At 42.6% G+C, this 57,671-nt stretch carries 55 protein-coding genes, 1 tRNA gene and 2 rRNA genes (1 of these 58 running past the window's edge); 44 read left to right on the forward strand and 14 right to left on the reverse strand.

Annotated elements, in window-relative coordinates; translation table 11 throughout:
* The 4 genes from K2225_RS00005 to K2225_RS00020 all read left to right on the forward strand — a co-directional run.
* A 23S ribosomal RNA gene (locus K2225_RS00005) occupies positions 1 to 111 on the forward strand; the annotation flags it as partial.
* Positions 112 to 245: 134 nt separating this feature from the next.
* A tRNA-Met gene (locus K2225_RS00010) sits at positions 246 to 322 on the forward strand.
* 77 nt (positions 323 to 399) lie between these two features.
* Positions 400 to 513, forward strand: a 5S ribosomal RNA gene (gene rrf, locus K2225_RS00015).
* A 656-nt stretch (positions 514 to 1,169) separates the two neighbouring features.
* A complete protein-coding gene (locus K2225_RS00020) occupies positions 1,170 to 2,237 on the forward strand; it encodes a PQQ-dependent sugar dehydrogenase (RefSeq protein ID WP_255574052.1) in 1,068 nt (355 codons plus the stop codon).
* A 553-nt stretch (positions 2,238 to 2,790) separates the two neighbouring features.
* On the opposite strand, the gene K2225_RS00025 is transcribed toward K2225_RS00020, so the two are convergent.
* From K2225_RS00025 to K2225_RS00035, 3 genes are all read right to left on the reverse strand, one after another.
* Positions 2,791 to 2,940 (reverse strand): aspartyl-phosphate phosphatase Spo0E family protein, encoded by a 150-nt coding sequence (locus K2225_RS00025; RefSeq protein ID WP_220582946.1) that lies wholly within the window; start codon positions 2,938 to 2,940, stop codon positions 2,791 to 2,793.
* Between the two features lie 193 nt (positions 2,941 to 3,133).
* Positions 3,134 to 3,502, reverse strand: coding sequence for a response regulator (locus K2225_RS00030; protein ID WP_220582947.1), 369 nt, complete (start codon positions 3,500 to 3,502; stop codon positions 3,134 to 3,136).
* Positions 3,503 to 3,788: 286 nt separating this feature from the next.
* Positions 3,789 to 4,145, reverse strand: a complete 357-nt coding sequence (locus K2225_RS00035; protein WP_220582948.1) for a response regulator transcription factor — start codon at positions 4,143 to 4,145, stop codon at positions 3,789 to 3,791.
* A gap of 297 nt (positions 4,146 to 4,442) precedes the next feature.
* Between K2225_RS00035 and K2225_RS00040 the strand changes: the two genes are divergently transcribed.
* The 5 genes from K2225_RS00040 to K2225_RS00060 all read left to right on the forward strand — a co-directional run bounded on the left by K2225_RS00040 (position 4,443) and on the right by K2225_RS00060 (position 10,140).
* On the forward strand, positions 4,443 to 4,940 hold the full coding sequence (locus tag K2225_RS00040) for a hypothetical protein (RefSeq protein ID WP_220582949.1): 498 nt from the start codon (positions 4,443 to 4,445) through the stop codon (positions 4,938 to 4,940).
* 297 nt (positions 4,941 to 5,237) lie between these two features.
* Positions 5,238 to 5,489 (forward strand): hypothetical protein, encoded by a 252-nt coding sequence (locus tag K2225_RS00045; protein ID WP_220582950.1) that lies wholly within the window; start codon positions 5,238 to 5,240, stop codon positions 5,487 to 5,489.
* Positions 5,490 to 6,053: 564 nt separating this feature from the next.
* Entirely contained in the window at positions 6,054 to 7,181 is a 1,128-nt protein-coding gene (locus tag K2225_RS00050; protein ID WP_220582951.1) for an ATP-grasp domain-containing protein, read from the forward strand.
* Entirely contained in the window at positions 7,178 to 8,881 is a 1,704-nt protein-coding gene (locus K2225_RS00055) for a methyl-accepting chemotaxis protein (protein WP_220582952.1), read from the forward strand. Before K2225_RS00050 ends, K2225_RS00055 begins: the two co-directional genes overlap by 4 nt.
* 296 nt (positions 8,882 to 9,177) lie before the next feature.
* Positions 9,178 to 10,140 carry an Ltp family lipoprotein gene (locus K2225_RS00060; RefSeq protein ID WP_370632667.1) on the forward strand — a complete coding sequence of 321 codons (963 nt, stop codon included), beginning with the start codon at positions 9,178 to 9,180 and terminating at the stop codon, positions 10,138 to 10,140.
* Positions 10,141 to 10,238: 98 nt separating this feature from the next.
* On the opposite strand, the gene K2225_RS00065 is transcribed toward K2225_RS00060, so the two are convergent.
* A complete protein-coding gene (locus tag K2225_RS00065) occupies positions 10,239 to 12,767 on the reverse strand; it encodes a PIG-L family deacetylase (protein ID WP_220582953.1) in 2,529 nt (842 codons plus the stop codon).
* Between the two features lie 352 nt (positions 12,768 to 13,119).
* Between K2225_RS00065 and K2225_RS00070 the strand changes: the two genes are divergently transcribed.
* The 7 genes from K2225_RS00070 (at position 13,120) to K2225_RS00100 (ending at position 23,207) form a co-directional block, all read left to right on the forward strand.
* Complete coding sequence (locus K2225_RS00070; protein WP_255574247.1) at positions 13,120 to 14,250, forward strand: ROK family transcriptional regulator; 1,131 nt, start codon at positions 13,120 to 13,122, stop codon at positions 14,248 to 14,250.
* A 14-nt stretch (positions 14,251 to 14,264) separates the two neighbouring features.
* Positions 14,265 to 15,371 carry an extracellular solute-binding protein gene (locus K2225_RS00075; protein WP_220582955.1) on the forward strand — a complete coding sequence of 369 codons (1,107 nt, stop codon included), beginning with the start codon at positions 14,265 to 14,267 and terminating at the stop codon, positions 15,369 to 15,371.
* 24 nt (positions 15,372 to 15,395) lie between these two features.
* Positions 15,396 to 16,364: an ABC transporter ATP-binding protein gene (locus K2225_RS00080; RefSeq protein WP_370632668.1), complete on the forward strand. Its 969-nt coding sequence runs from the start codon at positions 15,396 to 15,398 to the stop codon at positions 16,362 to 16,364.
* 123 nt (positions 16,365 to 16,487) lie between these two features.
* On the forward strand, positions 16,488 to 18,173 hold the full coding sequence (locus K2225_RS00085; RefSeq protein WP_220582956.1) for an ABC transporter permease: 1,686 nt from the start codon (positions 16,488 to 16,490) through the stop codon (positions 18,171 to 18,173).
* Between the two features lie 16 nt (positions 18,174 to 18,189).
* Positions 18,190 to 19,671 (forward strand): argininosuccinate lyase, encoded by a 1,482-nt coding sequence (gene argH, locus K2225_RS00090; RefSeq protein WP_220582957.1) that lies wholly within the window; start codon positions 18,190 to 18,192, stop codon positions 19,669 to 19,671.
* Positions 19,672 to 19,895: 224 nt separating this feature from the next.
* Entirely contained in the window at positions 19,896 to 21,122 is a 1,227-nt protein-coding gene (locus K2225_RS00095) for a DUF819 family protein (protein ID WP_220582958.1), read from the forward strand.
* A 387-nt stretch (positions 21,123 to 21,509) separates the two neighbouring features.
* Positions 21,510 to 23,207 carry a retron Ec67 family RNA-directed DNA polymerase/endonuclease gene (locus K2225_RS00100; protein ID WP_220582959.1) on the forward strand — a complete coding sequence of 566 codons (1,698 nt, stop codon included), beginning with the start codon at positions 21,510 to 21,512 and terminating at the stop codon, positions 23,205 to 23,207.
* Between the two features lie 148 nt (positions 23,208 to 23,355).
* Here K2225_RS00100 and K2225_RS00105 read toward each other — a convergent pair whose 3' ends face one another.
* Positions 23,356 to 24,483: a toxic anion resistance protein gene (locus K2225_RS00105; RefSeq protein WP_255574054.1), complete on the reverse strand. Its 1,128-nt coding sequence runs from the start codon at positions 24,481 to 24,483 to the stop codon at positions 23,356 to 23,358.
* A gap of 53 nt (positions 24,484 to 24,536) precedes the next feature.
* The gene (locus tag K2225_RS00110; RefSeq protein ID WP_220582960.1) at positions 24,537 to 25,391 is read right to left on the reverse strand and encodes a hypothetical protein; all 855 of its coding nucleotides are present in this window, start codon (positions 25,389 to 25,391) and stop codon (positions 24,537 to 24,539) included.
* A 960-nt stretch (positions 25,392 to 26,351) separates the two neighbouring features.
* On the opposite strand from K2225_RS00110, the gene K2225_RS00115 reads away from it, so the two are divergent.
* The 5 genes from K2225_RS00115 (at position 26,352) to K2225_RS00135 (ending at position 30,972) form a co-directional block, all read left to right on the forward strand.
* Positions 26,352 to 27,647, forward strand: a complete 1,296-nt coding sequence (locus K2225_RS00115; protein ID WP_255574055.1) for a hemolysin family protein — start codon at positions 26,352 to 26,354, stop codon at positions 27,645 to 27,647.
* Positions 27,648 to 27,865: 218 nt separating this feature from the next.
* Positions 27,866 to 28,213, forward strand: coding sequence for a DUF4260 domain-containing protein (locus K2225_RS00120; protein WP_220582962.1), 348 nt, complete (start codon positions 27,866 to 27,868; stop codon positions 28,211 to 28,213).
* A 12-nt stretch (positions 28,214 to 28,225) separates the two neighbouring features.
* Positions 28,226 to 28,975 (forward strand): aminoglycoside adenylyltransferase domain-containing protein, encoded by a 750-nt coding sequence (locus K2225_RS00125; RefSeq protein WP_220582963.1) that lies wholly within the window; start codon positions 28,226 to 28,228, stop codon positions 28,973 to 28,975.
* Between the two features lie 281 nt (positions 28,976 to 29,256).
* Positions 29,257 to 30,120 carry a hypothetical protein gene (locus tag K2225_RS00130; protein ID WP_220582964.1) on the forward strand — a complete coding sequence of 288 codons (864 nt, stop codon included), beginning with the start codon at positions 29,257 to 29,259 and terminating at the stop codon, positions 30,118 to 30,120.
* Between the two features lie 585 nt (positions 30,121 to 30,705).
* Entirely contained in the window at positions 30,706 to 30,972 is a 267-nt protein-coding gene (locus K2225_RS00135) for a hypothetical protein (RefSeq protein WP_160911753.1), read from the forward strand.
* A 222-nt stretch (positions 30,973 to 31,194) separates the two neighbouring features.
* On the opposite strand, the gene K2225_RS00140 is transcribed toward K2225_RS00135, so the two are convergent.
* Positions 31,195 to 32,193: a tRNA dihydrouridine synthase gene (locus K2225_RS00140; protein WP_220582965.1), complete on the reverse strand. Its 999-nt coding sequence runs from the start codon at positions 32,191 to 32,193 to the stop codon at positions 31,195 to 31,197.
* A 346-nt stretch (positions 32,194 to 32,539) separates the two neighbouring features.
* On the opposite strand from K2225_RS00140, the gene K2225_RS19940 reads away from it, so the two are divergent.
* Entirely contained in the window at positions 32,540 to 32,662 is a 123-nt protein-coding gene (locus K2225_RS19940) for a hypothetical protein (RefSeq protein ID WP_255574056.1), read from the forward strand.
* 171 nt (positions 32,663 to 32,833) lie between these two features.
* On the opposite strand, the gene K2225_RS00145 is transcribed toward K2225_RS19940, so the two are convergent.
* Positions 32,834 to 34,528: an N-acetylmuramoyl-L-alanine amidase gene (locus tag K2225_RS00145; protein ID WP_220582966.1), complete on the reverse strand. Its 1,695-nt coding sequence runs from the start codon at positions 34,526 to 34,528 to the stop codon at positions 32,834 to 32,836.
* Positions 34,529 to 34,739: 211 nt separating this feature from the next.
* Between K2225_RS00145 and K2225_RS00150 the strand changes: the two genes are divergently transcribed.
* From K2225_RS00150 to K2225_RS00200, 11 genes are all read left to right on the forward strand, one after another.
* Positions 34,740 to 35,954: an EAL domain-containing protein gene (locus K2225_RS00150; protein ID WP_220582967.1), complete on the forward strand. Its 1,215-nt coding sequence runs from the start codon at positions 34,740 to 34,742 to the stop codon at positions 35,952 to 35,954.
* Between the two features lie 133 nt (positions 35,955 to 36,087).
* Complete coding sequence (locus tag K2225_RS00155) at positions 36,088 to 36,351, forward strand: hypothetical protein (RefSeq protein ID WP_220582968.1); 264 nt, start codon at positions 36,088 to 36,090, stop codon at positions 36,349 to 36,351.
* 16 nt (positions 36,352 to 36,367) lie between these two features.
* Entirely contained in the window at positions 36,368 to 36,838 is a 471-nt protein-coding gene (locus K2225_RS00160; RefSeq protein ID WP_220582969.1) for a GNAT family N-acetyltransferase, read from the forward strand.
* Positions 36,839 to 37,068: 230 nt separating this feature from the next.
* Entirely contained in the window at positions 37,069 to 37,884 is an 816-nt protein-coding gene (locus K2225_RS00165; RefSeq protein WP_220582970.1) for a GGDEF domain-containing protein, read from the forward strand.
* A 159-nt stretch (positions 37,885 to 38,043) separates the two neighbouring features.
* Positions 38,044 to 38,223, forward strand: a complete 180-nt coding sequence (locus tag K2225_RS00170; protein WP_220582971.1) for a hypothetical protein — start codon at positions 38,044 to 38,046, stop codon at positions 38,221 to 38,223.
* 351 nt (positions 38,224 to 38,574) lie between these two features.
* The gene (locus K2225_RS00175; protein WP_220582972.1) at positions 38,575 to 38,961 is read left to right on the forward strand and encodes an ectoine synthase; all 387 of its coding nucleotides are present in this window, start codon (positions 38,575 to 38,577) and stop codon (positions 38,959 to 38,961) included.
* Positions 38,962 to 39,050: 89 nt separating this feature from the next.
* Positions 39,051 to 39,299 (forward strand): hypothetical protein, encoded by a 249-nt coding sequence (locus K2225_RS00180; RefSeq protein ID WP_220582973.1) that lies wholly within the window; start codon positions 39,051 to 39,053, stop codon positions 39,297 to 39,299.
* A gap of 104 nt (positions 39,300 to 39,403) precedes the next feature.
* A complete protein-coding gene (locus K2225_RS00185) occupies positions 39,404 to 39,649 on the forward strand; it encodes a hypothetical protein (RefSeq protein WP_220582974.1) in 246 nt (81 codons plus the stop codon).
* 25 nt (positions 39,650 to 39,674) lie between these two features.
* Complete coding sequence (locus K2225_RS00190; RefSeq protein WP_220582975.1) at positions 39,675 to 40,133, forward strand: hypothetical protein; 459 nt, start codon at positions 39,675 to 39,677, stop codon at positions 40,131 to 40,133.
* Positions 40,134 to 40,453: 320 nt separating this feature from the next.
* Positions 40,454 to 41,353 carry a hypothetical protein gene (locus K2225_RS00195; protein ID WP_220582976.1) on the forward strand — a complete coding sequence of 300 codons (900 nt, stop codon included), beginning with the start codon at positions 40,454 to 40,456 and terminating at the stop codon, positions 41,351 to 41,353.
* The gene (locus tag K2225_RS00200) at positions 41,350 to 41,916 is read left to right on the forward strand and encodes a hypothetical protein (protein ID WP_220582977.1); all 567 of its coding nucleotides are present in this window, start codon (positions 41,350 to 41,352) and stop codon (positions 41,914 to 41,916) included. The genes K2225_RS00195 and K2225_RS00200 overlap by 4 nt, the downstream gene beginning before the upstream one ends.
* A 30-nt stretch (positions 41,917 to 41,946) precedes the next feature.
* Here the strand turns inward: K2225_RS00200 and K2225_RS00205 are convergent, their stop codons facing one another.
* Complete coding sequence (locus K2225_RS00205; protein ID WP_220582978.1) at positions 41,947 to 42,258, reverse strand: hypothetical protein; 312 nt, start codon at positions 42,256 to 42,258, stop codon at positions 41,947 to 41,949.
* Positions 42,259 to 42,473: 215 nt separating this feature from the next.
* Here K2225_RS00205 and K2225_RS00210 point away from each other — a divergent pair, with 215 nt between their 5' ends.
* Entirely contained in the window at positions 42,474 to 45,197 is a 2,724-nt protein-coding gene (locus K2225_RS00210) for a pullulanase (protein ID WP_220583975.1), read from the forward strand.
* A 158-nt stretch (positions 45,198 to 45,355) separates the two neighbouring features.
* On the opposite strand, the gene K2225_RS00215 is transcribed toward K2225_RS00210, so the two are convergent.
* Entirely contained in the window at positions 45,356 to 46,264 is a 909-nt protein-coding gene (locus tag K2225_RS00215) for a DMT family transporter (RefSeq protein ID WP_220582979.1), read from the reverse strand.
* A 137-nt stretch (positions 46,265 to 46,401) separates the two neighbouring features.
* Between K2225_RS00215 and K2225_RS00220 the strand changes: the two genes are divergently transcribed.
* A complete protein-coding gene (locus K2225_RS00220) occupies positions 46,402 to 46,974 on the forward strand; it encodes a GNAT family N-acetyltransferase (RefSeq protein WP_220582980.1) in 573 nt (190 codons plus the stop codon).
* Positions 46,975 to 46,978: 4 nt separating this feature from the next.
* Complete coding sequence (locus tag K2225_RS00225) at positions 46,979 to 48,310, forward strand: FAD-binding oxidoreductase/lyase (protein WP_220582981.1); 1,332 nt, start codon at positions 46,979 to 46,981, stop codon at positions 48,308 to 48,310.
* A gap of 36 nt (positions 48,311 to 48,346) precedes the next feature.
* On the opposite strand, the gene K2225_RS00230 is transcribed toward K2225_RS00225, so the two are convergent.
* Complete coding sequence (locus K2225_RS00230; protein ID WP_220582982.1) at positions 48,347 to 48,697, reverse strand: carboxymuconolactone decarboxylase family protein; 351 nt, start codon at positions 48,695 to 48,697, stop codon at positions 48,347 to 48,349.
* 188 nt (positions 48,698 to 48,885) lie between these two features.
* Between K2225_RS00230 and K2225_RS00235 the strand changes: the two genes are divergently transcribed.
* Positions 48,886 to 49,212, forward strand: coding sequence for a hypothetical protein (locus K2225_RS00235; protein ID WP_220582983.1), 327 nt, complete (start codon positions 48,886 to 48,888; stop codon positions 49,210 to 49,212).
* A gap of 121 nt (positions 49,213 to 49,333) precedes the next feature.
* On the opposite strand, the gene K2225_RS00240 is transcribed toward K2225_RS00235, so the two are convergent.
* Positions 49,334 to 50,056 (reverse strand): 3-ketoacyl-ACP reductase, encoded by a 723-nt coding sequence (locus K2225_RS00240; RefSeq protein WP_220582984.1) that lies wholly within the window; start codon positions 50,054 to 50,056, stop codon positions 49,334 to 49,336.
* A gap of 121 nt (positions 50,057 to 50,177) precedes the next feature.
* On the opposite strand from K2225_RS00240, the gene K2225_RS00245 reads away from it, so the two are divergent.
* The 4 genes from K2225_RS00245 to K2225_RS00260 all read left to right on the forward strand — a co-directional run bounded on the left by K2225_RS00245 (position 50,178) and on the right by K2225_RS00260 (position 53,136).
* On the forward strand, positions 50,178 to 50,477 hold the full coding sequence (locus K2225_RS00245; RefSeq protein WP_220582985.1) for a hypothetical protein: 300 nt from the start codon (positions 50,178 to 50,180) through the stop codon (positions 50,475 to 50,477).
* Positions 50,478 to 50,645: 168 nt separating this feature from the next.
* A complete protein-coding gene (locus K2225_RS00250) occupies positions 50,646 to 51,554 on the forward strand; it encodes a DUF4367 domain-containing protein (protein ID WP_220582986.1) in 909 nt (302 codons plus the stop codon).
* A gap of 294 nt (positions 51,555 to 51,848) precedes the next feature.
* Positions 51,849 to 52,109 carry a hypothetical protein gene (locus K2225_RS00255; RefSeq protein WP_220582987.1) on the forward strand — a complete coding sequence of 87 codons (261 nt, stop codon included), beginning with the start codon at positions 51,849 to 51,851 and terminating at the stop codon, positions 52,107 to 52,109.
* Positions 52,110 to 52,284: 175 nt separating this feature from the next.
* Positions 52,285 to 53,136, forward strand: coding sequence for a nucleotidyltransferase family protein (locus K2225_RS00260; RefSeq protein WP_220582988.1), 852 nt, complete (start codon positions 52,285 to 52,287; stop codon positions 53,134 to 53,136).
* Between the two features lie 112 nt (positions 53,137 to 53,248).
* Here K2225_RS00260 and K2225_RS00265 read toward each other — a convergent pair whose 3' ends face one another.
* Positions 53,249 to 54,217 carry a sodium:calcium antiporter gene (locus K2225_RS00265; RefSeq protein ID WP_220582989.1) on the reverse strand — a complete coding sequence of 323 codons (969 nt, stop codon included), beginning with the start codon at positions 54,215 to 54,217 and terminating at the stop codon, positions 53,249 to 53,251.
* Between the two features lie 539 nt (positions 54,218 to 54,756).
* Here K2225_RS00265 and K2225_RS00270 point away from each other — a divergent pair.
* A complete protein-coding gene (locus K2225_RS00270; protein WP_220582990.1) occupies positions 54,757 to 55,032 on the forward strand; it encodes a hypothetical protein in 276 nt (91 codons plus the stop codon).
* A 228-nt stretch (positions 55,033 to 55,260) separates the two neighbouring features.
* Positions 55,261 to 55,590 carry a DUF4257 domain-containing protein gene (locus K2225_RS00275; protein WP_146817939.1) on the forward strand — a complete coding sequence of 110 codons (330 nt, stop codon included), beginning with the start codon at positions 55,261 to 55,263 and terminating at the stop codon, positions 55,588 to 55,590.
* 548 nt (positions 55,591 to 56,138) lie between these two features.
* Here the strand turns inward: K2225_RS00275 and K2225_RS00280 are convergent.
* A complete protein-coding gene (locus tag K2225_RS00280; protein WP_220582991.1) occupies positions 56,139 to 57,350 on the reverse strand; it encodes an Nramp family divalent metal transporter in 1,212 nt (403 codons plus the stop codon).
* A 295-nt stretch (positions 57,351 to 57,645) separates the two neighbouring features.
* On the opposite strand from K2225_RS00280, the gene K2225_RS00285 reads away from it, so the two are divergent.
* Positions 57,646 to 57,671, forward strand: partial view of a GntR family transcriptional regulator gene (locus K2225_RS00285; protein ID WP_220582992.1) — the start only. Its footprint extends 346 nt past the window's final position; the window shows 26 of its 372 coding nt (coding positions 1-26); its start codon is at positions 57,646 to 57,648; its stop codon lies beyond the right edge, outside the window.

Here is a 57,671-nt window from a genome sequence, read left to right on the forward strand (position 1 = left end):
TTACCTATAAGGTAATAAGATCCCTCAGAGACGATGAGGTTGATAGGTCCGAGGTGGAAGCGTGGTGACACGTGGAGCTGACGGATACTAATGGATCGATGACTTATCTATCTGATTATAATCATTCGTGAAGAACGTTGCTTTTCATAAAAGATGTTTCCTTATCCAGTTTTGAGGGTTCACCTGAACTTATGGGAATAAAAAAATTTTCATATTATGGGAGCAAATAAAGTTTCCCACATTATCGCGGGGTAGAGCAGTCTGGCAGCTCGTCGGGCTCATAACCCGGAGGTCACAGGTTCAAATCCTGTCCCCGCAACCAATTATTTTCTATAAACCTCCATAATAAGTGAAAACAGTGATACTAGTTTTGTGGGTTTACTTCAAACTTTATATTGATGTGGTGGTGAAGGCGAAGAGGTCACACCTGTTCCCATGCCGAACACAGCAGTTAAGCTCTTCAGCGCCGATGGTAGTCGGGTTTACCCCCGTGAGAGTAGGACGCCGCCACATTATCCATTAGCCCTTCAGGATTCATCTCCTGAAGGGTTTATTGTATTCTCATTTTGGTGTAGAGGGAGAGCCAGCAAAAAGTGCTTGCCCCCCAAAAAGTGTTAACGTGATGGGAGTCAGGCACCTTTAATAAAGGCTGAATTTCATCTTCGGCAGCCTTGAGTTTAGTCGGAAAGAGAAGCTACATATTTAGCATTCCATAAATAATTAACAAAGAGGAAGTGTCTCCTTTGAGGCGCTTCTTTTTTTATAGATACGGGATCTCTTATAGAAGAGTCCGATTGAAAAGGTAGTATGGTCTGTATTCATTTGAATGACGTTATCGAAGAATCTCTGACATTATTACTCTCTGTCTTCTCATGTATAATGGGAAGTAACTAAATTAAGAAAATAAATGTGATTCGTATGAAAGAGGAAATGACTTTGCTAAGGGATCGTTTGAACTATTTGAGCTGAGATAATTTCCCGGTTAGGATGCTTAAAGAATTGAAGCGCGGTGACGGTTCATGCGCTTCAATTCTTGATTTATGAACACATAAAATATAGCATTTTTCCAAATAGAACACACCATTCATGTAGACGGACGTGACTGAAATGAGGAAGCACATGATCAGCCCCTCACTTCAGAGGAGATAGAAGAGAGAGGAGATATAAAGTTGAAAAAACTCTTAGCGTTATCAATGACTGTCTTCTTTTTAATAACAGGTTGCTCTGATCATTCGGGCGATAATAAACAGGAAGAATCGCCACTACCTGCTGAAGGTTTGGAAGTTATTGCAGATAACCTGGAAGTTCCGTGGTCCATCGAAAAAAGGGAAGATACCTTTTATTTAACAGAAAGATCAGGGAACATTGTCAAAATAGAAGATGGGGAAGTACAAAGGCAAAGAGTAGAGCTTGAAGAAGATGTATCCACAGCTTCAGAGGCAGGATTGCTTGGTTTTGTTCTTGCCCCTGACTTTTCCGAATCGAACCTTGCCTATGCCTATTACACGTATGAAGATGGTGAAGAACAATTTAATCGTATCGTAACGCTTCGGTTGGGAGATCGTGTATGGAGAGAAGAGGATCTGCTTCTTGACCAAATCCCCAGTGGTACTTACCATCATGGAGGAAGACTTAAAATCGGCCCTGATGAAAAACTCTTTGCTACAGCTGGGGATGCTTCTGATCCTGAAATAGCACAAGACCTAGATTCATTAGGTGGAAAAATTTTAAGAATGAATACGGATGGATCGATCCCAGATGATAACCCATTTGCGGGTTCCTATGTTTATAGCCGTGGACATCGCAACCCTCAAGGGATGACTTGGTTGTCAGATGGTACGATGTATGCAAGTGAACACGGGAATAATGCAAACGATGAGATTAATTTGATTGAAGCTGGTCAAAATTACGGTTGGCCGGTTATAGAAGGCTCTGAAGAACAAGAGGGAATGGTTTCGCCTCGATTCACTTCTGGAGACAACTTCACCTGGGCACCTTCTGGAATGGACAATTTTGAAGGGAAAATGTTTGTTGCAGCATTAAGGGGTTCGGCCGTTTTAGAATTTAATCTTGAAACAGGTGAATACCGTGAAGTGATCACTGGTCTTGGAAGGATTCGCGATGTACAGATTAAGGATAAGGATCTTTATTTCATTAGTAATAATACAGATGGGCGTGGCGATCCACAGGAAAATGATGACAAGCTGTATAGAATTTCACTCTCAGATCTGGATTAACGACTGAAAAGTAACCGATTGAAATTGCTCGATATAAAGAGCAATTCAGTTACAATCGCTCTTTTACTTTTACAACGGAAGATAGACGGATGGTCGTGCTTTGATCCATGGAACAAAGGATGTGACAGAAGCAAAGACGTTCTACCATAGGTATTTTGGCTAATAGCAAATCTCTTGAATGGCTGCATTCAATCTAGCAGAGTAAGGGTCAGAGACGGAAACGAGAGGAATCCACTTTAATAAGAGGACATTTAAATTATTAGTTATGTATAAAAGAGCGCTTCACTTATGAAGCGCTCTTTCTCTAAGGCGAATGTCCAGTAGGATTTTTTCATACTAAGCTCTTTCCGAAATAAATGGAAAAGAATGAAAAAAGCGAGATTTGGAAATAATATATAAAATTACTTCTTCGGAGCTGAAAGTAGATGGCATTAAACTCTTTCCTGTCCAATGATAGCTTGCTGGGTCCGATCATTCTGTTTTTTACTTTTGCTGGTTTAGCAGGTCTTTTTTATCTTTCCTTCTTTAAAAACAAGTAATGGGAGGGGCACATCTAGAGTAAGGAGTGGAGTTGATTGAGAAGTTTATCCAACTTTTGAGATATATATAAAACTTCCTCATCGTCTGCTCCACTTAAATAGGCATCATACAATTCATGTCGAACAGATTCTATTTTTTCTTCTAACTTTGAAATATCATCCATATTTAATCCTCCGCCCATGATTTTACAACTAAAGGTTAACACATGTCTTTACAAAATCCTTTCATTTTGATTGATTTTATAGTGGCAGTTTGAAACAGGTAAAACGTCCCAGGGTATAATTCCTAATCTTGGGTTTTAGAGGAAAGACGTAAAAGCTCAAAGAATACATCTCTAACCAGTAGGGTGAAATGGGTTACTCTATCATCACTGTTTTCAGCCTGGTGATAACGGTTGGTAGGCGCTCAAAATAAGGTTTCTGTATGAAGTCATAGGCTCCATGCTTAGCAAATTTGTCAATTGTGAATGCATCTCCTAGAGAGGAACAGACAATGACCCTCACGTCAGGGTTAATCCTCTTTAATTGAATGAGGATCTGCAGTCCATTCATCTTAGGTAAGACAAAGTCTAGTATGACTAGGTGGGGGCTATGAATCTTATATTCAATAATCCCTTCCATTCCGTTCGCAGCTTCAGCGATCACTTGAATGGATTCGACTTTTAATACCTTTTTCAACCATGATCTCACCAAGGAAGAATCATCAATAATTAGTGCGTTAATCATACATTCGCCCTTACGTCTTTTCTTTTTATACCCCTTTATTGTTCACCCTTCTGTTACCTTACCCAATGAAATTATCTTAGTATAGTAAAATCGACTCGGATGCACGTGTTTTTAAGCAAAGAAAAAAGCCAGAGCAAAACTCTGGCGAAACTAAGAGAGGGACTCATCGCATTAGCTAGATGTAAGGGATGTATGTGAGAGTCACCTTCTACATTATGGGCAGGGAACGAACATTTATACATAAAAAAAGCCAGTGTATGGAAATACACTGACAAGTAAGGGTGATTTATCTATGATCTAATTTTTCTATAGCTGGAGACAATCTATGGAGAAGTGGCTTTTGAATGAAGTCGATCACTCCTATAGAGGCACACTGGTCAAGTAATTGGATGTCACTGTGTTCAGAGCATACAATCACCTGTGCTTTTGGGTGCTTACTGCGGAGTTCCTTTAGATATTTTAGACCTTGCATAACTGAGATTTGAACATCCATAAGCACTAGATCTGGTTGATAGCGATCATACAGTGAGAGGACTTCCGTGCCATTTTCAGTTTCCGCCAAAACTGTATAGGAGTGTCTCTCTAATATACTTTTCAATCTTAGTTTATCTCGAGTATTATCTATTAGTATTGCAGTTGGCATATGATCTTCCTTACGTCCATTGGTCTCCCTAACCCTAGCCTTATACCTGTGTCTATAGTCACCCCAGACTTATCATATCAGAGTTGGTTCTATGAGGATAGGTGAAAGCCGTGAGTTGCTCTTAACCTATACAATACGAGGGCAGTTGAAATCGGAACTAATGAATACAAGGCCAGGGGGATTAGGGTGGAAGAAAGATTAATGGATAGTCGATTCCCAACTGGTAATCCCTTAAATGTATGGCGTTTTATGTTAATCTATTCCGAGTAGAGAAAATGTAATTCTAGGAGGGGAAATATGATTAATACATGGAGCCTATTACAATGGGTAAACGTAGCAGCGTTAATAACCCTTATTATGCTGTTCGAAAAAATGGGGTACATGCTCTTTGATGCGTTCTTATCAAATGGCTCTTCTATCATGATGCAAATCTATTTTGCTGTAGCGATTTTGTTAACGGTCAGCTTCAATTATATTTGGATCTATTGTCAGCTAAAGAAAAGCAACATGAATATATTTCAAAATAAATTTTGGAGAAACGGAATAAAAGTATTTGGTCTCTCCCTAGTGATTCTTATATTTGCCATATTATTATTTGGATTTACTGGTGACATCTTTACCTTAGTTGAGCAACATCGTTGGATCATGTATTTGATGGCTGTCCTCTTCATTTCTATTACCTATTTTATGATGCTTTGTATCGTTTCTAAATTTGAAAACTCTCCCTTTTCCATAATTAAAATGAGTTTCTACGCGACTTCAATCATGCTTGTCATCTCCATTTTTATGATGTGACTGAACTCGACAAAAAGTAAGCCGAAAGCGTGGCTTGCTTATATGATTGAATCTAATTGGAAGTTGTTCGTGACAACAGTTTCATATAGCCCTGTTAAATTTTTCGCTAAACAATCTGAAAACGATCATAAATGGTAAGCAGATGAGGATAATAAATTCCTAGGTAATAATGGAAGGCGAATCTAGGGGGAATCACATTTAATACAATCGACTCATTTTTATAAAGAGGGTTTGTTCCCGAATGTGTTCATTGGTATAATGTTCCTCTATGTCTAAAATATTCAACGGGGTGAACGGATGAGATTTAATGCACTGCAATTCAATAATAAACGAATGGAACTTTCTGGGCAGTGTTTTCAAAGAATCGATGGTTCTTTAATCATAGAATTAAATGCAAGGATCCCCTTTGAAGAGGTAAGCAGGTTAACGTCAGAGTCCATTTCCTACTTATGGGTAGGAAGGCCTCATGGAGAAAAGTGGTACGTACATAGTGGTCCATTTCGGATGAAAGAACAATGGGGAATAATTATTCTTACACCTGAACAATAATCATTCTTCCTCTTGTAGGGAAAAAGCAATCCAGGCTTCTTTTTCAAAAGGAAATGGTTGTACCTTGTAATCATTTGGCTTTCCATTAAGAAACCAACGAACCCATCTTTCTTTAGATGGGTTCTTTTATATTTAAACAAGGAGCTCAAAACCTTCAACATCATCACCAAGTACTTCAGGTATTTCCTCCTCGTGGTGCTTTGATGTGACGAGTACTGAATTCCGCCCGTACTCGATTGCTTTTTTTCTTACCCGTAGCCTCATTCATTTTTATTCTCATAACATCTTCATTGTAAAAGATCATCACCTGTAGAACTTAACAAACCTCTCGACGATTTCTCGCTCTAAATCAGACTACATCTTTATCTAAAAAAACGTTGTTGGAAAAGGGCTTCTGAAAATGCCTGCTCTATAAAAGTGATGGTATTATTTTGTAGGTTTTTAGGTCTTTTTTACTTAAATGACTATACTTGGTCTGATTCCCTTAAAAAGGCGGTAGTACGGACGATATATAAGAAGTGCCAAATAAATTTTTGTAATATAACAATGAGGAGGCATAACTTTATGCTTATCACCGACGGAAAAATTGTATCACCAGTCCTAGTCCAAACCGCCCTATTCAATCATATTCCTATATATTACTTGAATGATCAAAGGCCCTTGAATTTGGAGGTGGGTTCGAAAGTGTTAACGACTTCTGAAGACTGTTTAGATCTTTTGGAATTTAACGATCGTCATCATCCAAATGTTAGAGCTTCAAAGTTAGTTAAAAATAAAGCTGAATTTAGAAGGATCGCGTCTTCCATTAATCCGCATTTCTTTTATCGTTTGTTGAATATAGACGAGTTAATAAAAATGGATAAGGAATCGATTCCATTTCCTGTCGTCATTAAACCAAATAAAGGATATGGAAGTGTAGGCGTTTATATAGTGAAAGAGGAAAAGGATTGGGACCAGGCCGTCCAGGATCTCTCCTGTGACATTTTATTAGCGAAGAACTTATATTCTGACACGGTCGTAGACAGCGATCAAATCATTATCGAAGAATGGATACAAGGCCAGGAGTTTGCTTTAGACTGCTATTACGATCAAGAGGGTGAACCTGTCATCCTGAATATCCTCAAAAGACGCTTTGTTGATGATCAGGATACATCAGATCGGATTTATTACACGTCCAGCGGGATTATGGAAGAAGTAAAAGACGAATCCATAGAGTATCTTCGGCGGTTGAATAAAGAATTAGGATTAAGGAATTATCCTTTCCATATAGAGGTTCGAGAGTCAGATAAAGGGATGATTCCAATTGAACTGAATCCTCTTCGTTTTGCTGGAATCGGCACCACGGATGTCAGCTACCATGCCTATGGTATAAACGCTTCTGAAAATTATTATTTAGATAGGAAACCTGATTGGGGGCCGATTATAAATCGTGAGGATCAATCTCTGTATGGATTCTTCTGTGCTGAAGTACCCAATGATATAAGTATCAATCTTGTAGAGCATATCGACCACGACTCGCTTAGAAAAGAATTTAGTGAGGTGCTTGAATACAGAATCATTGAGTCTTCTACAGATCGTACGTTTGCTGTGATATTTTTTAAAGCGGAAGATTTAGAAGAAATCGATCGACTATTACAGCTGGACTTATCCCTGTACATGAATTTGAAGACGGAAAAAGAGGCGATTAAATGAAGAAGTTCACCTCACTGAATCTTAAGAAGTCTCTAAAGTCACAACTGTTTTTGAGCTTCATTACACCGATCCTGATCTTAGGGGGATTGGTTTTTGTATTCGTGAAGCTGCTTTCTTCACATATTATTGATGACTATGTTCTTCCTCAGTTTGAACAAATTCTTCAAACAAACGGGGAGGAGTTGGTTCGTACAATTGATGCCGAAAATGTGAATGCGGTTATCGATAATCCTGATGGGAACCATTCGGCATTGATCAACTCGTTGGATGCATTCATGGAAGGGAAAGACCGTCTTGAATATGCTTATATACTGACTAAAGAAAATGAGAAGGATTACATCGTAAGCTTGAATGGGACGGAGGACCTGATGATGGAGTCTCCTTTTACTAGTGAACAAAGCCAAGCGTTCACTAATAATGAGATGGTCGTAACCTCTATATATGAAGACGAATGGGGCGTACACAAATCCATTTTTCTTCCTTTAGAGGGCACAGATGCTATTGTAGGCCTTGATATGAGTACCCAATTCGTGAACGATCTACAAAGCACCATTAACCTGTTCCTGGGTGCTTTTTTAATGGTAGCTTTATTGTTAGGCGCTTTGTTCGCTTATATCTTCGGGAATAAATTGAACAAATCGATAACATCTATACTGAAGTCGGTGAAGCGAGTAAGTGATGGGGACTTAACGGAAGAAGTTAAGGTAGATCGTGAAGACGAGATCGGCCAGCTGGCTGAATCAATAAATGAGATGACTCACAACTTACGCTCTTTAGTGACAGGTGTGCTCGGCTCTTCTAACCAAGTGACGGCTCAGAGCGAAGAATTGACGCAATCCGCAAGCGAAGTGACGGAGGGGAGTCAACAGGTCGCGTCTACGATGCAGGAAATCTCTTCAGGAGCTGAGTCGCAGGCTGACAGCGCCACAGACTTGTCGGAGATCATGAAAGACTTTGTTGGCAAAATTGATGATGCCAACCAAAACGGTAAAAATATTTCCTTGACTTCAAAAGAGATTCTTACTCTTACAGATGAAGGACAGAAAATGATGCAGCAATCCGTCGCCCAGATGAATACCATCAATAGTATCGTAAGAGAATCGGTGGATAAAGTAAGTGGGTTAGACCAACAATCCCAGGAAGTTACTAAACTTGTGCAAGTCATTGAAAACATTGCGGATCAAACCAACCTGCTTTCCCTCAATGCGGCGATTGAAGCAGCTAGAGCTGGTGAACACGGCAAAGGGTTTGCTGTCGTAGCAGATGAAGTGCGGAAGTTAGCGGAACAAGTAACAAGTTCCATCGGTGATATCACCACAATCGTTGACAATATCAAAACGGAATCAAGTGGTGTGGCCAAAGCTCTAAGTACGGGGTACAAAGAGGTGGAAGAAGGTTCCAGACAAATTGAACAAACGGGTCAAACCTTTAGTCATATTCATAACTCTGTCAGTGACATGGCCGAGAGAATACAGGATATATCCACCCACTTAATTGCGGTTGCTGACCATAGTAAAAAAATGGATACTTCTATTGAAGAAATTGCTTCCGTTTCGGAAGAGTCCGCCGCTGGTGTACAGCAGGTGGCTGCCTCGACTCAACAAAGCATCAGTTCTATGGAAGAGGTGTCCAACAGCGCGCGTCAGTTGTCAGAATTAGCTGATGAGTTAAATGAGCAAGTACGTCGGTTTAATGTTTAAGATTTATTAGTTGATTGACTTAAAATGGAGGAATTAAATTTGAGCGAATGATTAGGGCCATCAATTGAATTAGGAATAAGAGTGGGGCAGAGGGTTTGTTACAACTGCCTCACTTTTTTTTGATTTCAACAGCACTTTGTTTTTTCTGTTATGGTGGATCAAATAAAAGCGGTAGTGAAGTCAATGGTCAGGTACACCAAAAAACGGGTGAAAAGCTCAAATTAAAAAGGAAAGAATCGTATATCACTTAATATAATGGAAGGAGAGTTCAAAGACTAATTCAGAGGAGGTTGTCAGTGGAAACAATCTTAATGATTTTATTACTGACGGCTTTGGCAGGTGCGGTTGTCTTCTTTGCTTTAGCTTTTATGAAAGGCAAGGAAAAAAGACTTGGGTACTTATTGAAATCAGGCGGGTGTTTATTTGCACTTTTAGCCGTGGTTATGATTGACGGGTCGAAGGATGAAGCTTTTCAAATGTTCATGGGAATTTTATTATTAACAGCTTTCGCTGGAATGATTGCTTTTTTTATTTTAGCCTTCGTGAAAGGAAAAGGGAATAGGCTTAACAACTTTGCAAAGTCAGGTGGATGTCTGTTCGCTTTTTTAGTCATAGCATTCATTGCAGGATCAATGATTGAAGAATCTCCTGTAACGGAAGAGGTTACAGCGAACGTTTCCGCTGAAGATAAAGAGGCAGAAGAAAAAGCCAAACAGGAAGAGGAAGCTAGAGAACAGGCCCAGAAAGAGCAGGAAGGACGAGAAGCTAAAGAACAAGCGGAAAAGGAGCAGGAAGAACGGGAAGCTAAGGAAAAAGCACAAAAAGAGCAGGAAGCCAAAGAGGCTGAGGAACAGGCGAAGAAAGAAGCAGAAGAGAAAGCCAAGAAAGAAGAAGAGGAACGTAAGGCTAAAGAAGAAGCAGAACGGAAAGCAAAAGAAGAGGCAGAGCGTAAAACTAAAGAAGACAGCGTAACCGTTTCTCAAAAGCAGGCGGTTGCTATGGCTGAGCAATATCTTAATTTCACGGCATTCTCTAAATCAGGGTTGATCGATCAATTGAAGTTTGAAGGATTCAGCACAGAAGATGCCACGTATGGTGTAGAGAATATTTCGGTCGATTGGCAGGAACAGGCGGTGATCAAGGCCCAGGAATATCTTGATTTTACTGCTTTTTCAAGACAGGGTTTGATTGATCAATTGATTTTTGAAGGGTTCAGCAAAGAACATGCATCGTACGCGGTCAGTCAAGTGGGGTTGTAATCGCAAGAATGAAGCAGGCAGATAATTTCAGTAGCAATTATAAAATAACCCGCCTCCTATTTATAAAAGGAGGCGGGTTATTTGTTGGAACATACTATTTATTTGTTGTAATAAGGGTAACTGATTAGATTGGTAAAGATCCGATATCCCCCAGGGACCTGATTTTGGATTTGGCGGTACCAAACGAGGTTTGAATAGATATAGGTTCCCTCTCCGTAATCTGCCATAAGAATTCCACCTTCGAAAGGTTCCTCGCCTGGGTCTGCTACACTCACGAATGTCTCAAATTCGCTGCTCCACTCCATTGGGAAATAGAGGCCTCTTTCCTGGACCCATCCATCCCAGTCAGACTGTTGGATGGTGTTAGGGAAATTAAACAATGGAGACTCTGGTTTCAGCACTTCTACAGGCGCATCTTCGCGGGTGACTCTCCACTCAATAGATGGCTGGCCAATGACTAATTTGTAAGGAGCGGTTGTTTCCGGGTTCCAATTATCCCAAGGTTTATTATATTGAACGACAAGGTGACCGCCATTCTCTACATACTCAAGAAGGCGTTCATTATGTTGAAGAAGATCTTCTCTGGAAAGATAAGCACGAATTCCAGTCACGATGGTGTCGTATTGAGAAAGGTCGGCGCTGGATAGATCTTGTTCGCTCAGTTTAGTAATATCCATGCCTACATTCATTAACTGATCGGCGACTTCATCAAAGCCACTCTCTACATAGCCTATTTTAAGGCCTTCAGGGTATTGAAGAGGGAAAGCTATGCCTTCTACATCTGCATTGGAAAGATAATAGTTTGTGCCAATATGGTCGTAATGAATAGTTTGTACATTCGTAGTGATCTCAACATCATTCACGTGAGCTTCGGGTGTTATGTTGAACGCTCCTTCGTTTACATCTTTTGGTGGGATCAGATCGAATGTAATCATCTTTTCACTTTCACCAGCATCAAAGTGAACCGACTGGGTGACAGGTTCTGACTGCCAATTCTTCGGTAAATTCAAAGAAACATCAGTCGTTAATTCTCCTTCGGCAAATTTCTCTACCGTCACTTCTAAAGGAAGAGTATCTTCTATGTCTTTCGTATTGATCACGAGATTCTGTGGATTTGGTTTTAAAGAGACTTCAGGCAATAAGGCCACTCTTTCATCAGGTGTGTACTCATTCGTTACCGTGTTGTTTCTCGTTTGGAAGCTCACCTCTGCTGTTATACTGGCAGGATCATAAGCCTCATAATAATCTCTGGAAGTTGCTTGTACTTGATATTCAAAAGTCTTCGTTTGGCCAGATCGTAAGGTTGTGTCCTTATGATCGTCATTCACTTCCCAATCCTCGGGAATGGAGAGTGAAGCATCCAAATTACGTACTTTTTCTGCCCCGTTGTTTTTGATGGTCACGCTTACGTTTGTGGTGTCATTGTAAGTAAGTTGGGAGTCATCCACTTCGACTTCAACATCAAGTTGACCCGCGACAAAAATGGTTTGAGTTAATTGGTCTTCTTTAACTTCAAGTTTGTGTTGTAGTGTGTTTTTTAATTGTTCAGGAAGTTTGTGGTCTTTGGCCATTTGAGATTGGAGTTTTTGTAAGTGTTGATAAGCTTTTTCGGCATGAGTAAGTACTTGATTATGATTCGGGTAGGCTTCTTTAACCTTCTCTAAGTTATGTTGGAATTTCTTCAAGCTCTGTTTATACTTGTTACCTGATTTTGTAAGCTCGCTTGTGTACTCTGAAAAGTCATAAGGGATTCCCTCATATAAATGATCCTCTTTTTCAGGAATATCTCCTACGGTAGATTTAACGAGTTGAAGATCGACAGAGACTGGACCATCGCCGACATCTCGTCCCATTCCTTGAGATTCATGTAAGTAACGGGCCTTTTCTCCAAGTTGAGGATAGGTCATATCGTAATGCTCATCGTATTCTCCAATTTCTATGGAGATGGTGGTTTGTTCTTCGTTTTCTGCTGGAAGGTAAAGCTTCTTAGCCTGCCATGTGGTTAAACCATCTTGAAACTGTTCTGGGAATACTGAGGGGTCCGCAGCATCATCAAATGCTTTTTCAGTAAGCATGGTCATGGCACGGTGGTGGCCATGCTGGGAGTCTACGTTGCGGAAGGAAGGCATGAGAACATCTGGCTTGAACTCACGGATGTGATGAATTAAGCGCTCATAAGTTTCTGTTTCTCCCCATTTCTCAAGGGTTTCTTCTGGAGATTTGGAAAAACCGAAATCCTTGATATCATCCTCGAAACCTTGGTTCAGGAAGAAGATGTCGATCCCTAGAACATCGGAGGATGCTTGTAATTCATTGGTGCGGATCATACCAAGACCATTACCAAGCTCACTTCCTATTTCATTCTGGCCTCCCTGCCCTCTAGTAGATAAGAGGAAAGAGGTGTCGATTCCTTCTCCTCGTGATAAGTACGCGAGAAATTGGCTTCTTTCATCATCCGGGTGCGCGCCGGTATTCATAAAACTTGCCGTTGTCGTCAAAGGAACCACTGACTCCCATAGTTCCAATTCCGAGTCGTTTGATTCTTTGGCAGAGCTGATTGAGGGACTGGAAGTAAATCCTGAAATCATTAACAACATAACCAACAAAACATAACCAAGATTCTTCAAAAAATTCCTCCTTAAATAGATTAGTTAGTTAAGTTTGCTAACTAACTTGTTGTCATTATAATTCATTTAATCCAAATATTGGAACTACCTTTAGACCTGTTTCTCATGAGACAAAAGGATTAATTTGACAAAATATACAAAATATTATAAAAACAAGGAGAAACAAAGGAAATAAAAGGTAATGGAAGTATAGTCCTTTTATTTCCTTTTTTTAGTTACATACATGATTTTACAATTATGGAAGGCGCAAGTATAAATGAAATATAGTTAGTAAGTTGTTCTAACTAACTAACACAATCGTAATAAAGGAGCACATGCCATGCAGAAGGGTGATGCAGCATACATCAAAAACATGAACAAAAAGTTAGTACTAAAATGTATTCGTGATCATGAGCCAATATCGCGCTCTGAGATCTCAAAAAAAATACATATGAGTAAACCCTCTGTGTCCTTGTTGGTAGAGAACCTGATCCAGGAAGGGTGGGTGCTTGAAACAGGCACGGGTAAATCTACCGTAACGGGTGGAAGAAAACCTGTTCAACTGGTTTTCAATCCTAAATCTTCCTACGTCATTGGTGTGGATATAGGAGGAACGAAAATTGCCTCTGGCATTACCTGTTTAAAAGGTAAGATCTACGCATACCGGGAATTTGCTACAAAGGATTATATAGAAGGAGATCTCCTCAAGCGTTTGAATGAGGATGTTCACGATATGTTGAAGGAACTCAGCTTAACCGTCCAAGATATTATGGGGATGGGAATGGGAGTACCTGGAGTGACCAACGTAAAGGAAGGAATAGTCGTAGACGCACCAAGTTTGAAATGGGTCAATTACCCTGTTAGAGAGCAGGCCAGTCAATACTTCCCTTTTCCTATATATATAGAAAACGATGTGAACACAAGTGTATTAGGCGAACATTGGGTGGGGGCAGGCAAAGCTTTGGAGAACATCATCTATATCGCTGTCGGCACAGGTATTGGAAGTGGAATGATTCTCAATGGAAAACTCTATAGAGGAAGTAGTTACAGTGCAGGGGAAATGGGATATCTTGTTACGGATGCCCAAAAGGCGAGAGGGTACCAGCCAACCATTGAAGGATATGGCTTCCTGGAAAGCATAGCAAGTGGTGCTTCTATTGGAAAGCGCCTCTCTGAACGAAAAAATAGGGATGTGACAGCAAAAGAGGCCTTCGAGTTAAGGAGACAAGGCGATCCAGATGCGATGGACATCGTAGATACAGCAGTCGAACATTTAGGCTTTGGAATCGCTAATTATATCTCACTGTTTAATCCAGAGTTAGTCATTATAGGAGGTGGTGTAAGCGGTTCATTTAACGAATACGAACAAACGTTATCCAGGATTGTAGAGGAGTTTACACCAGAGAGCTGCAGAGTAGTTCCATCCACATTTGGGAGAGAAGCAGGTATCGTCGGAGCCGTCGCGTTATTTCTGAAAGAGTATGAGTCAGTCATTCAAATCTGAAGGGGGCATATCTAATGAAAAAGAAAACTCGTTGGGTGAAGGTTTGGGCTTTTTTACTTGTCTTTGGTTTTATACTTACTGGCTGTATGGCTGGGAACGACGAAGCCAGCAGTACGGAAGGGGATTCAAATGAAGGATCCAGTGGCGAAAATGGAGACTTAGAAGAGAAGGTCGTTGTTTACTCTCCTCATGGGAAAGACATATTGAGTGAATTTGAACAACAATTTGAAGCAGAGTATGACGTTGATATGGAATTCCTGGATATGGGTTCGCAAGAGATTTTGGATCGAGTCCGGTCTGAGGAAAATAATACCCAAGCCGATATTTGGTGGGGAGCTCCACAAGTAATGTTCGATGAAGCGAAAAATGAAGAACTTCTGCAAGCCTATGAACCAAGTTATGCCGATGCACTTGATGAGATGTACCACGATGAAGAGTGGTATTGGACAGGAACGTCTCAAACACCTGAGGTCATCCTATACAATAACAAAGAAATATCGGAAGAAGAAGCGCCTAAAGATTGGGATGATTTGATTGATCCGAAGTGGGAAGATGAGTTGATCATCCGTTATCCGCTGGCTTCTGGTACGATGCGTACCATTTACTCAGCGATGATTTATCGCGACTATAAAGATTCCGAGAGCCCTGAAGCGGGTTATGAGTGGCTGCAAAAATTAGATGAAAATACGAAAGAATACGCCGCAAACCCGGAAATCATGTATAACCAAGTCGCCAAAGGTGTGGGGAATCTTTCTGTTTGGAATATGCCTGATACCGTCATGCTTGCTGAAGAAAAAGATTACCCGTTCAGCTACGTTATTCCGGAGAGTGGGACCCCTGTACTGACCGAAGGGATCGCTATGGTTGAAGGAGCTCCTCACCCTGAAGCGGCTAAAGCCTTTTATGAATTTGTCAATACTCAGGAAGCCGCTAAATTATTAGCAGATAAATATTACCGCATCCCGACAAGAGATGATGTGGAAGACCTTCCAGAGTGGATCGAAGAAACGGAAATTAATGCGATGGATATTGACTGGGCGGTATTCCAGGAAAAATCTGAAGAGTGGATGGAGCATTGGGACAATAACATAAAAAATAGTGAAAAAGAAACAGGTAACTAAACCATCGGTAGAGGAGTTGTTGGCATGTCGTCTGTAACCCTTGCAAATATAACAAAGCGATTCGGTAACTTTACAGCTGTGAAAGATTTAGATTTAGTCATAGAAGAAGGAGAATTCTTTACTTTTTTAGGGCCCAGCGGGTGTGGAAAAACAACGACTCTCAGGATGATTGCCGGATTCTATTATCCTTCTGAAGGAAAAGTGAAATTCAATGAGAAGGATATGACAACCGTTTCACCGGAAAATAGAAACACGGGCATGGTTTTTCAAAACTATGCCCTTTTTCCACACATGACCGTTTACGAGAATGTCGCTTTCGGTTTGAAAGTAAGGAAGAAGAAGAAAGCGGAAATCAAAAAGCGGGTGGAAGATGTTCTAGAGAAAGTGAGATTGAAACCATTCATCGATCGCCAAGTGAGTCAATTGAGCGGTGGGCAGCAACAACGTGTGGCTTTAGCAAGAGCCTTAGTGATTGAACCTGACATTTTACTCTTAGATGAGCCGTTAAGTAATTTGGATGCGCGTTTAAGAGATGAGATGAGAAATGAAATCCTTAGGTTGCAGCGTGAATATGGAATTACGACGATCTACGTCACCCACGATCAGGTGGAAGCTCTCACGATGAGCGACCGGATTGCCGTCTTTAATGTAGGGAATTGCCAGCAAATAGGAACGCCCACAGAGATCTACAATCAACCCGTCAATGACTTTGTAGCCGAATTCATTGGGGAAACCAATCTATTGGATGTGGAATGGAAACAAGATGAGGAAGAGTTTTATAGTGGAGGATTAAATAGAAGGATTGAGGTGACTCCTCCTGGACCTGAGACGAATGAGGGGCCGTTAAAAATGTCCATCCGTCCAGAAGCCATCCAAGTGTCAGAGACAGAGTTGACCGGCCCAAACGTTTTGCAGGAAAGGTCGATTTGGTTCAATTTACAGGAGAAGCCGTGCATAGTTTCATCGCAATCCATGAGAGTGAAGTTACTTTGAAAGTCACTGACCTTAATAAGGGTCCGAGTACGTATTTGAAAGAGAATGCCCAAGTATATGTACAATTGCCACCTTCTCAAGTACGCGTCGTACCCAAGGCGAAGAAGGAGTGAGTAACCCTTTATGCTGAATGCTGAAAAAAGAAAAACCCTATTCTTACTTATCCCTATTATCCTGATTTTAGTGGGCTATGTCCTTTATCCGTCCATAGAAACTTTATTGGAGAGTTTTAAAAGAAATGGATCGATGACACTCCAGAACTATATTGATTTTTTCGGTCCTAAGGCTCAATCGAATCTGGAAGCTTTATGGAATTCCGTCTACATATCCTTATTATCTGTATTGCTTAGCGCATGCATTGGGATTCCACTGGCTTTCATTTTCACAAGGTATGATTTTCCCGGGCGGTCCTTCTTTTCTGGAATTGCTATCATGCCGATCGTTCTTCCATCCCTCGTCGGGGTAATGGCTTTCATGTGGCTTTACGGAGAAGTGGGGTTAGTCCCAAGTGCGATCAGGGATATTTTCGATCTTGAAGAAGTTCCTTTCAGTATTGGCGGTGTGTCAGGTATATTGATTGTGCACGCCTATACGATGTATCCCTATTTCTATATGACGGTATCATCAGCATTGAATAATGTGGATCCATCGTTGGAAGAATCAGCGGCCAATTTAGGTTCCAGCCGGCTCGGGGTTTTTTGGAAGGTTACTTTTCCTTTGCTGACTCCTGCCTTAGTGGCTGCTTCGCTTCTTGTATTTATGGTATCCATGGCATCCTTCAGTGCTCCTTTTCTGCTTGCTGGAGGGTATAGGGTATTAAGCTTACAAATCTACTTTTCTAAAATTAATGGCAACTTGGAAATGGCGGCTACACAATCTGTCATTCTCTCCATTATATCGATTTCTTTTCTGTTATTTATGCGTTGGTTTCAGAGTCGGAAGGATTACAGAATGGGAACCAAAGGGATTGGTGCGCACCGAAGTGAAGTCAGCAGTCCATTGTTGAAATGGGTCATGGTGAGTTTAGGGGTCGTCGCCATGATCGTCCTGCTTCTGCCTCACGCCGTTTTGGCTATCCTATCTTTTGTTCCTGAAGGATCGTGGACGTGGCAAACCTATCCGACTTCTTTCAATTTTGAAAATTACCGGCTGCTTTTTGAGGACCCGAACATATGGGATCCTGTAAGAAACAGTTTATTTATGGCCTTTGTCGCCTGCTTAGGATGTTTCGTGTTTGGAATGCTCACTTCCTATGCATTAGTGAAGAGGAAGTTCATCGGGAAAAACTTGCTGGATATTCTTGTGATGATTCCTTGGGCATTGCCAGCTACTGTTGTGGGGATGAACCTTATTCTAGCTTTTAATAAGGAAACACCATTTTCATTCGGACAAGTCTTAGTAGGAACCTACTGGATTCTGCCACTTGCCTATTTTGTCCGATTTATACCATTAGTTGTACGTTCAACGTCTGCCGTTTTAGAGCAGTTGGATGATTCCATAGAAGAAGCAGCACAAAGCCTCGGGGCTAAATGGTTCTATACGTTTAGAAGAGTCGTCTTACCTATTATTATGCCAGGAGTCCTAAGTGGTACTTTGCTTGCGTTTGTGCAGGCGGTTGGGGAATTCCCGACCTCCGTGTTGTTATATACATTAGATAACCGCCCCATCTCCATAGAAATTATGAACCAGCTCAGATTATTCAATTTAGGGCAGGCCGCTGCATTCGGCATGATCCAAGTCGGGTTAATCGCCATTGTGATGGTCATTTCGTACAAGTTTTTCGGTGTGAAATCAGAAAATACTCTTTAATAGATGAGGTGATGGGATGAGTAATCTGAAGGCAAACTTTGAATCAGAAGATGGAATCGGATTTCCAGGGAAGACTTATGTCAATGAGTTGTTAAAACCCGTGTTCAAAGATCAGCACGAATACCTTTTCGATGCGATGTTCATGGTTCACCGTGCTCACACGACGATGCTTAAAGAACAAAAAATCATTACCGAAGAAGAAGCAAAGGAAATCATCCATGGTGTTAAAAAAGTTTCGCAAATGAACAAAGAGGAATTCCAATATGATCCTGTTTATGAAGATTTATTTTTCTTAGTTGAATCTAAAATCGCTGAGCTTATCGGTCCTGACTTGGCCGGAAAAATGCACATTGCCAAAAGCAGAAACGATATGGGGGAAGCCATGTACAGGCTGGTGATTCGGGAACACTTGCTGGAGTTGATTGCTCATACACAAGCACTCGGGCAAGCCTTAGTCGAACAATCAAAACATCACGTAGATGACGTGATGCCTGCTCATACCCATACACAACCAGCCCAACCGACTACCTTTGCCCACTATCTGTTAGCTATCTCAGATAATCTTTACCGTGATGTACAAAGGCTTCAGAATGCCTATGATACCGTCAACCGTTCACCAATGGGAGCTGCAGCGATTACCACGACTGCTTTTCCAATTAATCGTCATCGTGTAGAAGAGCTATTAGGATTCAAAGGGATTATGGAGAATTCCTATGATGCTATTGCGACAGGCGATTACCTGTTGGAATCCGGGCTTTCCATCGTCAGCCTAATGACAAACATGGGGCGGTGGATCCAAGAGTTTCTTAGAATGGCTTCACGAGAGGTAGGGTTGTTAAAAGTGTCCGATGCTTATGTTCAAGTGAGTAGCATCATGCCGCAAAAAAGAAACCCCGTCTCCTTAGAGCATTCACGAGCCCTTGCCAGCAGTGCAGTTGGGGAAGGGTTAACAATCGTGCAGATGATTCATAACACCCCTTATGGAGATATCGTAGACACAGAGGATGATCTGCAACCCCACCTCTATGAAGGTTTCGGAAAAGCTTTGCGAGTCGTGAAGTTGATGAGAGCTGTCATTTCAACGATATCCTTCAATAAAGACGAAGCGAGAAACCAAGCCGCCATGAACATGATTACCATTACAGAACTTGCTGATGTTCTAGCGCGGGATTATGGTGTACCCTTCAGAGAAGCTCACAGCCTCTCAAGTATGGTGGCGAAAAAAGCCTCCTGTTTAAATAAGGAGCTTTACGAGCTTAAAGTTGATGAGGTGAATGGATGGATTCAGACGGTGGAAATTACTGAGGAAGATTGGAAAACCATTGTAGATCCTCAACAGTTTGTTGAGAAAAGAAGTATTCATGGCGGACCTAATTCTGAAGTGGTGAAGGGTATGATTGAAGATCGTGTCGAAAAGTGGAGGACCATTGATGAAGATGTGAAATCAGAATTGAAACGTATTGAAAGTATAAAAACTGATTTAGACAAAACTGAGTAAGAGGACCTTATTTTAATTAAAAATTTAACGAAGTGGGGCAGTGGTTCCAAGGAGTCCTTTTTATGCTAGCTAGCGCTCCTTAACTTCATTCGTTTATTGAAGAGTTGACTATGATAAGTGTCTGATCTCCACAACGCTAATGGTTTATGGTGGTGGGGGTCAGGCATTTTCTTTAGGGCAAAGGCATCGCCGAGCTTTTAAAAAATAACAAAGAGGTGAGTCATTTGGATAACACGTTAATATCGTCAGACAATACGTGGGCACTCTGGACGTTTCTGACAGGGTGGGCTGCAATCAGTATTTACTTAGAGCAAAAGTACAAATGGGCATCGAAAATTTCCGGAGCCATCATTGCATTAATTGGAGCCATGGTATTAGCTAATTTAAATGTGATCCCACTTGAGTCAAGTGTGTACGATGCTGTATGGAATTATGTCGTTCCGTTGGCGATTCCGTTACTGCTGTTTCAGGCGAATATAAAGAAGATTTGGCAGGAAAGCGGACGTATGTTGACTATTTTCCTGTTAAGCTCCATCGGTACGGTCGCCGGTACCATTATCTCATTCCTGCTCCTAAAAGATATGATCCCACATCTGGATAAAATAGGTGCCATGATGGCAGGATCCTATACGGGTGGCGGAGTAAACTTTGCAGCCATGTCCGCAAAATTCCAGACTCCAAGTGAACTCGTTTCGGCTACCGTTGTTGCAGACAATATGATGATGGCCACCTTCTTCTTTGTTCTGATGGCCATCCCGACATTTTCATTCTTCCGTGACCGCTTCCAAACCCCTCATATTGATGAGGTAGAATCGGGTGTTACTGGAGAGGAGAGTGAAACGCAGGCCGCTTCTTTCTGGAAAGGAAAAGAAATATCATTAAAAGATATTGCAATCAGTGTGGCAAGTGCATTTGTCCTCGTTACAGTATCCTTTAATCTTGCAGACTTTTTTACCGCAGTCCTTCCTGCTGGCGAGGATGTAAACATCATTTATCAGGTGTTAGGCGGTATCATTGGCGATCGTTATCTAATGCTTACGACACTTACTGTACTGGTCGTTTCATTGTTCCCCAGACAATTCGAAAGCATCAAAGGAACACAGGAACTTGGGACATTCTTGATTTATTTATTCTTTGTAGTCATTGGGGTACCAGCATCCATCGCAATTGTAGTAACCACATCACCTTTATTATTGGTATTTGTTTTAATCATTGTTCTAATGAATGTGTTAGTCTCTCTGGTTTTGGGTAAGTTGTTTAAATTTAGTTTAGAGGAGACCCTTCTTGCGAGTAATGCGAACATGGGAGGTCCGACAACAGCTGCGGCCATGGCGATTGCTAAGGGCTGGCATAAACTGATTGTGCCGATTCTTCTTGTTGGTACGCTCGGGTATATCATTGGAAACTACATTGGGACAGGACTTGGGTACTGGTTTCAAAATCTGATGTAAATTAGGTGAAGTAGGGAATTGTTAAGGTATTCTAAATTCGCCCTTGTCTGAGAGAGTTTAGATATGGGTTGTTGCTTTTGTAGCAAGTCGGTTTCGTCCGACACTTTTTAGAAGTTGTTAACCACAAAACAAAATGGTGGCTTTCATTAAACATAAAAACTTCTTTACATAAGTGTTCAAGATTATAATGTCGAAAAATAATTAGTATTTGTGTATAATTGTTTATAGCGTGTGGCTAGATTTTTCGCTTGTGCTTCGCAAGCGTTGACAATAATGGTGGGAACATTAGCTTCTCGTATTCTATTAAATTTGACTATTTGGTCGTTTTATTAGCATGATCGCATAATGAGTAGCCACACGTTAATCCATAGGAGCGTTTTATGTTATATGTTAAAATTTAATGAAATTAAAACACGAAATGAACTTGCAGAGTATTTGAATATTCCAAGGAGACAATTAAGTTACATATTGTATGTGAAAGGCATTAATAATTTATACACTTCGTTTGAAATACCAAAGAAAAATGGTGGATCTCGTAAAATTAATGCTCCATCAGGAGATTTAAAAGACATTCAACTGAAGCTTGCAGAAGCTTTGTACGCTCATGTGAAAAAAAAACTGAATAAAAAAAATAATATATCCCATGCATTTGAAAAAAATAAGAGTATTATTACTAATGCAAAAATTCACCGGAACAAGAGATGGGTTTTGAATATTGATTTAGAGAATTTCTTTGAAAGTATTCATTTTGGTCGTGTAAGAGGTTTTTTCAATAAGAATAATAATTTCTTACTACCTATTGAAGTAGCCACAGTTATAGCACAAATATCATGTTATGAAGGTAAATTGCCTCAAGGAGGTCCTAGTTCTCCAGTCATCTCCAATTTAATTTGTGAGATACTTGACTATAGGTTGTTAAAAATCGCGAAGAAATACAAGTTGAACTACACACGGTATGCAGATGACTTAACCTTTTCGACCAATGAAAAAAAATTCCCTGAACTACAAATGGATTTTTATAAAGAAATATCAAAAGAGATAAGACGAGCAGGATTTATAGTTAATGAAAAAAAGAAAAGGTTACAATACGAAGATTCTAGGCAAGAGGTAACTGGGCTTGTTGTAAATAAGAAAGTAAACGTAAATAGAACCTATTACAAAAAAACTAGGGCAATGGCACATCAACTTTACAAACAGGGAAGTTTCGAAATAGATGGCGAACCAGCCACTATCAATCAATTAGAAGGTAGATTTGCATTTATTAACCAACTAACTTGGTATAATAACAAAATAGATGGTGTCAAACGTAATTTTAGAAATTTAAGTTCAAGAGAGCGTGAATACCAAAAATTTCTATTTTATAAATATTTCTTCTCAAATCCCAAGCCGCTAATAGTGACGGAAGGTAAAACTGATATTGCATATATAAAATCAGCACTAAAAAACCTACACGACGAATATCCTGATTTAATTTCCAAAAATAGTGATGGAACATTTGAGTTGAAAGTGTCTTTTCTTAAGAAGACGAAGAGATTGAAATACTTTCTGGGAATTTATCAGGATGGCGGTAGTGCATTAAATAACATATATGAATTCTTTGACTCTAGAAAACCAATTCCTAATTATATAAAGTACTTTAAGAAGATAAGCAACTCTTTGCCTCAAAATCCCGTGTTTTTAATGTTTGATAATGAGATTAGGAGTGGGAAGAAGAAGCCTATTGGGAAATTTATTGACCATGTTAAGCTCGGAGATGAAAAAAAAGGAATTCTAGAAAAGGATTATATGGTTAATATTGTTGATAATTTAAATATTTTAACTGTCCCTCTAATTAAGGGGAAGTCTGAATGCGATATAGAAGACTTGTTTGACGATACAGTGCTTTCTCATATAATTAATGGAAAAGAATTTAACAAAAAAGATAATTATGATTCTTCGAAATACTATGGCAAAGAAATATTCTCTAAACATATTTTGAAAAATTATACTAGTGTAGACTTTAGTGAATTTAGGTCAGTTTTAAATAACATAAACAATATTGTAAACGATCAAAAGAAAGCTTTGAAGGAAAAAAGCATGGTCTAGAATCATAATACTAATAAAAGTAAAAGGTTAAGTGCCTGCCCCCCCACTAGTTTAAGATGATGAGGGTCAGGGACTCTATTGATATATAACACTAATATCAAGCAATGATACGAATATGGCATAAGCCAGCAAATAAACAAAGAGCGCTTCAGTCACGAAGCGCTCTTTCTCTATGACTACTAGTTTGAGATAACCTCTTTCGCACATTTTCATTCAAAGCATCCATCTCTTCAATAAACTGCTCACTAGAAGCAATAATCCTTTCCGACGATTGCTCCGTCGTCTTTAATGCATCAAACACATTATCAAAAGACTCCTGAAGAGCTTCCATACTAATCGCCGGATTCTCCATCATCTCGGTCGTCTCTTGCGCATTTTCCTTCAAATTCCTGGAGTTCGAAAGCAACATCTCCTCAGTCGCTTTATTGACGCCGTTCACCGTATCAATCACTTTCCGCTGATTATTCAAAGCAAGCTGGATCGAAGCGGAGACGGTGATAATATTTTTCGTCAACGTCACCGCATTCCGGATCGATTCCTTCAGCTTTTCATTGTTTTTCTTAATGATATCGACAGAAGAAATACTCTGATGCAACACACTCTTCATCTGCGTCATGTTTCTCGTCCGTGTGATGATTTTCTCTTTTCCTTCGGTAAGCAGGGCCAGGTCGTATTCGCCGGTTGCTTCTTTTTCTTTCAAAAGCTCAAACAGCTTCTTCCCGAGATAGATCTGCTTGTCCAGGTCATAAATCCGCTTCTGGGCGTTTTCTTTGATCAGCTGTAATTCGACGCTGTCTTCTTCCAGGCGGTCTTTCCCGGCCAGTAGACTGCGGACAACCATATCAATCTTCGAGTCGACCGTTTCATATTTCTTCATGTAGCGGTCGATGGGCTGTTTTTTGCTTAGTTTATAGAAGAACTTCTGCACGCCGTTACCTTCGGTGCGCTTTGGATCAAGGTCTGATACGATCGTCTCGAGTTCTCTCAGCGAATCGGGGATGTCGTTGTTGCCTTTGGTCATGAGGTCGTTGACCGGGCGCTTCAACGTTTCCATTGTCTCACCGGCGACGCGCTGTTCTTTTTCTCCGAGGTCTCCGAGTTCTCTCATCACATCAGATAGGGAATCGTCTCTGGATGAGTCGAACCTTCCAGCGTAGGCTTCGGCTTCTTCGTTCAGGCGTTCGATATCTTCTTTTTCAATAAGCGTCATCGCTTCTCTCAGATCCTGTTGGTTCATTTCCGCTTCTTTATCTTTATAGGGAGAATGTTTACTCATGTCCATACCTCCTGTATGTCATTCGTTGGTTTTAAGAAAAACAAAACGGTCGTTTACTTTCGTGAAAGGAAGTTTTCGTCTTTCTTATTATATTTAGAAGCAATGATTCCTTTGCTTCTGGCAAAGTTCTGCGTATGGCTTTCTTCTTCTTTTCGCTCCAGTGTTTCAATGAATTTCTGCAGATCGTACATCGTTTCCACCAGTTCATGTTTCCGTTTTTCCTTATTCTCATCGGACAATCGCTGAAACGATGCGATGAAGTCAGGGACGTCTTTGTCCATCATCGTCTCAAGGGCGTACTGTTCTTCGATGTCGAGTTCTTCGATCCGTCTGAACTGTTTCTCGGTCCGTTCCTTCAAGGACGCCCATTCCTGTTGAAGGTCCGGATGGTTCTCGAGAAACGGGAAGTCCCAGTCTTCGAAGATCGGTTCTTCCTGATGTTCAAACGTTGTACTTTCTCCGGATACTTCCATGTGCTCAACATAGGTATTCACATGTTTGAACAGGACCTCTGAAAAATCTCTCAGCGTGCCTCCGAGTCCTTTTTTCCTCGTAAATTCTTCTTTCAGAAAAGTAGGGAGGAAGGCTTTTTCTTCTTCGATCCATTCAAAGCGTCCCAGCAGCATTTTCGGCGGCTTGCCGTAAAACTCGAGGGTTCCTCTGAATGTGTTGGACTTCGGAATCACGGCGGAGAATAAGACACCGTTCCAAAATCCATCCATAATATATCTCTTCTTCATCTCTACCAGTTCTTCTATATCCAGATCGAAATAAACAGGGCGTTTTCCTTTGATCACCTGCTTCATATCTCTCATCGTTTGAAAATCGATGTAGCGCTGATATTCGGAGGTATGTGGCATGAATGTTCTTTCCAAATTCTCAAGCACAAATGAGTTGAGGTTTTCCATGCTTCGTCAGCCCCTTTTCCGTCTTTCCTTTTCCACGACTAAATGAATCTATGATACTTCAAGAATACCACAAAATGGGGTTTCAGACTAAGATATACCTACGTCTCCGCCTATTGAAGAGGAACCGTGGGTTGTTCCTCATGGGTAAGGAAATGAAGCTGTCCTTATTATGGATATACGTACAGCCGGGATGCAACGTTTCACCATCTTGTATAATTCTCTCAACGATTTCGAATTTTATATGGGAATAAAATTGAGAAAATGTTCCTTTTATTTACATTTACTAGTTGATTAACATCTAGGGATGCTGTATGATAATTTTACAGTCTATGAGTATAGACTGTGCTCAGAAGAGCTCATATACTCCAAAGGGGAGTAGCTTTCAGTTATGTCGACATCACGTGGTCTTTCGGCCGCCGGCTTAACTGGCAACTTAGAGTTGTTTGCGAGACCTTTGCCATTTTAGGTGAAGGGTGAAGTGCATACATGAAAAAGACCTTTACCATCGATTGGTAAAGGTCTTTTTTAGGATTTTCATCGAGCCAGGATAAACCTTCATTAGTGAGCAGGAAAATTTAAGTTAAATAAAGAAAAATGGCATATGATTTACAAAGTGCTTTATTCAATTTTTAGGAGGGCAACTAAACTGAAGAAGACGTATTTGATTTTTATGATTAGGGCACCAGGAATTCAGCCTCTTTCTTATTTCCTGGAAAAATCAATACAAACTCAAGGTGTGTACTCTTATGTGTCTTACGGGAATCGCATTCCCGAAAATATACCTTCTAGAGGTGAATGGCTGACTTTAAAGCTTTGTGATTGGAGAAAGCAGATCAGGTGTTAAGATGTAGCTGAAGAATACATGGTTTTTTCATCAATGGTATTGGATCCATCTAAGGGATCATTAAATATGGAGGTGAATCCCTGTTTTTCGGGGACTTATTGGATATTCAACTCGTCATGAATTTATTCTTAGTGGTTCTTTTAATCGTTTTGACTGCTTTTTTTGTAGGCTCAGAGTTTGCCGTTGTCAAAGTAAGACTGTCCCGATTAGACCAATTAATCGATGAAGGAAATAAAAAGGCACAGAAAGCAAAAAAGGTAGCGGAAGATCTGGATTATTACCTTTCGGCCTGTCAGCTAGGGATTACGGTCACAGCCTTAGGTCTTGGCTGGTTAGGAAAACCGACCGTAGAGAAGCTTTTGTATCCTTTATTTGATAACCTTGGCATATCACAAGCTTTGGCATCAGTTGTTTCGTTCGTTGTCGCATTCTCACTTGTTACATTCTTACACGTCGTGATCGGAGAATTGGCACCCAAAACGTTAGCGATTCAATTTGCAGAAAAAATGACTTTGTTATTGGCACCCGCTCTCTATTGGTTTGGGAAGCTCATGTTTCCATTCATATGGATACTAAATGGATCTGCGCGTATGTTTCTCCGTGGCTTTGGCGTTGAACCAGCTGTTCATGATCAGGCCCACTCTGAAGAAGAGCTGAAAATTATCATGGCGCACAGTTATCAAAATGGGGAAATCAATCAAACCGAATTAAACTATATGCAAAGGATTTTCACTTTTGATGAACGATTAGCGAAGGATATTATGGTGCCTCGTACGGAAATGGTGACGTTAACGAAAGATATGACACACGAGGATTTAATGAACGTCATTCAAACGTATAAACATACCCGATATCCTGTCACCAAAGACGGGGATAAAGATAACATTATCGGATTTGTAAACGTTAAAAAGCTTCTTATGGATTATGATGGGGATCAAATCTCGCTTCCAGAATACATTCAGCCCATTCCGTTCATGCTCGAGAATACACCTGTTCAGAACGTGTTGATGAACATGAAGAAAGAACGGGTTCATGTAACCCTGCTCCATGATGAATATGGGGGAAGCGCTGGAATGGTGACGATGGAGGATATATTAGAGGAAATCGTCGGCGATATCCAAGACGAATTCGATACGAATGAAACCGTGGATATTAAAAAAGTTGAAGAACATCTCTATCACATCAACGGAAAAACCTTGCTTTCGGAGATCGAGGAGGCCTTGAATATTTCATTCCAGGAAAGAGAAAAGATCGATACGATTGGTGGATGGCTGCAGATGCACAATGTGGAGCTTCATCCTCAAGGGAAAATAGAAAATGAAGGTTACTCCTGGACCATTCTCGAAACGGATCACTACCAAATTAAAAAGGTTGCCGTTCACCTGCCATCGAATGAACTGGAATTCCTTTAGAATAGATCTACTAGAAAAAGTCCTCCTGCTACAAGAAAAGCAGGGGGACTTTTCTGACTTTCCTGTAGAAGAGAGGGGGAATTCTATTAAAAATTGTAAATCTCGTAAAAGTATCGAGTTTTATTCAAGGAAAAATGATATCTTTATCATACAAGGATTTCCATCGGAATAGGAATGGATGGATATTGGTACCATAATTGTTTCAGAGGTGAGTTATAATGCCACGACTTCTCCTGCATTTAGAAGGAGCTATTGTATTTCTTACAAGCTTGTATTTCTACCAGCAAAACGATTTCAGCTGGCTGGCCTTTGTCTTTCTTTTATTAGTTTTCGACATATCCATGCTCGGCTATCTAGTAAATGAAAGGGCAGGGGCAGTCATCTACAATATCTCTCATAGCTACATCCTACCTGTCGTTCTGATCCTGGTGGCCATCATTACTTCTGTCGATTGGCTCCTGATGATCAGTCTCATTTGGATGGCTCACAACGGCATGGACAGGATGTTTGGCTACGGTTTGAAGTATCCCAGCGGTTTTAAAGATACCCATTTTCAAAAGGTCTAGGAGGTCGGAGATATGATTGATTCTTTTCTCGTAGAGTGTACAGAGAAATTCCATGAAATCATCGGAGAGAATTTAGTTGGCGTTTATTTGCATGGCTCGCTTGTTTTAGGCGGGTTCGTACCTGAACAGAGTGATGTGGACCTGATTGTTGTGACGGAACATCCAATGACTAGGAAAGACTCAGAACAGGTCACAGGCTTTTTATTAGAAAAGTCAGGATCTCCCTTTCCAATTGAAATCTCTATCATGAATCAACAACAACTCAATCACTGGCAGCATCCAAGTCCTTATGACTACCATTATAGCGAAGCCTGGCGGGAACGGTTTTTAAATGGTGAGGTTATATATTCAAATCATTATGATAAAACGGACCGGGATTTAGCGGCCCATTTAACCATCCTTTCTCATAAGGGATGTGTTCTGTTCGGGAAGCCGATTACGGAGGTGTTTCCTTCAATTTCTGAAAAGGACTACCTGGATTCGATCCTGAATGACTATGAGGATTGTTTGGAAGAAGTGCTGGATCACCCCGTTTATGCTGTATTGAATATCCTCCGGGTCTATCTCTATTTGGAAGAGGGGAAAATCTATTCAAAGGATGAAGCTGGACGGCGGGGGATGCGTTCTTCATTTTCTTCTACGATCGAAAAAGTATTTAAGAGAAGGAGAGGGGAAGAAGCTTCCTTATCTGAACAAGAACTGTTGTTATTCAAAGAATACTATCGAGAAGAAATAAGAAGGTTCCTTTACATTAACCAATGAGTACATACTGAAAATAGAATCCCCCTTTAATAAGACTAAAAAGTAAGCTAAGGAACCATGCTGAATTACTCAGCATGGCTTTTTTACATTTAGATACAAAAGAGAGTGGCATATTGAAGACATTAAGTTTTCTTTACGAAGGGTATCAGGTAAGTATTAGAGTTTGGAACATTTTTTCAGGGTCAAAGGTGGATTTTCCTTTATTTAATGAAGAATGCAGAGGGTGTAGCAAGAGGTAGGGAATATGAATGGAAGGAGTGTTTAAAATAGGTTTATCATCCTTGTCTAGGAGTAAGATGCACGCAGCCATGTCCCTTTTAAAGAAAGCGACCGATATTCAAATAGAACTCAATAAAACGCCCTTTAAGCGGGAGCTTATTGATCGAGCGACTCCTGTCGTTTGGTTCGGTGAAAATGTGATAGGTAATATCGTGACGATCGGGACAAACCCTTCTTCACGAGAATTTCTAGGACGTGACAAGAAGTTATTAACGGAAAATCAATCAAGATTGTACATTAGGGAAGATGGGGTTTCTTTAGAGGAGTACAAACAGGATGAACAACAGCTAAAAGCATCCATCAGGTGTTTCCGTACATATTTCCATAGGAATTCGGCGTACCGTAATTGGTTTGGAAAAGATAACGAGGCGAAACTGGAAGGGTTTTTAAATGGCATGGGAGGCTCTTTATATAGAGCAAACACCTACACACCCGTCGTTCATACAGATTTCTTTCCTATTCCCACTAGATCACAGATGGGAAAGCTACGTGAAAAAGAGCAACTGTTAAATTCAGAGTTTACCAAAGATCTCTTAGCAGAAACCCTTTATTTCTTAGCTCCATCGTTAATCGTGGTTTTAGGGGGTGAACATTGTAAAAGGTTTGATACAATGAATACGAATGGAAAATTTGGTGAGGTGAAATCAGTGGCTGATTTTCCTGCAGCCAGATACCAACTGAGCACTTATTCTCGTTTAAAGATCCCAGTGGTTGGTCTTCACTTCAAGCCTTCCGAGCAGTTTCTTGGTTTAGGGGGGAAGAGTGATGCGAATGGTAGGAGCCATGGTGAATATGGTAAGCGATCCTCTCTCTATCATATAGGAAAAGAAATTCAAATGGATGTAGACCATACGATTATAAGGTAAGTGAAGGCCTCAACTGGGAGGTCATAGGTGTTTCCATTTTGTCTGTTCTATCCTTCACTTCCTTCTCAAGAATACCTCAAACTTCGTCTTTCAGATAAAGATAATCAAAAGAGGTTATGGAGAGGATTCAAAAGATTTATGGAATGTGTTTAGTGGTTTACTGTCTTAGAAATACATAAGGTGTACAAGGGGAAAGGGTTACATTGGTTAATAAAAATTATGGAACAAGCTTTAGCAGCTGGAAAATATGCCGACAAAAAAAGGGGGAAATGATTAAATCTGATCATTTTGAGGAATGAAAGAAGCAAGTAGTAATAAAACTTCAGGTTGGGGAATGGGTCTCATAACCCCTCGACTCTTTCTGACAGGAACCTTTTACGATGAACATATATGAAATATTCAACGAGCAATTGTGGATAAGATGGCAGGTAAGACTGTCAGAGACCTTACAGTGGCTTTGTTTTTAGAGGAGATGGATGATCGGTCAAAAACGCACTATCTTCCTCCCTCAAATTCATGTATAGTAGATAAGGCACTCTTTGGCTTCTTAAGCAAAGGATTAATTATTATTTAGAGGTGAAACAAATGGACTACAATCAAATTACACAGAAAATTGAAGATATTGGCGGAAACTATATCACGATCTCTTACTTGCAGGCGACTGAGGAAGATGACTCGTTATATGACGTTTTCGTGAATGTATGGCCGAATAAAAGCATGAAGAAAAACTTTGAAACGATCGTCGTTAAAACCGATATTACGATGGAAAAGGCGGAGAACATTTCTAAACGTCTGCATACATCTTTAGGGCGTGTTTATGGAGATGTTCATTACACAGGACTCGAAGCTTAATATCTAAGCATGAAAGCATGGATGGGATCCATGCTTTTTTTATAATCATTCCTCCAGGGATGTACTCCATCTCTTTGGAGGGCTTTTCACTGTGCAAAAAAAGGCATCAGCAACGAACAAGGATATGTGCTTGGTCACAGGATGTCGTGACCAAGTTTTTACAAACATGAAAAAAGAGAAAAGCCTCGATGGCTTTTCTCTCTGGATATTGGTTGCAATAAATTAAGAGATGGAAAAACTTTGTTCTTCCTTCACTCCTGAGTTCTCGGTGAACTCGTCAAGCAGAGCACGGACTTCATCCGTCGATTCTGTGCTCATCAGCTGATTTCTAAGCTCACTCGCCCCACGGAATCCGCGCACGTAAATCTTGAAGAAGCGGCGGAGTGGTTTGAAGAGACGCGGCTCAAGTTCTGCGGAATACTTATCATGCAGGTCGAGCTGCAGACGTAGAAGATCGAGCAATTCTTCACTCGTATGCTCTTTCTTCTCTGTTTCGAAGCAGAACGGGTTGTGGAAGACTCCACGTCCGATCATGACTCCATCTACACCGTACTTCTCCACGAGTTCCAGTCCTTTTTGACGGTCAGGGATGTCCCCGTTGATCGTCAGAAGCGTATCTGGTGCTACTTCGTCACGCAGCTTCTTGATCTCCGGGATCAGCTCCCAGTGTGCATCGACGTTACTCATTTCTTTTTTCGTACGAAGGTGGATGGACAGGTTGACGATATCCTGTTCCAATAGGTGCTTCAACCATGTGCGCCATTCGTCCACTTCGGTATAACCGAGACGGGTCTTCACACTGACAGGAAGTCCTCCGGCTTTGGAAGCCTGGATGATCTCTGCTGCGACATCAGGACGGCGGATCAGCCCGCAGCCTTTTCCTTTCGTCGCGACGTTTGGAGCCGGACACCCCATGTTGATATCGATTCCTTTGTAGCCCATCTCAGCCATTCCGATACTCATTTGACGGAAGTATTCAGGTTTGTCTCCCCAGATGTGGGCGACGATCGGCTGTTCATCTTCTGTGAACGTCAGACGCCCGCGTACGCTGTCTTTTCCTTTCGGATGGCAGTAGCTTTCCGTATTCGTGAACTCAGTGAAAAACACGTCAGGTCTCGCCGCTTCACTCACCACGTGTCGGAACACGACGTCGGTGACGGCTTCCATCGGTGCCAATACAAAAAACGGTTTCGGCAACTCATGCCAGAAATTTTCTTTCATAATATATCTGAACCCTTTCTTTATAAAAATGATCGTAGTTGATAGTGTGATTTTTGATGTTCCTTCTATATCCATTACCATTTAGGCAGGATTTGAACCATTATATACTTTAATGGTATATAGCGAAAAGTGCAAGGGGAGAAGCTGGAATGTATAGTTAGAGGCCTTGATTGAACTATTAATGAAGTCTCAACCATGTTCCGCAGCCTATGCATGAGCTGTAAAAATGGAAATCTACAATGGATATGGATTTGATTCATTAACTAAACCTTTGTCCAGCGGTTGGAGTTTGTAAGGGGACTCACTAGATAATAGACTCCTATGGAACAATAAATGGAGGGCTGTTATGAGTGATACGATGATGTCAATCATGATTATTCTATGGGTTGTTGCAGGGTGGGGAGCGATTATTCTTAGAGATTTTGATATTGTGAAGGGGAGTGTGAAGGGAAATTGGGTTCACTCGTAGCTGCTGCAGGGTTTGCGTTTTTAATCATTTGGATAGCGACCGGTTTTTAGTATTCATGAACGGATAAGAAGGTGAAACCTGCTCTCTTAAAGTATCTGCTATGTAAGATTAGCATTCTCACATACCCGACAAAAAAGCCAGTACTCCTAGTTACAGGAGACTGGCTCATTTTTATATCTCATCAAGTACATCATTCAACTGCTCACGCTGCTCATCCATCTCTTGTAGCGCGTGGTTAATATTCCGCTCATGAAGCTGCAAAATCAGCTGACCATACGTGTCTCCAGGGACAGCCCATCGGCCGTTCAAGCGGGTCCATGTCGGTGCGATGCCGCGGGTGACGAGATCGAAGCGCGGGTCGACTTTTTCAAGTCCTGCGGGGATCGGATCTTTAGATGCATAGGCGTAAAGGTGCTGGATGTGGGCATGGACGCCTTCTTCTGGTGTTTCAAAAGTGGCTCCGCGAACACCACCACCGGTCGCACCGATGCCGGCGTAGTTGTTCTGGTCCGCTCTCACATCTCCGGTGAAGCGGAAGTAGTTGGTTTCATTTAGGGCCTGGGCATAAGCGACGTCGCCGCGGATGCCGTATGCTTCTCCATATTTCAAATAGAAGCGTCCGAGGTCCGGAGCGTCGGGGTTGACGGTTTTCGTGTAAGCATCAAGCTGGCAGGCCGTTAAATACATGTCTCCGAGAATCTTGTAGCCACCGTCGTCTACAGGTGGTTCCGGTTTTGGCTCGGGTTCAGGGTTCGGATCCGGCTGAGTCGGAGGCGTTAACCCTCCGCCGATGATGAAAGCACCTGTAATGCCGATGGATTCGAGGCGTTCCACTTGGGCTTCAGCGTTTTCCCTGTCGGCGTAGGCCCCGGTCTGGACGCGGTAATAGGTGACACCTTCGATCTCCGCCTGGACGATAAAGCCGTCGATGCCTTCCTGGGCGAGAGCCGTGACTCTTTCTTCCGCATTCTTGCGGTTTCGGAAAGATCCTGCGATAACCCGGTACAAGCCGTCTTCAGGCTCTTCGGGTTCAGGCTGAGGAGGGGCAGGAGTATCTTCTCCGCGTACAATAAAGGCATCCGTAATTCCGATACGCTTGAGACGCTCTACCTGTTCTTTCGCATTTTCTTCATTAGAAAAAGCGCCTGTTTGCACTCGGTAATACGTCGTTCCCGAGATTGTCGTCGGTACGACAAAGCCAGGGAACCCTTGGCCTGCGAGTGACTCGATTCGCTGTTCGGCATTCTCGCGGTTCCGGAACGATCCAGCGATGACACGGTATAAAGCGTCAGGATTGGGTGTCGGAGTAGGCGTTGACTTTTTCGGAAGGTTAAGTGCATCCGCGACGCCTTCTGCAATTCCACGGCTCACCTCATTGATGAAGGCGGATTTTCTCAAAAGGGCGAGATCGCCTGGGTTATCGACGAAAAGCACTTCAATAAGCAGGGAGCTCATCTTCGTTTTTCTTAATACAAAAAAGTTGGCACGCTTTTTCCCTCGATCGCGTACATTGTATCCTCGGATGGCGCGGTAAGTGGTGTTGTGGATGATATTTTGATAGGTGCGCGTATTGGGATTTAAAGGACCGTTATAAATATAGGTCTCAAATCCGCTCCCTCCTGCCGCGTTGTTATGAATAGACAGGAAAAAATCAGCATTTTCACGATTAGCGAGACTTGTACGAGCACCTAGTGATAACGTAACGTCTGTCGTTCGGGTCATGAGAATTTTTACTTGGTATTTTTGTGAAAGGATGCGTTGGACATTTAAAGCGATAGACAAATTGAAGGTCTTCTCCTGGTATCCGCGGTAGGTTGCACCAGGATCAGTCCCTCCATGACCAGCATCTATGACAACAGTTTTCATAGTAGTCAGTCTCCTTTCTAGACTTCCCCGTATTATATGATTCTACTAGACGAATAGTATGGTCGGGTATAAGGTGTTTAGGAAATTTATGGTCCATATGGGATTTAGTTCAAATGATGGTTTTCTTTCTTCCCTCTAGGGCTATCTTTTATTCAAAGGAAGAGGATTCATGTATAATGGAGACAGATAAAGAAAAACAGGAGGGGGACACATGGATCCACTCGATATCTTAGGCAATCTACATAAAATTAGACCAGTCTTCCAACCGATCGTCAGCGCCATCAATCAGGACGTGATCGGCCATGAAGTGTTGGCGCGTTACGAAGAAAATGGGAAGTGGCACAGTCTCGGTCCTTTTTTCCTTGACCCGGATGTTCCAGAAGAATTCAAAGTGGAAATTGATCAGCATGTGCTGCGACTTGCCGTCGACCAGATTTTAGAAAAAGGGACCGACGGGCTCTTGTTCATCAACCGCAATGCGAAACAACTGATGATCAATGACGGGGACGACCTGTTGCAATCGCTTCTTGAATATGAGCAAAAAGGATTGGATATGAAGCGGGTCGTCATCGAAGTCACCGAACATGATTTTGATGAGGAGTTCGAGACGCTGAACCATCTGCTTCTCTACTATAAAACGTACGGCATCCAGATCGCTGTCGATCATGTCGGGGCGAAGAGCTCGAACATCGACCGCATCCGCCAGCTGGAGCCTCATATTCTGAAAATCGATTCAAGGATTATCCGCCAGCAGAACGGCGACACATTCCATGACATCATGTTCTCGCTGTCGATGCTTGCGCACCGTATTGGGGCGGCGCTCCTTTTTGAAAACATAGAAGATGACTACCAGCTCTATTTCGCATGGAAACATGGCAGCCGCTACTACCAGGGCTTCTATCTTGGGTATCCCGCCTTCCAACCGGTCACCCGGGAGTCCCTGCCTCTCGATATTGGGGAGAAGATGGCCGGCTACGTCCAGCGTGAAAAGCGTCTGTTGCAGCAGCGCCATGATTTCATTAAAGCATGGGAGAAAAAAGTGAAAAACCTTCTGCCCAGGTGGGAAGGGCCGAAGAAATCCGATGTTTTCATCGAAGGTGTCACCGAGGAGTTCGATGAGGAAAGCTTCCGGATGTTCGTCTGCCACATCGATGGTCAGCAAGTGTCGTCGAACTTCAGGAAAAAGTCCGATGTATGGGAGTTGGAGCCGCACAAACGCGGATCGAACTGGGCGTTCCGTCCCTATTTCCTCGAAAACGTGATGCAGATGAAAGCGCTCAATACCGGGTTGCTTTCTGGTCTTTATTCCGATATCGAAACGAAGGAAATGGTGCGGACGTTCAGTTTCCCGCTGACGGATCAGCACTTCCTTTTCATCGACTTGAGGTATGCCTATCTCTATGAACATGAGTGTCTTCTTGCCTGAGGAAAAAAAGAAAAAGAGGTGCAGAATCATGAGGATCCCCACGCCATTTGATACGTTCCTGTAGGGAGAGAGTGAGTGCCTTGAGCCTCCTTACGGGATCGTGTCAAATCTCGAGGAACAGGACGTGGATCGTATGAAAAACAGAAATACTGATGATTACCGCCATCACAGGGAGCGCATCATCCGGAAGCATATCGACATTTTACTGTACGTGAGACAGTATGAGGAAAGTGAGCCGGGGCATCCGTGGCTGAAACACCCTGGGAAACTGGCAAAAGCGCACCGCAAAGGGGCGTATCGGTATGAGAAGAAACACAAAATAAGAAAAGCGCCGGAGAAATCACGGCTGCAGATGATGCTTGCCGAGATGGAACAGTACGAAGAGGACTGGTGCTAGAAAGAGGGGGAGCAGGTTGAACCTTTCTGTACAAGCCATGACAAGAGAGTATGCGGAAGAATCTCTCCGGTGGACGTACGAGCCGCCTTATGATTTTTACAATGTGGAACTCTCAGAGGAGGCACTTGCCGAGCGGTTGGACGGAAGTTATCGGTTGGTACTGGATGAGGAAGGAGCACTGATCGGCTTCTTTTGTACGGGAAAAAGTGCGAAAGTTCCGGCCGGTGAGAAAGATGGCGTTTACGCGGAAGCGGCGGTCGACATGGGGCTTGGAATGAATCCTGAGCTTACGGGACAGGGGCACGGCAACCTTTTTGGAAAAACGGTCCTTGCGGAAATCCTTAAGGATAATGAAGGGATCCCCGTCCGTCTTTCTGTTGCCACTTTCAATAAACGGGCCATTCGTCTTTATGAAAACATGGGGTTTGTTGAACAGGCCACCTTTCAAACAGATGCGTGTCCTTTCATAACCATGATTAAAGACTAATACAAAGCCCGGGACTTTTGCTTCGGGCTTCTTTACTGTTCTCTGTAAGCTTATTGGTGGCGGCAAAAGTGTTGAAAATTAAAGGGATTCCTTGGCAAGCATCATTTGAACATTGGAAGGTTTTAGAAGTGATGGGAGGGGTAATTTCTACTTTAGAGCCAATGTACTCAGGTCAAAAAGACTAGATGATTAGACGTTTGCTCTAACCATCGTGGAAAGGTCGTCATTTTATGAAATCATATTACTTACAATGGATGCTTTTCATCTATATCGCTGTAGGGGTTGTTCTAGGTACAGGGTTTTCCCTGACCCTCGATCAATTCATCCCCATTCCGGGTGAACAGTTTGTGTTCTTTATGATTGCTTCCGCATTCGCTGGCGCCTTGCTCGGAACCGTCAATTATTTGATCTATTACTTCTTCACAAAAATGTTCATCCGTCACTTCAACCGTGTATTGAATTCTGTCAAAAACGGTGACTTATCGGCACGGACGCAGTTCCATACAGGAGGCATCGTTGGGGAATTGAATACAAATATCAACAAGACACTGGCGAACCTCGAGCGCTCCCACAACACGATTCTACATGATGATTTGACACGGATCCCGAATAGACATGCGCTACAGCAATTTTTTATGAGTGAAGAGGAAAGCGGCGAATTCGCTATGCTTTTCATTGATGTGGATGATTTTAAGACCATCAACGATACATATGGGCACGTCACGGGGGATGAAGTGCTCCGTTACATCGCCTTCGTTCTCCACGAATCAGTGAAGGGGACCGGCCAGGTGTACCGGCTGAGCGGCGATGAGTTCGTCATTCTCCAGAAAGTTGAGCATAGTGAAAGCACGGATGAACTGTGTGGTCGCATCTATCATGCGTTCGAAGAACCTTTTCATATTGAAGTGCACACGATTTCCATCAGGATCAGCATCGGACTATGTCAGTTCGAGTTTGGCGCAAGTGATTTCGCCACCATTCTCGATGAAGCAGATCAGGAAATGTATAAGGTGAAAAACTCCCGTCAAGTCCGGCTCCGTTCGTGAAGGATAGATAGATGGAGCTGGAAAAAGGAAAACCGCTCGGATCAAACGAGCGGTTTTCCTTTTACATAGTGAAGATCGAGGCCTGACATCCACTTGCGGATTAGAATAATATAAGATCCTAAACATACCTTTATGAAGAAAACAAGGGGGACGTATATTTTGAAGGACGGTAAAGAAGAGAAGGAAAAACCAAAACTAAGACTAAGACCTATGCTAGATCAACGGAGCGGGTCACAAATCCTTAACGATTATTGTAAAGCGATTGATGAGATGAACCGACCAGCTCTTGAGAAAGCTCGTAAACTGATCGAGGATAGAAAAAAAGAAAAGGGTAAATGAAAAAAGCTATCCAATAAGGATAGCTTTAAACTTTTTTAATAAAGAACGTGCTGATCTATATACTCTTATTTTTACTTGAGTTCCGCCACTGAGTGACCACTTTAAAAAGGTGCTGTGATTCATTTTATGGATCTATTCTTATTCTTTCGGTAACTATGTAGGCGTTATCGTGTTCTTCATCAGCCTCTTGTTTTTACCTCCATCCAGTCAAGAATCCTCTTATGAATCTGCTAAGCAGCATATGGGCGTATTTCTCGTAGGTTTAGGGTGGTAATTTTAAGAAATGGGGTGGAAAGGGAGCGTTCTACTCTCATGGATAGGGAATAGATTGGAAAAGAAGGAGGAGATCCAGTGAAGGTTGTAGCGCTGAAAGATGTGATTGGGACGAGTCAGGATGTAGATGGAGGGACGTGGAACAGCCGGCGTCTGATCGTCAAGAAAGACGGAATGGGCTATTCGGTCCATGACACGATCATCCGTGCAGGGACGGAAACGCATATTTGGTACAAGCACCACCTAGAGTCGGTCTATTGTATCGAAGGGGAGGGCGAAGTCGTCACACTTAAAGATCAAAAGACATGGCCGATCGAACAGGGCGTCCTGTATGCCCTCGATGAACATGATGAACATCTGCTGCGGGCGAAAACGGATATGCGGATGATCTGCGTGTTTAACCCACCGATCAGCGGGGATGAAATCCACGATGAAGACGGGGTCTATCCGGTCGATGAATCGTAACCTTTCCTAGTCCAGGAAGGGTTATTTTTTTCCATAAAAACGGAAAATTCTGTTACAATGGGAGCGGTGGAGCGTTGAGGAGGGAATTCATGTACAAGTTTTGGGACAGAGTAGGGATGATTTTTCTAGCCGCTGGTTTTTTAGCCCTCATCCTACCGCTGTTTACGGATTTTCCTTTCCGATGGGAGTTACTGTGGATTTGTTCCGTGCCATCCGTGGTGGTTATGAGAGTAAAAGACATCCAGAATGGGAAGAAAATCGAACCGGTACTTGTTATTGCATTTAGCGTATGTATTTTTGGGTTTTCTCTGTACAGTTTACTATGGAGTAGACTTTAAGAAACTTTGTCGACCATTCTATGAGTCTATCTTTCAATCGGTTTCACTCTCATAAATAGATGGGATGACGTTAAACCAATGGAGTGTAGAGAGGGAGGATGGATTTGAACAAGACTTTAAGATGGCTGGGGCATTTTCTCTTTGGTGCCGCCGTTCTCATTTTTCTATTGATGCTGTTCACCGATCTCCCATTCCGAGCAGAATGGGGATGGATTTTCCTAGCACCATCGGTTGTCATCACCAGAGTGCGGGATATGCGCGAATCAGGAAAGAAAATAGAGCCGCTGATTACGATTACCCTTTGTGCCTTCATTTTTAGTCTTTCCTTATATGGTCTATTATTCGTCTGATTACATATGATCGCGAGGGGTTTCTATGGAAGAAGCATTAAAAAAAGAAAGCATGGATCAGAAAAAAATTAGAAATAAAGCCCGTAAATCGGTCTGGCATCTATTTTTGATTATGGCCTTATGTATCGGCTTAGGACAGATCTTTTTCGATGAAGTTCCAGGTCTCTTTTACCTGGGCGCGTTCGTGTTTTATGGATTTTTCCTCTATGAAACGTACATGAGCAGGAAAACGAATCAAGAGCTGTGGCGGATTTGGGATGAACGCTGGAGAGACCGTCGGACGCTTTTCCAGCTCCGTTCATCTGTGACCAATTCGTTGGATATTTTACTACCTGCGATTCTCGGTGCTAACGCTTCATGGATCATGGGGGCCATTTTCTTGGTGATTGGTCTTGTGACAGGGTTCCGGGACGGGAAGAAGAAGTGGGAAGCGAAAGAGTATTATTACGAGGAATACATAGAAACAAGGAGCATGGCCGCATGAAAGCATTCAGGATTTTCATCGCCCTCTGTGGTGTCATCGCCATGATCTGGATGGTGGTCAGGCTCTTTTAACCCACCCCCCAAACCCATGCTTTTATCATAGGAGGACTCTTCTTATTACTCGGCATACAAAATTGGATGAATGCACAAAGAAATACGTGGCTTTTTACATTCTCCTTGCTTTCATTCCAATCATTACGGTCATGATACGAAGAGCACCCGTCTCGATCAGTGGGGTTAGGTTAGATCAATCATCAAGGAACGCGTGTAAGGAAGTCCGAACCGCGCGCAACGAAAAGAAAACAAGTTAGGAAGATACATATGAAAGGAAAAACATTTCTGATTTCTCTGCTGATCGTTGCGATCAGTTGGGGAGGCAACTTATGGTTCTATCAATCTAAGCAATTGGAGGAACCAGTTTTTCTCGAACACTTTTACGGTGGAATCGGGATGTTCGAGCTTTATTACTTAACCAATAGAGATGATCCGGCACGTGTCATGAGTGTAGAGTTTAGTGATGGAACGACTCTACATGCGAAATCGGATTATTATGCGTTTCAAAATGAGAATCCTGCCTATGGGCCGGATATCCAAAGCAGATCCTCGCATTATTTGCTCAAAAGTGTAGTCTTTGATGAGCAGAAAATGAGGGAGTTGAGTGTCGATCATAGAGGACGAGCTACGATTCATTTTAATAATGGGGAAACAACCGTAGCGGATATTGGCAAGGTTACATCCAGTGAACACAGAGAGGGAAATGGAATTTTTCGTCAACAATCAAGCTCAAGCAGCAGCAATGGACGCTCCTTTCGCTCTTATACGGTCGTTGAGGATTTGAAAATAGAATCGATGACCTCACCATTTCCTGAAGTTGATGAAGATTTAAAGAAGAAATTGTACACCCCGTCGATCGGTACAACAGGTACACCCGATGGGGGCGGCCCGCGCACGCACAACAAAGAACTGAATGAGGAATGGAGCCGCGTCGCTGGTGCTCCATTGGAAGAAGTCCAATTTCCCATTGAAATGAAGCGGGGAGACGGGATCAGGCTGACGATGCAAGAAAAGCCGGACGCGATTCGCGCTTATTCTTATGAAATCGAAATGACAGGTACAACGGAAAATGGCTACCCATTCACTCAGCCATTCTATGTAACGAATGACCCGCAGCTCACGCCAGAGCAGATGGAACTCCTGATCGAAAGGAGGGGGAGCCAATGAATCCCTTTCACCGGATCTTCGGGGGGCTGCTTCTTGTTTTAATCGACATCCACCTCGGCCAAATTGAGATTTTAGCTGATTTCATCGGGTATTTCCTAGTATTAAGTGCCTTGAATGGTATGGAGGGGAACTTGAAAGGAATGAAAGGTGCGAGAACTACCGCCTTGATCATCAGTCTCATTGCGATTCCCCAAGCCTTTATAGGTCAGCCAACAGGAACGACAGAAGGTGTGAGTATAGGTTTAGATCTTCCTACGATTTACCATCAATCGTTAGGGTTGCTCAAGCTGGTGCTGACCTTTTATCTGTTTCAGGTGTTCATCGATTGGGCGAAGAAAAAGCAAGAAGAGGATCTTCAAGAAAGAGCACGCAAGCTATTCAGATTTTATCTGACTGCTCACATCCTTTATTACGCGCTCTTGCCTTTCTCCATGAACCTTCCGGAAAACACGGTTATCCCGTTATTTATCATAGGAATAGCTGTGATGATCATCCTTGAGATCGTGTTCCTGGTCTTAATCCGTGCTTTTCGTAACGAACAGCAAAAATTAGAACTCTATTAAAAAAAGGCGCCTCGGTCTGAGGCGTCTTCTTTATGCCGGCTGTTTTTCCAATTCCGGATCGGCTTCCGCTGCATCGATGAACAAAAAGATCGCTGTCAAAATGTGCATGACCATACCGACGAAAGGAACCCAGCCGATGCATGAGGTGACGATTCCGAGGATGCTTCCTCTCGTTTCCCTTCCTTTCTGCTGGGAGAGCACAAGGGTGATGATGTGAAGGATAAGCATGACGGCCAGGGGCGTCCACAGTAACGAGATGACGAACGTTCCTCCAATAAAAGGGATGCCTAAAAATGCTTCCAAAGTGGCGGTGACCCACATGAGAACACGTGCTGCTGACATACAAACACCTCCCGTTTATCCTCCTTCAATGTATTCAAAGAACAGAGGTTTAGAACTTGGGACTATAGAAACAGGACAATCGTTTCTTTTTCCATCATTTTCTGAATATTTCTTCACACTCAGGAAATCTATGGTATATTGGTTTGTGAAAGCGTTTGCACTAAACAGTGTGTATCGCACTCGTATACCTATTAAAGGAGGAGAATGATTTGAGGATGAGGAGACAGTGGTGGAAGGTTGTCATCAGCATTGTGCTTGTGTTTTTGCTGGCGAGTCCGACATCTTTAACGTCGGTCAGTACAACGAAAACTTTTGCACAAACGAATGAAACCGTTACCATTAACTACAAGCGATTAGATGGAAATTATGAAGGCTGGGGACTGCATCTATGGAACCAGGACGGTTCCAATCCTGCGATTGAACAAGGGACGGATTGGTCGGACCCGGTGGAGTTTACGAATGAAACGGATTTCGGAATGTCTGTGGAAATTCCGGTCATCGACATCAAGAACGGGTTGAACTTTATCGTACATAAGGGGGATCTAAAAGATACTCCGAATGACAGATATTTTCCGACCACCGGTGAAACGGAGTTCTGGCTGGTCCAAGGCAAGGAGGAAGTCTATTTGGAAGAACCTGTGCTGACGACTTATGTGGAGTCTGCGAAAATCAAGAACGACACACTCATTTCAGCGAAGATGAGCCAGGTGATTGAGAGTGCAGATCGTTCTGATTTTGTTCTGAAGGGCGCAGATGGAGCGCGCATCGACATAGAATCTGCTGAGGTGGATGGACAAGACGTTCGTCTGGAAACCGCAGAAGCGCTGGATCTCACTCAGACGTACACCATCCAATATGGAGAAGAAGAAACGAATGTGATGGTCGACTGGAAGCTGATGGATGAAAGGTTTGCGTATGACGGGGACGATCTCGGGGCGACGTTACATGACGACGGTACAGCTGAACTGAAGCTTTGGTCACCGATCGCGACCGATGTCTCAGTTGTTCTTTATGATAAAGACGATCAATATAAAGTCGTGAACAATGATATCCCGATGGAAAAAGGGGACGATGGCGTCTGGTCTGTGACGCTGAATGAGGACAATACCGGAATCAAAGACCTCAACAGCTACTATTATCAGTATAAAATCGAGGCGTATGGAGAAGAGAAGCTTGCCCTTGATCCTTACGCTAAATCAATGGCGGCTTCAAACAATGATGATAACGATGATGTAGGAAAAGCGGCGATCGTCGATCCTTCTGAGATTGGGCCTAAACTTGATTTTGCTAAAATCAAAGGCTATGAAAAGCGTGAAGATGCGATCATTTGGGAAGCACACGTGCGTGATTTCACATCTGACCCGAGCATCGAAGGCGAGCTTGATTCCCAGTTCGGTACGTTCAATGCTTTTGTAGAAAAACTTGATTACGTAAAAGAGCTGGGTGTGACCCACATCCAACTGCTCCCTGTCATGAAGTATTATTTCGGGGATGAACTCGACAGCAGCACACGTGAGCGTGAGTATTCCGCTTCAGGAAACAATTACAACTGGGGTTATGACCCTCACAGCTATTTCGCCCTTTCCGGTATGTATTCCGAGCGTCCGGAAGATCCGGAAGAAAGAATCGAAGAATTCAAGCAGCTGATTGATGAAATTCATAAACGTAAGATGGGTGTCATTTTGGATGTCGTCTACAACCACACAGCCAAAGTGAGCATCTTGGAAGACCTTGTCCCGAACTATTATCATTTCATGGATGAGGAAGGCAATACCAAAACAGGTTACGGCGGTGGAAAAGTGGGGACGACGCATGAAATGTCCCGCAAACTTATGGTCGACTCCATCGAGTATTGGGTCGATGAATTCAAAGTGGACGGGTTCCGTTTCGACTTGATGGGTGATTTGGATGCAGAAAGTGTCCAAGCCGCTTACGATGCTGCGGAAGCTTTGAATCCGAACATTTTAATGCTCGGAGAAGGCTGGAGAACGTATGCCGGTGATAACGGTGGGGAAGGTGTACAACCGGCCGACCAGGATTGGATGGACGAAACAGATGGAGTCGCTGTCTTTTCTGATGAGATCAGGAATGAACTGAAGTCCGGTTTCGGTAGTGAAGGGGAACCGCGTTTCATTACAGGCGGCGCTCGTAACATCGATACCATTTTCAACAACATCAAAGGACAGCCTGGCAATGTGACAGAAGATGACCCGGGAGATATCGTGCAGTACATCGCAGCCCACGACAACTTGACGCTTCATGATGTCATCGCACAGTCCATCAAAAAGGACCCGGCGAAGCATGAAGAAGAAATCCAAAAACGAATCCGCCTCGGGAATTCTATGATTCTAACAAGTCAGGGAATCTCCTTCCTTCATGCCGGTCAGGAATATGGCCGCACGAAGCAGTGGAAAGCCGATGGCGTTCCAGAAGATAAGTGGACCTATATGGAAGATGAAAACGGGAATCCGTTCGAAGATCCTTACTTCATCCATGATTCCTATGATTCTACCGATGTGATCAACCAGTTCGACTGGCAGGCCGTGTCCGAGCCAAGCATCCAGCAGGAAACAATGGAATATACGAAAGGTCTGATCGAACTGAGACGATGGACAGATGCTTTCCGCCTCGGTTCTGAGGAAGCGGTCGAAGAAAACGTCACGCTTTTGGATGCACCTGAAATCCAGGAAACGGATTTGATGCTTGCCTATAAAGCGGTCGATCCTGGCAAGAAAGCAAAAGGAAGCTATTACGTGTTCATCAACGCCGATGACGAAACACGTACATTGACTCTCGATGAGAACTTGAAGAAAGGAAAAGTGCTCGTCGACAATGACGAAGCTGGACGCAAAAAAGTGAAAGATCCATCCGGTTTCGAGCTGAATAAAGATGGCATTACCATCGATCCACTGACGACGGTTGTCATCCATACGAAATAAAGAAGAACCAGCTCCTTTTCTAAGGAGCTGGTTTTTTGAATGTGTCCGAACGGTCGGGCAAAGTGACTTAACGGAGAGCGAAAGTGCCCGAACGCACGACCAAAGTGACTTAACAGGAAGCCAAAGTGCCCTAACGCCACCTCAAAGTGACTTAACGATCAAGAAGCGGACTTCTCCCTCTGCTGCGCAGGCTTCTTTTTAGACTCCTGCACAATGATGACAGATAAAAGCACGAGCACGACCCCGGCATATTGGAAGATCGTCAGCACTTCCGCATAAAAGAAGTAACCGACGAGCGTCGCGACGACCGGTTCGATGGTGGCGACGATGGAAGCCCGGCTCGATTCCACATGCTCGAGGCCTTTCGTGTAGAGAAGGAAAGGCAGAACGGTCGAGATGAGTCCGAGGCCGAGAATCAACAGCCAGACGCGGATGTCATTTAAGAGTGACGCTTCTTCCCATAGGCCACTGAAAGGAACCACTGCAAGAGCTGCGAATAGAAACGTATAAAAGGTGACAGTCAAAGAGCGGTATTTTTTCAAAACGACCTTCCCGAAGATGCTGTAAAGCGCGTAAAACAGTCCCGAACCAAGTCCGAATAACAGGCCGGCCCATGACAGGGAGGCTTGCAGTCCCGGAAGCCATCCGATGACGAACGTACACCCGATAAAAGTCGTGAAAAGGGCCAAGAGTTTTCTTCCTGTCCAGGCTTCTTTAAAGAAAACTCTTGAAAAAATGGTCACGAAGACAGGTGCAGTATAAAGGAGAACGAAAGCGATCGCCATTGAAGTCGCCTCAATGGCGCTGAAGAGACACCAGTTGAACAAAGCGATGCTGATGACCCCTGTCCCGAAGAAATAACGCGAGTCTGTCGGTTTTATTTTTAAAAGCTTTCTATTAGAAACGATGATGGATCCGAACAGCATGACCATCGCAGAGGTCACTCGGAGAGCGACCACTTGAATGGGGGAGAACCCATGCTCGTACAGTTGGTTCACAAACAGCCCGATGATGCCCCACAGGGAGGCGCCCAGGAAAATCATCAAGAATGCACGGTTTCTAGTCATCGGATTCCTCCTTCCTGCATGAATGTCCGTCTATTATACAAAAATTTAGAAAGCTTTGAATATAGCTGTTGCAAAAAAATAAGAAATCTTGTTTGATAGAGGATAAGGATGAAATCGAATCACAAGGGGATGGAACAATGGATCCAGTTATGCGAGATGTCAAAACACCTATAGAAACAGAACGGCTGATTTTGAAAATGCCGGAGCCAGGTGACGGAACAGTGGTCAACGCAGCGATCCAAAGGTCTGTGAATGAACTGAAACCATGGCTTGGATTTGTCCAGGAGACACCGACTGTCGAAGACACAGAATCAAACGCAAGAGAAGCGCACGCCAAGTTTTTGCTGCGCCAGAATTTAAGGTATCTCGTTTTTCTGAAGGAGGATATGACTTTCGTCGGTTCGACTGGTTTTCATCGAATGGACTGGGATGTGTCGAAGTTCGAGATCGGCTACTGGATGGATACCGCTCATAGTGGAAAAGGATATATGCGGGAAGCGGTTGACGCTTTGACGGCGTATGCTTTGAATGATTTAGGTGGTGCCCGTGTGGAAATCCGTTGCGAATCGGAAAATAAAAAAAGCCGCGTCATTCCGGAGTCTCTCGGTTTTGAGCTTGAAGGCATTCTTCGCAACGAAGATCGATCTGTCGATGGGAAGCGGTTGACCGATACGTGCATCTACGCAAAAGTCTGTGAAAGAGGGGAGTGATCCTGTGTATGACGTGACGATCATTGGGGCCGGCGTCAGCGGTGTGTTCCTTGCATACACGCTTGCAAAAGAACATCCGGAATGGAACGTCCATGTAGTGGATAAAGGAAAGCCTCTGGTTGAGCGGACGTGTGGATTACAACAGGAAGCGTGCACCTGTGAAGGGCCGTGCGATCGGTACGTAGGATTTGCAGGACTCGGAAAATCCGAAGGGAAGTTCAATTATACGAACGATTTCGGTGGGCAGCTGGGGAAGAAGATCGGAGAAAAGGAAACGCTTGCGCTCATGGAAGAAGTCGATGAGCTTTTGTGCTCTTATGGCGGCGATCTAGTTGAGAGGTACAGTACGAAAAATGAGAAACTTTCAGCAAAAGCATCCCAGCATTCTTTGAAAGTTCTTTCGACAGAAGTGCGTCATTTGGGGACACAGCTCGCCCGGGGGATCTTTCAAAGCATGTATGAGGAGATGTCTGAAAGGGTGACCTTCACATTTGAAGCGGATGTCACAGCAGTCACAAAAGAAGAAGGTCTGTTTTCGATTGATACTAACCATGGTCCGTTTCAAAGCGGGAAAGTTGTCTTCGCTACAGGAATGAGTGGGAGTGACTGGCTGAAATCCATGACAGCGGAATTAGGGCTGAAGCCTGGGCGCACACGGCTGGATTTAGGGATCCGGGTGGAGATGCGAGGCAATCAGCTCGATGCCATTCTTCAGGAAACATTTGAAACGAAGCTTCATTACATAAATGAGCGTTTTTCTGCGACCACCTACTGCATGAATCCGCGTGGAAGAGTCATTCGAAAATATCAGCATGGCCTGGTGATGGCAGATGGTCAAAACCAGAACGAAGATGAACCGAGTCAGAATTTGAATTTCACGCTTTTCGTGCCGCGGTACTTCAAGAATCAGGCGGAAGCGATGGCAGAAGCCCATCGTGTGATCGGCGGCATCAATCAAGGGCGGGACAGGATTGTGGCCCAGAAGTTGGGAGATTTATTGAAAGGAAAACCTTCTGATCATCTTTCTCGCGGCGTTATTCAACCCTCCCTGGAGGCAGAAGCAGGAGATCTCCGCAAAGAAGTGCCTTCCCTTTATATAGAGGCACTGATGGAGTTTTTTGAAGCGTTGGAAGGGCTGCTCGGCGAGGAGGTCGATCGCGGTACCGTCCTTTATGGGTTGGACAGCAAATTTTATGAAGCGAAGATTTTCACGGATGAGCATTTTGAGACCGAGGTGCCAGGATTGTATTTGATCGGGGACTGCTCGGGGGAGACGCACTCCTTGTCGCAGGCAGCGGCAAGCGGCATCTATTTAGCACGGATGATAAAAGCTTAGTCTGCGGAACGTAGACTAAGCTTTATTCATGTACCTCTATGATCTTTCGCGGAATTCTTTTAACGTACGGATCCCGACAGTCACCGCCTGACTCATCGCAGATCCCCCTCCATAAGCAGCGGCGACACCCATCGTTTCATAGATTTGCGGGTCGCTGCACCCGAGCGCTACACATTGGTCCATGTGATAGGTGATACTCGCCTCATCTCCATCCTTCACGCTGATCGCAAGAGCCATCAGATGCTTATGCGACCGGTCGACTTCCCCATCTTCAAAAAAAGCGCCTGTGAAACGGTTGTAATCTTTCGTTGCTTCAGGTAAGTAACTGGTCAATTCTTCAATTCCGTGACGGTAATCGTGCAAGGTCTCTTCGGCATGATTCTTCATTTACAATCTCTCCCTTTTTTAAAGCTTACTCGTGCTATACCTGTTTTTCCAAAGGGTTGAAACCCGGCAGTATGTAAGAAAGCATATCCATAATAGAGATAGGATCACGATTATTTGTAAGAAAATTGAAACTTTTCATCCCGTATCTCCGTAACACATGTAAGGATACATAATTGGAGGGGATGACGATGGGGAAAAATATGATATGGGCCGTGGTTACTGTTAGTGTGATGATGTTGATCAACTGGGGAGTCGCTTCTTTTTTCCGTGGTGAATTCATTGAATATTCCTTTTTGCTTGGCGTCGTAATCATGGCTATTGTTTGGTTTTTCAATTCAAAAGGTGGTTTCGCTTCCAATTCAGTCCGGTTGCGGATCCAGGCCCGGACGGGTATGAAGCTCGAAGAGGAAAAACGCAGTTTCAACCCAACGGTCGTATTCTATACCACAATCGGTTATACCGTGGTCGCATTTGTAGTCACAATCATCTATTATAAAGATTATATTACTGGTTGATTTCCTGGTTTCGATCATTCATGGATAGAAAAAAGAAAACGCCTGGATGTTAAAAATCCAAGCGTTTTTTCATTTCTTACTCACAAAAATGCCGATGCTGCCATGTGTATGCTAAAAAACTTTAAAAAGGATTGGTCGCCCATTGAAGCGACTGCTTGATAAAAATGCGAGGGTGTAGTTTCAATTGAGAAACCATGTATTCCGCAAGGTCCTCCGGCTGCATGTACTTCTCTTTATCCTGTCCTTCCATATCTTCCCCTAATGCAAGTTCTGTGGCAACGAGACTCGGATTTAATGTGAAGACGCGGATGTTGTCCCTTCTTACTTCCTGCATCAAGGCTTCCATCATCCCTTGCAGGGCAAACTTCGATCCACTGTAAGCCGTGGATCCGGCGGTCCCTTTGAGTCCACTGCTTGAAGAAATATTGATGATATCCCCCTGGTTCTTCTCCTTCATCATGGGCAGGACGGCTCTTGTGACGTGGTATGTACCGTAAACATTCACTTCAAACGTCCGTTTCCATTCGTCAGGCTCTAGTTCAAGGAACTTTCCGTACACACCGATGCCTGCGTTGTTGATGAGAATGTCTGCTTCACCAAGCTCTTCTTTTATTTGCTGAACCGCTTGTTCCACTTGATCGATGTCCGCAATATCAGCGGACGCTACAGCTGCCTCGACTCCGTAGGAACGGGCTTCCTCGGCTACTTCTTCAAGACGGCTTTTGGTCCTTGCAATCAATCCGAGATGAACGCCTTCTTTCGCCAGCTGCAAAGCTGTAGCCCGTCCGATGCCGCGACCTGCACCGGTCACATAAGCGATTTTCCCTTTGATTTCTTGTGCCATGATCCTCATCACTCCTATTCTTGTTCTTCATTCAAGTCTACGAGTTTCCCTTTTTGAAATCAAAAGATAGCGTCTACCCCAAGGGTGATTCCTTTGATAAACGAATAGAGGGAGGGATTTTATGGAAACCTTTGTTATGTTGAGACCAGTATTCCTGGCATTGGTCCTGGTATCTATTTTTCTAACGATTTTTCTCCTTTTTCAGAAGGAAGAAAAGGTGAATGGATGGACGCTTTTTTACATCACATCCATAAGCTTAATCATAGGTAGTGTCTGTTTTTATAGCAGTGGGTATATCGTGGATGAGTTTAACTTGAGCGGGGATTCTCTTTCGTTTTATTTGTACATCGCTTTATTCCCAGTGAGCTTGTTGAACATCCTGTTGTACTGCTTTAAGCCCAGGTCAGTGGTAGAAGCATGAGATTGGTATCCTGTCTTCATTTTTCCATGTGAAAGCCTGGTTTGGGAATGTTGAGGAAAAAAAGGAGTTTTTTCACAGAAAATTTCTATTTTATTACCAATTTTTGAAACGTAAATCGTTCCCATTCGTACTTGTAGGAAAGAAGGAAGAATGGAGGTTATCTTAACGATGAAAAAAATTCTATTTATTATGATTGCGCTATTGATTACAGCTGGCTGTGCATCCTCTCCGTCTTCCAGTGAGAATTCGTCAGAGGAAAATACGACAGAGGATGATGTGACAAAGGTACTGGAGCAAATATTTTCAGGACCAGATGAAGAACTGGAACAATTGCATGAAGAGGAAAATTATCAAGGAATTTCTTCCTACTATATGGACCAATTCGAACCTTACTTCACAGAAAAGTACATGAAGCAGGCGTTGGATACCAATCTGCTGAACAGCTTTCATCAAAAGGCTGGAAATGACGTCAACATGGAAATTGGTAAGATGAGCGTTGAGCAAAGTGAGGAAACGGAAACCGCTTATGATTTTGATATGCAAATCAATATAAGCAATGGTGAAACCGCGGACGTCAGTGGAAGAGTGAACACGAATGAAGAAGGGAAAATCACACGGATTTACTACAACGATGATGTGCAGTCATTGTTGCACGCTTTTGATACGGCCGTTCAAACAGAAGAAGGGCTTTTCGAATATGACCGTTCCAGGTTGGTAAGTCGGACCGGGGATGAAGCCTATCAGCCTAAGTATCCGACGCTCATGCCTTTCGAAGTGGATGGTGTAGAAATTGATCCTGGAGTTATGGAAGAGAAGGATACCGTATTGACCTTCATCTTTCATGCGGAAATGAATGAAGAGATGGAATTGACGACCGTTAAAGATGGCGACATCTCTTATGATGACATAGAGACAGAAGAGGTATCGATCGGTGATCAAACCGGACAATATGCAGGAAACGAAGGTGAGACTCAGCGGTTGATTTGGAAAGATGGATCGATCATGTATGAGTTGAAAGGGAATGTAGATGGCTTGTCAAAAGATGATCTGATCATGGTGGCGGAGTCTTTTGAGTAAGCCATACACCTTCATGGTTAGGAACAGTTGAGGTAATGGAAGAGGCACGTATAAAAACCCACTCACCCAATTGCGGGGAGTGGGTTTTCCTTTATAGTCTAAACATCGTCTTTTTATTTTTCATGTCTTTGTTTGGGTTATTATACAAGTCTTCGAGTGATAGTGGCTTATCCTTCATAGGAGAAGTTTTTTCATACCATTTATAAATGAAAGAAAATTCATTTATTTCCATCTTTTAGTGTGGTAAATTGGTATAAGCCTTTCGTAACACATGGTAGGAAAGAGGGATAATAAATGGAACGTTTACATACCATTTGGCTTGATGATACATATGTGCATGGAATTATTAAGATATATGATTCAATTTTTGAATATTTGTTTCACCCCATTGTACTTGATGAAATAAAAGGGGAATACCGTGTCATAAATAATTTGTGGTATACGACCTATCATGGTGCTAGAGAGTTTTTCAGGTCTCCCTCGAATCCTTATAGCGTTGTTGGAAGAATGAAGGTAAAGGAAGAAACAACGGTTGGAGGAAGTATTGTGAAATAAAGGGTGAATCCCCAATATGGAATATGATTTACAAAATACAAGAGGATCGACTAGTGACACCATACGAAAATGGGCTTCCATATTAGGGCTGGAAATAAGGGGATCTATGGGATTTCTGGACCCTCAAAAAACACCGTGTGAAATATTCAATGAAAAGAAATGAGGACATGTAAGGATGACAGAAATAAAAGAAATAGGGTCGTTGTGTTCCATAAACGATTACGGCTACATCATGAACCAGTCTGATCCAAAGAAAATCAATGATCAATACGAAGAGGTCATCCGACACATAACAGAGACATGCCTTTCTGCTTTACCAAAGGACATTCACAGCATTTACCTAAGAGGTTCTGTTCCAAAAGGGGAGGACATTGAAGGTGTATCGGATCTTGACGTCATCGTCGTCACCTGTTCCGATCCTCAAGATATGAATCTGGATTGGGTGGAGGAGATTGAACAATTAGTCAATCAAAAATACCGTTTTATCAACGGGGTAGAAGTAGGGTTCAGTCCTTTAAATGAATTCGAGGATACAAAGCATTGCTCTATGATCCCGTTTATTCTGAAAACTTATGGAATTTGTGTCTATGGTGAAAATCTAATCGGGCATCTCCCTGATTACAAACCCGACAGCTCTTTGGCGAATGAACATCTCATTCACTTCGCTTCTTTCATTGATCGAGCGAACCAGGATTTGAATGGAAATGACGATGAGGAAGATATTAAGGATTGCTGTTCATGGATCATGAAGATCCTAGTGAGGGCCGGCCTTGCGCTTGTCATTGTTCAAGAGCAGGCGTACACGAGGGACTTGTTCCCAGCCTATCAACTTTTCTCAAAGCACTATCCAGAAAAAGAACAGGAGATGAGGACAGCGCTTTGGTTCGCCATCAACCCCTCCTCCAGTTCAGAGGAAATATTGAGATTCTTGGATTCTTTCGGACGTTGGATGAAAACGGAAACAGAACATTGGTTGGATGTTTATAATCCAGCTAGAAAAATGCATCTGCCTCTCCAAACGGTCTAACGTATGTGATTCTGTAGCATTACTGGCGAAATTACATATTGGAATACCATTATGTGAAAACAGATCTGCCTTCTTTTGTCATTTATAAAAGAGTAGATGACAAAATAGAGATCTACTTGAAAAAGATCATATAAGAAGTCACAAAATATAACGTAATGATGAACAAAGAGGGCATGAGATAGTGCCCTAAACGGTCTATTCTGTTCGGCCTCTTGAGTGTGTAGATGAGGAACAATGTCATCGTGATCCCAAGTATTGCTACATAGAGATGAGTGCCTTGGATGGAGTTTAAAATCGCTCCTTTTCGATACAATAAATCGGTGAATACAAGCAGTTTCAGGTTATACAAGTTGCTTCCAATAATGGACCCGACCGCCATGTTGTAGTTCGCTAATTTAAAAGCAGCCAGGACGCTTACGAATTCAGGTAATGAAGTGGAGGCGGCAATGAGAAAACTGCCTACAAAACTAGCGTTCATGCCTGTAATTTCTGCCATGTGATCTCCAGCAATGGATAGAATGCTGCCGGAGACAAAGACGACGACTACAGCTATGAGAAAACCTTTGATCGCTGAAGAAAGGGGAATATCCTTAGTCAGAGGAGAACCATCATCGTCTTCATAATCGCTGGCAATGAATTTCATGGAAAAGATATAGAAAATGACAATCACATACATTTCAATTCCTATATTAAAAAGTTGGATCGATTCAGGAACCAGGAGGGAAAGAGAGATGATGATCAAAAAAGCAAGGCTGATCCATGCAGATGGAAGGTTCGCGTGCTGATTAATTCTTTGAAATAACCGTTGTTTTCGATAAAACAAATCAACCACGGCCAGGATTAATAGATTGAACACGTTACTCCCAAGCATATTTCCTACAGCAATATCCGGGTTATCTATATAAACGGCCGTCATACTAGTCGTGAGTTCAGGTAATGATGTAGCCCCGGCAATTAAGAAGGTACCGACCACAGCCCCGCTTAAAGAAGTTTTTTTACTAATCACGTCACCACAATGGTTCAAATGAATAGCAGCTGTAACGACAAGGATGGCTGCGATAAAGAAAATAATGAAGATCATGGGCTGCCCCTCTCTAAAATAAAAGATATCACGGAAGGCCTGGCTTACTTCGCATCAATCTCCAAATAACCACACGAGGAATCCCCTTGAATTCCGCTTTTCCATTCTAATGTATGCTTGTTTCATAGATATATCCATTGTGATTTCATTCATAAAACGGACCCTTAAGAAGTTTCATGAGGGAGGGGGCGAATCTTCGGTGGTAGGAATCGTTCTTTCCTATATGTGAAAAAACTCTGAGGTTCTAAAATTTTCCGAGACCGTTCATGGAGGACTCTGTTAAAAGACAGAGTGGAGGAATAAATCAATAAGGTATGGCACTTTTCACATTCATTTATTGTCTTTTGGAATCAAAAAAATTTTGTAGAAATGATAGAGGACTAACAATATCCGTTAGGTAATCTTGTATAATGGGTATGAAGAATAAATCGGTGTTCAAGACAAAACCTATTCAGTTTTGGAAGGGAATCGCTTTATTGTGGTCGTTTCTTTCCCGTATGATGCCCCGTTCAGTAAAAATTTTGAGGAGGTGCCGACCATTGATTAGGATGAGCGAAAAAGAAAAAGAAACCTATGATGAACTTATGAACTCCTTCAAAAATGCTGAATCGATAGAGGAAATCCGCCATTATTTTGTAGAAATCCAATTGTACTTAGATAATCTTGGATCAACGAAAGATCCATCTGCAACAAAGCCCCAACTAGAAGATTATCAACAGTTGAGAAAGAGATTCGTAGATGCTACATCAAAAAAGGAAGTCAGGTATTATGAGGATCAGATCCATGAATGGTTGAACAAAATCCATCATTCATAACTGACATAAGTTGTTATGGAATACAAAATTTTGAAAAATAGTATTTATTTTCTGGTAATTATAGTGTAAACTAGGGGTACGGTGTTCACTATAATGGGGCACTTGTATATGAAAAAAATAACGGACTTAAACGGAGCGGCGAGCTTGGTTGAGGATTTAGTGCATAGTAGCTTATGTTTCTAAGTTTCCACCAGCTGCCGCTTTTTTAGTCTAGGGGGAAGATTTCTTATGAATACGCTACTTATTGCTGGGTGTATTGGAGGGATCACTGGCATTATATCTCACTTGATGAGAAATGGAAAAGTCCTGATTTTCCCTAAAAAAAGAACGCGTCCCAAGGGGATTTATTTAGGGTTTTTGGCGGACTTTTTTATCGGGGCTGCGGCTTCCGTTTTCGCCGTTACCTACTTGACCCCTGATCCTGAGTTGTTGAGATCGCTCATTGGAATCTCTATATTGGCGGGGATGACCGCAGAAAATGTTTTATTGAAAAGGGAATTGAATATAGAAAAGGCAAAAGTAGAAGGATTGGATCGGATCAACAAGAGACTTAAATAGACTGCTATTCCTCCAATCCTTCATTTTTCTTCGGAATGATTTCCTCTTGAATCCTCTTCTTCATCTACATTCTCTTCAAAACGGCCCCATTTATCTTAGTATGAGAAGGTCAGGTGGGGAGATCACTCATCCTTTCCATCTGGGAGGTTCTAGAACAGGCCTCATTTATAACACGTAGTTACAAACCATTGCTGGTAAAAACTCGATTATTATGAAAAACCTATGAAATGGCCTTTTTTTAGTGCCGATTCCATAAAGTCCTATGTGGCTACTCGCTTTTTTTCATTGCTTGTACCTTGTTCGATATCATCACCTGGCATGGATAAAATGCGAGATTAGCAAGCAGTATGGCTAGAAAACTCCATAAACCATCGTCAACCATTGTAAATGGCGAGCCAAAAAATAATGAGGAATGCAGCAAAGGAGAAGGGGGATAGGATTTTCAGCATTTTATTCCTCTTAGCGACCTTGTCCATCATTCTACCTCCTCTATATGAACCTCATATACAACCCCTGAAAATCTTAGAATGACCTCCTTGATCAAAAGGTTAAAAGATACCAAATGAAAGCAGGGATAGGGTCACGGTAATAAGGAAGATCAATCCACCAACAATGTTCACCCAAAGGGAATTGACGTGATTTCTTAGTGTACCTCGATTATTCATAGCCATCATAAGGAATAAAACGATAAACGGAAGGATCAGTCCATTGGCATATTGTGCAAAAACAATCAGCTGAATCGGGTCATAACCAAGACTAGCAAAAAGGACACCGACAAGAAGCACGCCGATCCAAACCAGTCGGAATTTTGTTGAACGCAGGTTCCTTTCCCACCCTAAAGCACCTGCCGTGGCATAAGCAGAGGCTAAAGGCGCCGTCATTGCAGAGGATATGCCAGCTGCAAAAATCCCGACAGCAAATACATATTTCGCCCATGATCCAAGCAGGGGTTTCAACTGATCGGCCATGACACTCGGATCTTGTATTTCTGTTCCCAAGGGGAAAGCGACAGCAGCCGTAATGATGATGGCAACAGAGATGATCCCGCAGATGCTAATTGTCGTAACCACATCGAAGCGGCTGTCTGCCAACTCTTCTTCTCCCTTGAACCGCTCCTGTACGACAGAAGATTGTAAGAATAACGTGTAAGGGACGATTGTAGTCCCGATGAGCGATATGACCAATAAAATATTACCTGCCGACACCTTGGGGACCAGACCCTCCGTCAGAATCGCAGACAAATCCGGCTGTATGACAATGGCTGTGATGACAAAGCTCAAGGTCATCGTCAGGATCAATACAATAAAAACGCGTTCGATGATTTTATATTTGCCTACCCATAAGAGGATGCCGGCGATTAAACCGATGAGGGTCGCCACGGTTTCGGTGGAAAGGGGTGTGAAGGCTGACAGCCCGATCGCTCCCCCAACAATGTTCCCCGCTTCATAAGCAGCACTTCCAATGACAATGGCGGAAATGATCAGGAGAATCGTCAGCCATTTCAAAACGGGATGGGAAAATTGTTCCCGTAATATGGTACTTAAATCTTTTCTGGTAATGACCCCTAACCTTGTCACCATCTCCTGTAGAAACATCGTTGCCAAAACGGAAAAGACCAGTGCCCAGATCAGCGCATAGCCAAATTGAGCTCCTACATTACTAGCTGTCGTTACCGTCCCTGGTCCGACAATGGCTGCCGCTACAATAGCACCCGGCCCGACATTCTTCAGACGCCTCTTGAATTTACTTTCCTTCGCCATCTTTTTTCTCCTCTCCTGTGCTGGTATGAGTCCAAACCGAACGGATCTTCATTTAGTGAAGGGATTCCCTTAATTTGGAATATTAATCCTTTCTTTATTGGGAATCATCTCCTGGTGTGTCAATTCCTATTCTGGGTTAGCGGAGGAAGCATCCTGTTATTTGTAAAGCCTCCTAAGATCTTTCTGTGTAAATTTTTTGAAATTAAGGTTGGGTATGGATGGAATTGTGTATATAATGTGTGTATAGTATATATACATTATATTCGAAATGCTGAATACAAAAAGAGGGATTCCTATGCAAATCATCTTGTCCAATAAATC

It is taken from the genome of Halobacillus sp. Nhm2S1 (assembly GCF_019599545.1).
Taxonomy (GTDB): domain Bacteria; phylum Bacillota; class Bacilli; order Bacillales; family Halobacillaceae; genus Halobacillus.

Coding starts and splice junctions, on each gene's coding strand:
- K2225_RS00025 (WP_220582946.1), bottom strand. CDS start 2,940: ATGGATGATATTTCAAAGTTAGAAGAAAAAATAGAATCTGTTCGACAT.
- K2225_RS00030 (WP_220582947.1), bottom strand. CDS start 3,502: ATGATTAACGCACTAATTATTGATGATTCTTCCTTGGTGAGATCATGG.
- K2225_RS00035 (WP_220582948.1), bottom strand. CDS start 4,145: ATGCCAACTGCAATACTAATAGATAATACTCGAGATAAACTAAGATTG.
- K2225_RS00040 (WP_220582949.1), top strand. CDS start 4,443: ATGATTAATACATGGAGCCTATTACAATGGGTAAACGTAGCAGCGTTA.
- K2225_RS00045 (WP_220582950.1), top strand. CDS start 5,238: ATGAGATTTAATGCACTGCAATTCAATAATAAACGAATGGAACTTTCT.
- K2225_RS00050 (WP_220582951.1), top strand. CDS start 6,054: ATGCTTATCACCGACGGAAAAATTGTATCACCAGTCCTAGTCCAAACC.
- K2225_RS00055 (WP_220582952.1), top strand. CDS start 7,178: ATGAAGAAGTTCACCTCACTGAATCTTAAGAAGTCTCTAAAGTCACAA.
- K2225_RS00070 (WP_255574247.1), top strand. CDS start 13,120: ATGAACAAAAAGTTAGTACTAAAATGTATTCGTGATCATGAGCCAATA.
- K2225_RS00075 (WP_220582955.1), top strand. CDS start 14,265: ATGAAAAAGAAAACTCGTTGGGTGAAGGTTTGGGCTTTTTTACTTGTC.
- K2225_RS00080 (WP_370632668.1), top strand. CDS start 15,396: ATGTCGTCTGTAACCCTTGCAAATATAACAAAGCGATTCGGTAACTTT.
- K2225_RS00085 (WP_220582956.1), top strand. CDS start 16,488: ATGCTGAATGCTGAAAAAAGAAAAACCCTATTCTTACTTATCCCTATT.
- argH (WP_220582957.1), top strand. CDS start 18,190: ATGAGTAATCTGAAGGCAAACTTTGAATCAGAAGATGGAATCGGATTT.
- K2225_RS00100 (WP_220582959.1), top strand. CDS start 21,510: ATGTTAAAATTTAATGAAATTAAAACACGAAATGAACTTGCAGAGTAT.
- K2225_RS00105 (WP_255574054.1), bottom strand. CDS start 24,483: ATGAGTAAACATTCTCCCTATAAAGATAAAGAAGCGGAAATGAACCAA.
- K2225_RS00110 (WP_220582960.1), bottom strand. CDS start 25,391: ATGGAAAACCTCAACTCATTTGTGCTTGAGAATTTGGAAAGAACATTC.
- K2225_RS00115 (WP_255574055.1), top strand. CDS start 26,352: ATGAATTTATTCTTAGTGGTTCTTTTAATCGTTTTGACTGCTTTTTTT.
- K2225_RS00120 (WP_220582962.1), top strand. CDS start 27,866: ATGCCACGACTTCTCCTGCATTTAGAAGGAGCTATTGTATTTCTTACA.
- K2225_RS00125 (WP_220582963.1), top strand. CDS start 28,226: ATGATTGATTCTTTTCTCGTAGAGTGTACAGAGAAATTCCATGAAATC.
- K2225_RS00135 (WP_160911753.1), top strand. CDS start 30,706: ATGGACTACAATCAAATTACACAGAAAATTGAAGATATTGGCGGAAAC.
- K2225_RS00140 (WP_220582965.1), bottom strand. CDS start 32,193: ATGAAAGAAAATTTCTGGCATGAGTTGCCGAAACCGTTTTTTGTATTG.
- K2225_RS19940 (WP_255574056.1), top strand. CDS start 32,540: ATGAGTGATACGATGATGTCAATCATGATTATTCTATGGGTTGTTGCA.
- K2225_RS00145 (WP_220582966.1), bottom strand. CDS start 34,528: ATGAAAACTGTTGTCATAGATGCTGGTCATGGAGGGACTGATCCTGGT.
- K2225_RS00150 (WP_220582967.1), top strand. CDS start 34,740: ATGGATCCACTCGATATCTTAGGCAATCTACATAAAATTAGACCAGTC.
- K2225_RS00155 (WP_220582968.1), top strand. CDS start 36,088: ATGAAAAACAGAAATACTGATGATTACCGCCATCACAGGGAGCGCATC.
- K2225_RS00165 (WP_220582970.1), top strand. CDS start 37,069: ATGAAATCATATTACTTACAATGGATGCTTTTCATCTATATCGCTGTA.
- K2225_RS00180 (WP_220582973.1), top strand. CDS start 39,051: ATGTACAAGTTTTGGGACAGAGTAGGGATGATTTTTCTAGCCGCTGGT.
- K2225_RS00190 (WP_220582975.1), top strand. CDS start 39,675: ATGGAAGAAGCATTAAAAAAAGAAAGCATGGATCAGAAAAAAATTAGA.
- K2225_RS00195 (WP_220582976.1), top strand. CDS start 40,454: ATGAAAGGAAAAACATTTCTGATTTCTCTGCTGATCGTTGCGATCAGT.
- K2225_RS00200 (WP_220582977.1), top strand. CDS start 41,350: ATGAATCCCTTTCACCGGATCTTCGGGGGGCTGCTTCTTGTTTTAATC.
- K2225_RS00205 (WP_220582978.1), bottom strand. CDS start 42,258: ATGTCAGCAGCACGTGTTCTCATGTGGGTCACCGCCACTTTGGAAGCA.
- K2225_RS00210 (WP_220583975.1), top strand. CDS start 42,474: ATGAGGAGACAGTGGTGGAAGGTTGTCATCAGCATTGTGCTTGTGTTT.
- K2225_RS00215 (WP_220582979.1), bottom strand. CDS start 46,264: ATGACTAGAAACCGTGCATTCTTGATGATTTTCCTGGGCGCCTCCCTG.
- K2225_RS00220 (WP_220582980.1), top strand. CDS start 46,402: ATGGATCCAGTTATGCGAGATGTCAAAACACCTATAGAAACAGAACGG.
- K2225_RS00230 (WP_220582982.1), bottom strand. CDS start 48,697: ATGAAGAATCATGCCGAAGAGACCTTGCACGATTACCGTCACGGAATT.
- K2225_RS00235 (WP_220582983.1), top strand. CDS start 48,886: ATGGGGAAAAATATGATATGGGCCGTGGTTACTGTTAGTGTGATGATG.
- K2225_RS00240 (WP_220582984.1), bottom strand. CDS start 50,056: ATGGCACAAGAAATCAAAGGGAAAATCGCTTATGTGACCGGTGCAGGT.
- K2225_RS00245 (WP_220582985.1), top strand. CDS start 50,178: ATGGAAACCTTTGTTATGTTGAGACCAGTATTCCTGGCATTGGTCCTG.
- K2225_RS00250 (WP_220582986.1), top strand. CDS start 50,646: ATGAAAAAAATTCTATTTATTATGATTGCGCTATTGATTACAGCTGGC.
- K2225_RS00255 (WP_220582987.1), top strand. CDS start 51,849: ATGGAACGTTTACATACCATTTGGCTTGATGATACATATGTGCATGGA.
- K2225_RS00260 (WP_220582988.1), top strand. CDS start 52,285: ATGACAGAAATAAAAGAAATAGGGTCGTTGTGTTCCATAAACGATTAC.
- K2225_RS00265 (WP_220582989.1), bottom strand. CDS start 54,217: ATGATCTTCATTATTTTCTTTATCGCAGCCATCCTTGTCGTTACAGCT.
- K2225_RS00275 (WP_146817939.1), top strand. CDS start 55,261: ATGAATACGCTACTTATTGCTGGGTGTATTGGAGGGATCACTGGCATT.
- K2225_RS00280 (WP_220582991.1), bottom strand. CDS start 57,350: ATGGCGAAGGAAAGTAAATTCAAGAGGCGTCTGAAGAATGTCGGGCCG.